The organism is Leptospira fletcheri, from assembly GCF_004769195.1.
In the GTDB taxonomy this organism is placed as follows: Bacteria; Spirochaetota; Leptospiria; order Leptospirales; family Leptospiraceae; genus Leptospira_B; species Leptospira_B fletcheri.
The window spans coordinates 1-57,671 of the sequence record NZ_RQET01000007.1; the positions used below are offsets into that span (position 1 = coordinate 1).

At 46.4% G+C, this 57,671-nt stretch carries 52 protein-coding genes and 1 tRNA gene (1 of these 53 running past the window's edge); 36 read left to right on the plus strand and 17 right to left on the minus strand.

From position 1 onward, the window contains the following. On the plus strand, positions 1–253 hold a 253-nt coding region (locus EHO60_RS17210), incomplete at its 5' end, for an ankyrin repeat domain-containing protein (protein ID WP_210409352.1). Positions 254–1,061: 808 nt separating this feature from the next. On the opposite strand, the gene EHO60_RS09885 is transcribed toward EHO60_RS17210, so the two are convergent. Then, on the minus strand, positions 1,062–1,373 hold the full coding sequence (locus EHO60_RS09885; protein ID WP_135768041.1) for an ArsR/SmtB family transcription factor: 312 nt from the start codon (positions 1,371–1,373) through the stop codon (positions 1,062–1,064). A 175-nt stretch (positions 1,374–1,548) separates the two neighbouring features. Here EHO60_RS09885 and EHO60_RS09890 point away from each other — a divergent pair, with 175 nt between their 5' ends. The 3 genes from EHO60_RS09890 to EHO60_RS09900 all read left to right on the plus strand — a co-directional run bounded on the left by EHO60_RS09890 (position 1,549) and on the right by EHO60_RS09900 (position 3,995). Further along, the gene (locus EHO60_RS09890) at positions 1,549–1,998 is read left to right on the plus strand and encodes an SRPBCC family protein (protein WP_135768042.1); all 450 of its coding nucleotides are present in this window, start codon (positions 1,549–1,551) and stop codon (positions 1,996–1,998) included. An 879-nt stretch (positions 1,999–2,877) separates the two neighbouring features. Beyond that, on the plus strand, positions 2,878–3,153 hold the full coding sequence (locus EHO60_RS09895; RefSeq protein WP_135768043.1) for a hypothetical protein: 276 nt from the start codon (positions 2,878–2,880) through the stop codon (positions 3,151–3,153). A gap of 146 nt (positions 3,154–3,299) precedes the next feature. Then, positions 3,300–3,995, plus strand: a complete 696-nt coding sequence (locus EHO60_RS09900) for a FecR family protein (RefSeq protein ID WP_135768044.1) — start codon at positions 3,300–3,302, stop codon at positions 3,993–3,995. A 111-nt stretch (positions 3,996–4,106) separates the two neighbouring features. On the opposite strand, the gene EHO60_RS09905 is transcribed toward EHO60_RS09900, so the two are convergent. The 3 genes from EHO60_RS09905 to EHO60_RS09915 form a co-directional block, all read right to left on the minus strand. Beyond that, positions 4,107–5,642, minus strand: coding sequence for an alginate export family protein (locus EHO60_RS09905; RefSeq protein ID WP_246028248.1), 1,536 nt, complete (start codon positions 5,640–5,642; stop codon positions 4,107–4,109). Between the two features lie 827 nt (positions 5,643–6,469). Further along, the gene (amt, locus tag EHO60_RS09910; RefSeq protein ID WP_135768045.1) at positions 6,470–8,860 is read right to left on the minus strand and encodes an ammonium transporter; all 2,391 of its coding nucleotides are present in this window, start codon (positions 8,858–8,860) and stop codon (positions 6,470–6,472) included. A 378-nt stretch (positions 8,861–9,238) separates the two neighbouring features. After that, a complete protein-coding gene (locus EHO60_RS09915; RefSeq protein ID WP_135768046.1) occupies positions 9,239–9,628 on the minus strand; it encodes a DUF1304 domain-containing protein in 390 nt (129 codons plus the stop codon). A gap of 161 nt (positions 9,629–9,789) precedes the next feature. Between EHO60_RS09915 and EHO60_RS09920 the strand changes: the two genes are divergently transcribed. From EHO60_RS09920 to EHO60_RS09930, 3 genes are all read left to right on the plus strand, one after another. Continuing rightward, positions 9,790–10,773, plus strand: a complete 984-nt coding sequence (locus EHO60_RS09920; RefSeq protein WP_135768047.1) for a GlxA family transcriptional regulator — start codon at positions 9,790–9,792, stop codon at positions 10,771–10,773. A 618-nt stretch (positions 10,774–11,391) separates the two neighbouring features. Continuing rightward, entirely contained in the window at positions 11,392–12,198 is an 807-nt protein-coding gene (locus EHO60_RS09925; RefSeq protein ID WP_135768048.1) for a hypothetical protein, read from the plus strand. Between the two features lie 133 nt (positions 12,199–12,331). Then, entirely contained in the window at positions 12,332–12,883 is a 552-nt protein-coding gene (locus tag EHO60_RS09930; protein WP_135768049.1) for a hypothetical protein, read from the plus strand. 24 nt (positions 12,884–12,907) lie between these two features. Here EHO60_RS09930 and EHO60_RS17145 read toward each other — a convergent pair whose 3' ends face one another. Then, positions 12,908–13,075 carry a hypothetical protein gene (locus EHO60_RS17145; RefSeq protein ID WP_167880199.1) on the minus strand — a complete coding sequence of 56 codons (168 nt, stop codon included), beginning with the start codon at positions 13,073–13,075 and terminating at the stop codon, positions 12,908–12,910. Positions 13,076–13,364: 289 nt separating this feature from the next. Here EHO60_RS17145 and EHO60_RS09935 point away from each other — a divergent pair, with 289 nt between their 5' ends. Further along, positions 13,365–13,736, plus strand: a complete 372-nt coding sequence (locus tag EHO60_RS09935) for a DoxX family protein (protein ID WP_135768050.1) — start codon at positions 13,365–13,367, stop codon at positions 13,734–13,736. Positions 13,737–14,012: 276 nt separating this feature from the next. Next, a complete protein-coding gene (locus EHO60_RS09940; protein ID WP_135768051.1) occupies positions 14,013–14,345 on the plus strand; it encodes an ArsR/SmtB family transcription factor in 333 nt (110 codons plus the stop codon). A 9-nt stretch (positions 14,346–14,354) separates the two neighbouring features. Here EHO60_RS09940 and EHO60_RS09945 read toward each other — a convergent pair whose 3' ends face one another. Together EHO60_RS09945 and EHO60_RS09950 are read right to left on the minus strand one after the other, a co-directional pair. Then, positions 14,355–14,765, minus strand: a complete 411-nt coding sequence (locus EHO60_RS09945; RefSeq protein WP_135768052.1) for a response regulator — start codon at positions 14,763–14,765, stop codon at positions 14,355–14,357. Next, positions 14,762–16,228, minus strand: a complete 1,467-nt coding sequence (locus EHO60_RS09950; RefSeq protein WP_135768053.1) for a PAS domain-containing sensor histidine kinase — start codon at positions 16,226–16,228, stop codon at positions 14,762–14,764. Before EHO60_RS09950 ends, EHO60_RS09945 begins: the two co-directional genes overlap by 4 nt. A gap of 262 nt (positions 16,229–16,490) precedes the next feature. On the opposite strand from EHO60_RS09950, the gene EHO60_RS09955 reads away from it, so the two are divergent. From EHO60_RS09955 to EHO60_RS09975, 5 genes are all read left to right on the plus strand, one after another. Continuing rightward, positions 16,491–17,543: an alpha/beta fold hydrolase gene (locus EHO60_RS09955; protein ID WP_246028250.1), complete on the plus strand. Its 1,053-nt coding sequence runs from the start codon at positions 16,491–16,493 to the stop codon at positions 17,541–17,543. 73 nt (positions 17,544–17,616) lie between these two features. Further along, on the plus strand, positions 17,617–19,599 hold the full coding sequence (locus tag EHO60_RS09960) for a hypothetical protein (RefSeq protein ID WP_135768055.1): 1,983 nt from the start codon (positions 17,617–17,619) through the stop codon (positions 19,597–19,599). Between the two features lie 106 nt (positions 19,600–19,705). Then, positions 19,706–20,482: an LIC10920 family plasminogen-binding lipoprotein gene (locus tag EHO60_RS09965; RefSeq protein ID WP_246028251.1), complete on the plus strand. Its 777-nt coding sequence runs from the start codon at positions 19,706–19,708 to the stop codon at positions 20,480–20,482. Positions 20,483–20,871: 389 nt separating this feature from the next. Beyond that, entirely contained in the window at positions 20,872–22,914 is a 2,043-nt protein-coding gene (locus tag EHO60_RS17215; RefSeq protein ID WP_210409353.1) for an ATP-binding protein, read from the plus strand. Beyond that, positions 22,911–24,110, plus strand: coding sequence for a GGDEF/EAL domain-containing response regulator (locus tag EHO60_RS09975; RefSeq protein WP_135768056.1), 1,200 nt, complete (start codon positions 22,911–22,913; stop codon positions 24,108–24,110). Before EHO60_RS17215 ends, EHO60_RS09975 begins: the two co-directional genes overlap by 4 nt. A 2-nt stretch (positions 24,111–24,112) precedes the next feature. Here EHO60_RS09975 and EHO60_RS09980 read toward each other — a convergent pair whose 3' ends face one another. Next, a complete protein-coding gene (locus EHO60_RS09980; RefSeq protein WP_135768057.1) occupies positions 24,113–24,898 on the minus strand; it encodes a glycosyltransferase family 2 protein in 786 nt (261 codons plus the stop codon). Positions 24,899–25,124: 226 nt separating this feature from the next. On the opposite strand from EHO60_RS09980, the gene EHO60_RS09985 reads away from it, so the two are divergent. Further along, on the plus strand, positions 25,125–25,910 hold the full coding sequence (locus EHO60_RS09985) for a hypothetical protein (RefSeq protein WP_135768058.1): 786 nt from the start codon (positions 25,125–25,127) through the stop codon (positions 25,908–25,910). 25 nt (positions 25,911–25,935) lie between these two features. On the opposite strand, the gene EHO60_RS09990 is transcribed toward EHO60_RS09985, so the two are convergent. Next, positions 25,936–26,019, minus strand: a tRNA-Leu gene (locus tag EHO60_RS09990). 23 nt (positions 26,020–26,042) lie between these two features. Beyond that, positions 26,043–26,447, minus strand: coding sequence for a PaaI family thioesterase (locus tag EHO60_RS09995; protein ID WP_135768059.1), 405 nt, complete (start codon positions 26,445–26,447; stop codon positions 26,043–26,045). 108 nt (positions 26,448–26,555) lie between these two features. On the opposite strand from EHO60_RS09995, the gene EHO60_RS10000 reads away from it, so the two are divergent. The 7 genes from EHO60_RS10000 to EHO60_RS10030 all read left to right on the plus strand — a co-directional run bounded on the left by EHO60_RS10000 (position 26,556) and on the right by EHO60_RS10030 (position 35,164). Next, complete coding sequence (locus EHO60_RS10000) at positions 26,556–28,526, plus strand: hypothetical protein (RefSeq protein WP_135768060.1); 1,971 nt, start codon at positions 26,556–26,558, stop codon at positions 28,524–28,526. Between the two features lie 357 nt (positions 28,527–28,883). Further along, positions 28,884–29,465: a peroxiredoxin gene (locus EHO60_RS10005; RefSeq protein WP_135768061.1), complete on the plus strand. Its 582-nt coding sequence runs from the start codon at positions 28,884–28,886 to the stop codon at positions 29,463–29,465. Between the two features lie 192 nt (positions 29,466–29,657). Continuing rightward, positions 29,658–31,073, plus strand: coding sequence for a Fe-S cluster assembly protein SufB (sufB, locus tag EHO60_RS10010; RefSeq protein WP_135768062.1), 1,416 nt, complete (start codon positions 29,658–29,660; stop codon positions 31,071–31,073). Between the two features lie 44 nt (positions 31,074–31,117). Further along, on the plus strand, positions 31,118–32,008 hold the full coding sequence (locus EHO60_RS10015; RefSeq protein WP_135768063.1) for a tetratricopeptide repeat protein: 891 nt from the start codon (positions 31,118–31,120) through the stop codon (positions 32,006–32,008). After that, complete coding sequence (gene rlmN / locus EHO60_RS10020; protein WP_135768064.1) at positions 32,008–33,078, plus strand: dual-specificity RNA methyltransferase RlmN; 1,071 nt, start codon at positions 32,008–32,010, stop codon at positions 33,076–33,078. Before EHO60_RS10015 ends, rlmN begins: the two co-directional genes overlap by 1 nt. A gap of 31 nt (positions 33,079–33,109) precedes the next feature. Further along, positions 33,110–33,406, plus strand: a complete 297-nt coding sequence (locus EHO60_RS10025) for a Cys-rich protein (RefSeq protein WP_246028252.1) — start codon at positions 33,110–33,112, stop codon at positions 33,404–33,406. 45 nt (positions 33,407–33,451) lie between these two features. Then, the gene (locus EHO60_RS10030; RefSeq protein WP_135768065.1) at positions 33,452–35,164 is read left to right on the plus strand and encodes an ArnT family glycosyltransferase; all 1,713 of its coding nucleotides are present in this window, start codon (positions 33,452–33,454) and stop codon (positions 35,162–35,164) included. Between the two features lie 171 nt (positions 35,165–35,335). Here the strand turns inward: EHO60_RS10030 and EHO60_RS10035 are convergent, their stop codons facing one another. The 5 genes from EHO60_RS10035 to EHO60_RS10055 all read right to left on the minus strand — a co-directional run bounded on the left by EHO60_RS10035 (position 35,336) and on the right by EHO60_RS10055 (position 39,230). After that, complete coding sequence (locus EHO60_RS10035) at positions 35,336–35,869, minus strand: SCO family protein (protein ID WP_246028253.1); 534 nt, start codon at positions 35,867–35,869, stop codon at positions 35,336–35,338. Then, positions 35,853–36,605: a formylglycine-generating enzyme family protein gene (locus EHO60_RS10040; protein WP_246028254.1), complete on the minus strand. Its 753-nt coding sequence runs from the start codon at positions 36,603–36,605 to the stop codon at positions 35,853–35,855. The genes EHO60_RS10035 and EHO60_RS10040 overlap by 17 nt, the downstream gene beginning before the upstream one ends. 6 nt (positions 36,606–36,611) lie before the next feature. Further along, positions 36,612–37,991: a copper-containing nitrite reductase gene (gene nirK / locus EHO60_RS10045; protein WP_135768066.1), complete on the minus strand. Its 1,380-nt coding sequence runs from the start codon at positions 37,989–37,991 to the stop codon at positions 36,612–36,614. Positions 37,992–38,074: 83 nt separating this feature from the next. Beyond that, positions 38,075–38,560, minus strand: coding sequence for a hypothetical protein (locus EHO60_RS10050; protein WP_135768067.1), 486 nt, complete (start codon positions 38,558–38,560; stop codon positions 38,075–38,077). 43 nt (positions 38,561–38,603) lie between these two features. Further along, complete coding sequence (locus EHO60_RS10055) at positions 38,604–39,230, minus strand: Crp/Fnr family transcriptional regulator (RefSeq protein ID WP_135768068.1); 627 nt, start codon at positions 39,228–39,230, stop codon at positions 38,604–38,606. 227 nt (positions 39,231–39,457) lie between these two features. Between EHO60_RS10055 and EHO60_RS10060 the strand changes: the two genes are divergently transcribed. The 3 genes from EHO60_RS10060 to EHO60_RS10070 are packed head-to-tail and all read left to right on the plus strand — an operon-like array spanning position 39,458 to position 43,382. Then, a complete protein-coding gene (locus EHO60_RS10060) occupies positions 39,458–41,092 on the plus strand; it encodes an FAD-binding dehydrogenase (protein ID WP_135768069.1) in 1,635 nt (544 codons plus the stop codon). Further along, complete coding sequence (locus tag EHO60_RS10065; protein ID WP_135768070.1) at positions 41,089–42,825, plus strand: thiamine pyrophosphate-binding protein; 1,737 nt, start codon at positions 41,089–41,091, stop codon at positions 42,823–42,825. Before EHO60_RS10060 ends, EHO60_RS10065 begins: the two co-directional genes overlap by 4 nt. A gap of 44 nt (positions 42,826–42,869) precedes the next feature. Further along, positions 42,870–43,382: a copper resistance protein CopD gene (locus EHO60_RS10070; protein WP_135768071.1), complete on the plus strand. Its 513-nt coding sequence runs from the start codon at positions 42,870–42,872 to the stop codon at positions 43,380–43,382. A 38-nt stretch (positions 43,383–43,420) separates the two neighbouring features. On the opposite strand, the gene EHO60_RS10075 is transcribed toward EHO60_RS10070, so the two are convergent. Beyond that, the gene (locus EHO60_RS10075; protein ID WP_135768072.1) at positions 43,421–44,608 is read right to left on the minus strand and encodes an NnrS family protein; all 1,188 of its coding nucleotides are present in this window, start codon (positions 44,606–44,608) and stop codon (positions 43,421–43,423) included. Positions 44,609–44,951: 343 nt separating this feature from the next. On the opposite strand from EHO60_RS10075, the gene EHO60_RS10080 reads away from it, so the two are divergent. Genes EHO60_RS10080 through EHO60_RS10110 form a run of 7 tightly spaced genes read left to right on the plus strand, consistent with a single transcriptional unit; the run spans position 44,952 to position 51,079 of the window. Beyond that, positions 44,952–45,338: a c-type cytochrome gene (locus EHO60_RS10080; RefSeq protein WP_246028265.1), complete on the plus strand. Its 387-nt coding sequence runs from the start codon at positions 44,952–44,954 to the stop codon at positions 45,336–45,338. A gap of 11 nt (positions 45,339–45,349) precedes the next feature. Next, positions 45,350–47,269 (plus strand): Sec-dependent nitrous-oxide reductase, encoded by a 1,920-nt coding sequence (gene nosZ / locus EHO60_RS10085; RefSeq protein WP_135768074.1) that lies wholly within the window; start codon positions 45,350–45,352, stop codon positions 47,267–47,269. 12 nt (positions 47,270–47,281) lie between these two features. After that, the gene (locus EHO60_RS10090; RefSeq protein ID WP_135768075.1) at positions 47,282–47,890 is read left to right on the plus strand and encodes a hypothetical protein; all 609 of its coding nucleotides are present in this window, start codon (positions 47,282–47,284) and stop codon (positions 47,888–47,890) included. A gap of 4 nt (positions 47,891–47,894) precedes the next feature. Next, positions 47,895–48,293: a nitrous oxide reductase accessory protein NosL gene (locus EHO60_RS10095; protein ID WP_135768076.1), complete on the plus strand. Its 399-nt coding sequence runs from the start codon at positions 47,895–47,897 to the stop codon at positions 48,291–48,293. A 10-nt stretch (positions 48,294–48,303) separates the two neighbouring features. Beyond that, positions 48,304–49,584, plus strand: coding sequence for a nitrous oxide reductase family maturation protein NosD (locus EHO60_RS10100; protein ID WP_135768077.1), 1,281 nt, complete (start codon positions 48,304–48,306; stop codon positions 49,582–49,584). Next, positions 49,581–50,297 (plus strand): ABC transporter ATP-binding protein, encoded by a 717-nt coding sequence (locus tag EHO60_RS10105; protein WP_135768078.1) that lies wholly within the window; start codon positions 49,581–49,583, stop codon positions 50,295–50,297. The genes EHO60_RS10100 and EHO60_RS10105 overlap by 4 nt, the downstream gene beginning before the upstream one ends. Then, a complete protein-coding gene (locus EHO60_RS10110; RefSeq protein ID WP_135768079.1) occupies positions 50,294–51,079 on the plus strand; it encodes an ABC transporter permease in 786 nt (261 codons plus the stop codon). Before EHO60_RS10105 ends, EHO60_RS10110 begins: the two co-directional genes overlap by 4 nt. 22 nt (positions 51,080–51,101) lie before the next feature. On the opposite strand, the gene EHO60_RS10115 is transcribed toward EHO60_RS10110, so the two are convergent. Then, positions 51,102–52,040, minus strand: coding sequence for an endonuclease/exonuclease/phosphatase family protein (locus EHO60_RS10115; RefSeq protein WP_135768080.1), 939 nt, complete (start codon positions 52,038–52,040; stop codon positions 51,102–51,104). A 283-nt stretch (positions 52,041–52,323) separates the two neighbouring features. On the opposite strand from EHO60_RS10115, the gene EHO60_RS10120 reads away from it, so the two are divergent. The 4 genes in view from EHO60_RS10120 to EHO60_RS10135 are tightly spaced (at most 25 nt apart) and all read left to right on the plus strand, a layout consistent with a single transcriptional unit that may run on beyond the window. After that, complete coding sequence (locus EHO60_RS10120) at positions 52,324–52,830, plus strand: cytochrome c3 family protein (RefSeq protein ID WP_135768081.1); 507 nt, start codon at positions 52,324–52,326, stop codon at positions 52,828–52,830. Between the two features lie 20 nt (positions 52,831–52,850). Then, the gene (locus EHO60_RS10125; protein ID WP_135768082.1) at positions 52,851–55,925 is read left to right on the plus strand and encodes a TAT-variant-translocated molybdopterin oxidoreductase; all 3,075 of its coding nucleotides are present in this window, start codon (positions 52,851–52,853) and stop codon (positions 55,923–55,925) included. A gap of 25 nt (positions 55,926–55,950) precedes the next feature. Continuing rightward, a complete protein-coding gene (nrfD, locus tag EHO60_RS10130; protein ID WP_135768206.1) occupies positions 55,951–57,318 on the plus strand; it encodes an NrfD/PsrC family molybdoenzyme membrane anchor subunit in 1,368 nt (455 codons plus the stop codon). After that, positions 57,318–57,671: the 5' portion of a DUF3341 domain-containing protein gene (locus tag EHO60_RS10135; protein ID WP_135768083.1), read on the plus strand. The gene runs 198 nt beyond the window's last position; 354 of the gene's 552 nt are visible here — the first part of the coding sequence; the start codon lies at positions 57,318–57,320; its stop codon lies off the right edge, out of view. Before nrfD ends, EHO60_RS10135 begins: the two co-directional genes overlap by 1 nt.

Consider the following 57,671-nt stretch of genomic DNA (forward strand, 5'->3'; position numbering starts at 1 on the left):
AATCATTTTCTCTTTCAGAAGAAACTGGGGCCACCGGTTTTTCGATGACTGTCAGGTGAATACTATCTCACCACATCTGGAATTTGCAGCAATGGACGGCAGTAAAGAGTCAGTAAAACTTCTACTAGATGCTGGTGCAGACCCTCACGCTTTAAAGAAGTTGTCTTTTCGGTTGGCTAAGGAAAGGGCGGAGCAGCTTTCCGGAGACGACGAGAGTTGGGCGATTTTCAGGCTGATTAAGGCGAGGATGTAGAGGAAGAAAAGGATAAGAAATCTTACCAAAACCCGGCTTTGGCCGGGTTTCTTCGTAAAAAGGGGTAAAGAGTAAATCTGATCAAGGAATTATGAGAATATTAGAATTCACAACTTTGCTAATTCTAACTGCGATGAGCTATGAAGCCAAAGCTGGGATTCTCACGTACAACACCGCGAAGGATCGAACCGTGGTCAAGTTATTGGGGGCGAAGGAAATTGTGGAATTTGAAAGGAGCGCAATAACTTGACCGAAGGTGAGAGCCTGACCCGAGGATAGAAACATGAAGGTATTAGAATAAAGGAAAATGCGAGGGGCGCGGCCAAAGGAGAAGTGGGCGGGAACGCGATCCGACTGCAGTTAACAAACGGAGCGGTCGCAGGACTGGTCAACGGAATCATCAGCACATATTATCGTTCTAAAAAGTTCTCCGAAATTTGCCAAGATATGCGCAATCAAAGAGTGAGATATATTTCGAAAAAAATGATTAACTTTGCACCAAATGATTTAAAATTAATCCTGGAATAATCCAAGTGCCCAAAACTTTTTTGTATATTTATCAATTCAAAGGAAATTTTTATGGACCAGTTCAAAATTATAATTAGCAATTTTGAGCTAAAGAATCTTCATTCCAGTCGAGGAGAGTAAGAATCACCTAAAAGTTATCTAAGTTGATGAAACGCGACTTAAAAAAGAATTCGAGGTAGCTTGAAGCGCAGTGTTTTTATACAAACCCAATGACTTCGGTTAGCAGATAGAATTGAAATTTGGAACTAGATGAAAAAGAGTTTCCGATTCTCGCCCGAGTCTAGTGACCCTCTCCTCCCTCGGAAAAAGTCTTTAAGGAAGTGAGAGCTCTTTCCCAAAGTCGATCCAGATATTTCCTCATGATTTCCACGCCTTTCGGATCCGCATAGTAAAGATGACGGGTGCCGTTTCTGCGCACACGCACCAATCCTACGTCCTTTAGCACCTTGAGGTGTTGGGATACTGCGGGCCGGGAAATGGGAAGGTTCTCCGCGATTTCCACGACCGCAAGAGGACATTTCGAAATACGCTCGAAAATTTCCCTCCGAGTCGGGTCTCCTAATGCTTGTATAGCAGCCGCTCCGTTGGCCATAAACTAAGGTAATTATATACTTACCTGTAATTTTGCGTCAAGACCAAATTCTCTTTTATAACGCACTAACCTAATTGATTTTGGTGGTTGACAAAACCAGTTAGGTTAGTATATACTTACGGTAGGTCTACACTAACTCTTTTGAGACTCTGTGGGGCCGAAGAGGAAGAATGATATGAGCTATGAAATCAATCATAAGATAGGACTCAAAGTGGCTCCAGAGAAGTTGTATGAAACTTTGACGGATCCTAAAAAACTCGCACAATGGTGGACCTCGGACACGCGCGGTAACGGAACGAATGTGGGCGGCATTCTTGAATTTTGGTTCGGAAATTTTTGCCAGAAATTCGAAGTCCGGACGTTGGAGCAGGGAAAATTGGTGCGCTGGAAAGCGACACAGGAAGGAGGAATGGGGGAGTGGGCCGGTACCGAGATCACTTTTCGGATTTGGACGGACAACATCCAAACATTACTTCATTTTAGACATTCCGACTGGAAGGATAGCACGGATTTTCTCGCGCATTGTTCGATGAAATGGGCCACTTTTCTACTGAGCTTAAAGGACCTCATGGAAAAAGGACAGGGGCGCCCCGCTCCAAACGATTTGAGCATCGACTATAACTGAGAATAGAGCCCATATAGTTAAAGTCGAAAACGGCAGTCGATATACGCATGAAAGACTGTCTACTTGAGGGAGCGGCTTTATCGAATATGGTTTCGAGATAGATGCTTTCTTCCGATCGGAATGTTACAGTTCGATCGGAAGAAGATTTCTCTCTTTTATGCGCAATTGCGCCTAGGAATTTATCATTATAAAAATTTAATAAATTATCTTTTCCGCCTGTGTATTTTCTCTGGTCCTTTCTTTGATACATGCCTCTTGTATTCGAAATCAGGTTTGCCGGAAAGGAGATGAAGATTAAGAGATCCTTCTGTTCTTTCTGAAGTTACAAGCCTTCATTGTCGTTCAATTTCCCGTGGATGGCTTAGAGGAATTGATGCAAAATTCTGTTTAAGCTTATATTCCGCTTAATTGCGAATTTTCCTCGGCTTAGATTTCGGATCCGCCGGCAACTGCGGGACACATTGAATCATCGCTCGTTTGGAAAAAGATCATTTCTTCCATAAATTCAACGATGAACGGAGTTCGTTTTTCTAAAATGAGACATATTTGTATTAGCGCTTCAAAGTAGCAAAATTCCATTTCTATAATATTCTAAATAAATTAATAATGAGCTCGATCCATTTTTGTTCCGGAATTTAATTTTATTGACACGTTTTATTCTCCTGCGGATATTCTGTCTCTGTTTTTCTTCAGAGTTACTGGTTCCGGTTCGGCCGAGATGAGAAGGAATGAATATGCTTACCTCGCTTGTAATATCGTTGGTTCTAACCGCGATCTTTCTCGCGGCGAGCGGAAGATTTACCTCATTTAAAAAGAGGTCGAACCGGGAAATTCTTGAGGAGATAAACCGGAATTATTCACACAAAAAAGGAGGATAGAATGTTGATCACTTCCTATACCGTAAAGAATCGAAGCGAATACATAAGGGCGAGCAGGAGAGAAAAATTTTTGGGAGAGTTTGGTCTTCAGGAAAAGGAAGGAGAAGAAGGCCATTTTTATTCTAAAGAATTTCCGGAGTTGAGCGTTCGAATTAAAGATACCATCTGGATCGCTGAGCGTGATAGGTATGTTAAGATCACGGATTCTTGGGAAAATGCCTCCGCCTTTTTGGAAGATTATAGAAAATACGTTAAGAATTCCCGAAAACGAGCTTAAAATTTGGTTTGGCTTCGAATTTTTTGATTTCGCAAAATCTTGTTAGAAGTGGTGAAAACGACCGAAACGGAAAATAATAGAATTGATCCGTTTGAAAGTATGCTTACCCTAAGGTTCCTCGCATAAATGCGCGAGAGGGAAGATCTATGACTCGGATTCAAATAATAACGACCGTTCTATTTTTGGGTTTTTTTTGCTTCGACTGTAAGAAAGAAACGAGCAATAAGAAGGGGTTCGTCGGCTTCGTTTCGGGAACCGTGCACATCCAACGGGATGGAAAATCGATAAAACCGGAAGTGAACCAAGAGATTATCGGTGGGGACGTGATCGTAACCGGAGATAAATCCATTGCCACCGTCGTATTCGGGGAAAATTCAACCGTGCTGGAAATTCAGTCGAATTCCAAATTCCACTTCAACGAAATTGCGAACGATAAAACTTTTTTCCAGGAGTCGGGGGCTTCTTGGATTGTTTCGAACAAACTGTTGAAAGGCGAGGGGATCACTTTACAAACTCCTTCCACGACCGCAGGAGTTAGGGGAACGAAATTTTACACCACCGTTTATGAGGACATGATTTTTACCTGCCATTGCGAGGGCAAAATAGAGCTGGAAAACAAAACCGACAAGTCCAAACGGACCAACGAGCAGGATTACCTTTCTGTCACTCGGGGCAATAAGACCATATACATTACTCCGGCAGATTCGCAAAAAGAAGGTATTTCTTATAACCACAATCATAGTGAAATCCAGAATTCGCCTTTGGGACCTCAGAATCAAATGAGCAAAGAGGAGTTCGGGATGTTGATCGCAATCGTAAAGAAAAAGTTGGACTCTCCCTGACTTAACCTGTGCGCATAAACAATGCGGAAGTTTTACGGACCCACTTTTGTGAACACCGTTCCTTCCGCGTCGTCGTTCATGCGGTGTCTATCCCCGCAAATTCCTCTTTTCTTACATCGATACTGAAACCATTAAGTAGAAGAATTTGGAATTTGGCGTGAAACTATTTCTATCCAGCGGATTTGCCGCATACGGATTGTTTCTCGCATTCCGGATCGCGTCTTCCGCTCTTGCCAAGGAAAAACCGGACCAGATGGAAACGTATTCCGAATAATTGTAAATCCACGTAAAGTCATACTGGTACATCAGATGTTTTCCCAAACGCCCATTGTCGACAGTGAATTTGTTATCGGAATAATTTTCAGTGCTTGCGCCAGTGTTCGGTACTCCGGAAACTTTATACCAAGCATCTTGCGGAGTTGCTTTGTAAGTATCGTAAATCGTGAATATCAAAGTTCCATAATTTTCCGTTTTGATATTCAAACGGGCGGAGTAGGTCCGGATATTTGCGAACCCGACAAGTAAAGATTGACCGTTCATAACATTCCAGTTCGGAAAAGAGCCAGCCACTTGTGGAAATAAAGTCTGCCAGGTTCCTACTTTAGCATCGGAACGATTCGGATCTCCCGAGGCAAAAGTATACCCTCCTCCTAAGCGGACATTGTCTAAAATTTTCACGCCCGTATCGATGGATAGAAATCTCGTATCGTATTGAACTCGTTGGGTATAGAAATTTTTTCCAGAAGGAGCCTGAATATTCAGAATATCCCAATCCGCCTTGACTCGATCACCCGTATAGCCCGTTTGCCAAGCGGATTCGATCGTCCAGTCCCAAATCTTTCCCGCAGGAAGAGTGTTCGAATTCGTTCGATTCGTTAAGCGAAACCCTGCAGTGATCAGATCGTCCCTTTGTTTAGATCGGTTATCGTTCATATCTATGGGAGGATTCGGATTCGCTATCCATTTTTTGGAGATATCAAAAGTATATAGATCTAGATCGAAAAGACCGTTCCCCTTGATCGTATTATACATTCCCATAAAATAGGCTTCGTCGATACTTCCTTTCGCCTTTCCGTTGCTGGTAGTCAATCCGTAGGGAGCATCGTATTGGTTTGAAAGAATAGTGCCGAATACGTGACTTCTAAACCACTTGGAATCGTGAACGAATCTGATTCCGTCGAAAGAGAATCCGGTATTCAACCAGTTAAGGGGGCCGACCATTTTGAGATCTCCGAATGCGAATACTTGCCTTCCGATCATTACGGATACCGGTAGTTTATCACTTTTCTTTAAAGTTATAAAGGCCTCCCGAATGTCCGTGGGATTTCTTAAATTCGTATTCGTCGTAGTTCCCGGAGTCAATGTCGTTCCGCTTCCGGTAGTTAAAGCGTATGACCAGTTTCCCGCGTTTTGCGCGCCTTGGCTTCCTCCCCATAATCTCGTATCTTGAATGGTGACCTTGATCGCGAAATAGGGGGACGGATCGAGAAGAAACCACAATTGCGTATTTTGACCGACAAAAGAGGAATAATCGTCCATCCGTTTGCTGAAGTTGGAATGCTCTCTGGATTCGTATCTTGGACGAACGGAAAAGCCGATTTTTAGATTATCCAACCAGAACAGATTCGATTTTTGCGTGTCCTTCATCTGTTCCGGTGAAACTAAAAGAGTCCTCAGATAATCGATGGGGATGTCACCTTTCCATGAGCTTGCGTATTTATTTTCCTCAGGCTTTTTCTTCGGATCCGGCTTTGGATCCCCGGATTCCGTTTTCGGGGAAGTCGAAGGAAGAGGCTCTTGCGGCTTCGGCGATAACGATTCCGTCGATCCCTCTTTAGTGGACGGGGGAGGTAGATCGGCGGATTGCGGATATACGGCTCCGAATGAAAGAAATAGACAGATAGAAAACAATCCGACAGGCAAGCCGTAGGGATATTGTTTTCGTAAGCTTTCGAAGTGATTATGCTCACCGAGTTTTTCCGCTCGGGATTGTTTTTTAGATTTCCTATGTTTCATATGCAGCGATTCCTATACAAAATTTTATTAGCAAAAATCATGCCAATCGCTATCAATTATGTAAAAATGATTATCTTTGTGAGTATCGGGGTTTTATAGCCTTTTTGAAGACTATGGCTGCCTAACATATTGGCTGGATTTTTAAGATTTGTTTAGTATCTAGACTAATACTAGAGTATTTGGTCTAGATTTTAGCGTTTTTATTCTTCTCGAATCTTTTCTCTATGGGCAGCTTGCTCTATTTTTAGTTAAAAATCGATTTTAGTTGGCTTGGTTGTCTATATTTGAATAAAAATTTAAAATTGGTATGAAATTTGCTTATATTCTTTCGTAATGCTGCCCACTTCTTTTGAAAAAGAAAGGAATATTATGAAATTGAATGATTCTTTGAGAATGTAATGAGGAGGAATCGCGAACGATTCGTTGAGAAAGAGTGGGAACGGTTTTTATAAGATCGCTCAGATCTTAGGTAAGAAAACGTAAAAAGTAGTTTTTCCCGGTTCTGATTCTAAATCGACTCTGCCCCCGTGTTTCTCCACGATTCTTCTGCAGATATCTAAGCCAAGACCGGAGCCTTCCCCGCGAGGTTTGGTGGTAAAGAAAGGTTCGAAAATTCTGGATCTCATTTCCTTAGGGATTCCCGGTCCGTTATCCGTCACTTCTATGCATACGTTCTGATCGAATTCTTTGACGGAAATCGTGATTTTGCCTTTAAATTCTATCGCTTGCAGAGAGTTGTAGATCAGATTCGTCCAGACCTGCATGAGATCATCGGGAAAGGCTAGGATGATCGGTCTAGAGTCGAATTCCAGCTTCAAGTCGACGCCATTTATGATTTTATTATTATAAATAATTAAAACTGTTTCTAGAGTTCCGACGATGTCGGACGGAATCTTATTGGAAATCGCTTCGATGTGGGAATAGTTTTTTAAGGCATAAGTGATTTTGGAAGTCCTTTCCACGGCAAGCCGAATCGATTCTAGGTTTCGGATCGATTGAACTTCGGACAGAATGAATTCGAGAATCGGATGGTTGCTTTTGTCCGCAAAGAATTCTTCATTTTTTTCAAGAACGGAAAGAAAACCTATGTCGATCACTTGCGAGGCCGTGGATAGAGGATCGTGGAATTCGACTTTTTTTAAGATGGCTTCCGCTTGATTTAAAGAGATTTTCCTTTCCGACCTTGTTAGGATTCTGATTTTGCCTGTAGTTCCGGCCTCTATCATGCCGAGAATGGAGTCGATCCGGGAAACATTCGCGGAAGAGAACATATTTATGTAGTTAGATAGACGATTCGAAGTTTGTTTGAAGTAGTCCGTCAGCTCTCCGCTCAGAGCTGAGATCGCGCCTAAGGGATTGTTGATTTCGTGAGCTATCCCCGAAACCAATTGTCCAAGAGAGGCCATTTTTTCGGAAAGAATGAGTTTGTCCTGGGTTTTCTGTAAAGTTTCTAAAGCATAGGCGATCTCCTTTCTCGCATTTTCGTTTTCGTTCAAGGTCTCACGTATTCTTTTTAGAACCAAGTTATAGCGTTTGGCGATCTGTCCGACTTCAGTAAAGGGCTCCTCGTAGACGTCGCAAAGATCTCCGGTGCGATGCTGGTGTTCCATAATACGTAAAAGGTCCACTAGGTCCGTTCTCGCGTTATGCTCGGAAAGATTAAGTCCTTCCTCCTCTTCTTTGGAGCCGACACGTAGCGGGCCGAAAAACGGGATTCTGTTCAATATGAGAAATACGAGATATGAGGTGACAAATACGAAGATCCCTACGGATAAAATCCCGAGCAGTTGGACTTTCAATAAGGAAATTCTATCGCCGAACCCTAGCAAGGAGTAATCGGCAAGTATACCAACGGAAAGGCTTCCCCATATCCCTCCGACCAAATGGACCGGTATTGCACCGACAGCGTCATCAATTTTAAATTTTTCTAATAATTCTTCCGAAGGAAGAAGAAGCATTCCGGCCAAGAATCCAATGACGCCGGCCTCGACTACTGAAAACAGATCAGCACCTGCCGTAATCGCAACCGCCCCGATCAAGGAACCGTTTAAAAGAGAGGAGGGCTGTGGAACTCCTTTTGCGAACCAGGAAACGATCATTGCGGTAAGCATGGATATTCCAGACGCCATCACGGTATTTACTATGATTCCCGGTACTTTTGAGTTGAATCCGAGGGTGCTTCCTCCGTTAAATCCCAGCCATCCAAACCATAAAAGAATTCCTCCGAACATGGCTACGGGAAGGTTGCTCCCGTTGATCCGTTTCGCGATTCCTATGTCGAACCTTCCTTTTCTGGAACCTAAAACCAATAACAAAGCGAGAGAAACCCATCCACCGACGCTGTGCACTATTGTAGATCCGGCAAAATCATGAAAACCTAATCTTTTGAGCCAACCTACCGGTTCGAGGGATAGATTTCCCCCCCAGCTCCAATGGCCTGCAACCGGATAAATAAATCCGGAGACCAGGAGGGTCACGAGTAGATACGATTGGAATTTCAACCTTTCGGCGACCGCACCCGAAACGATCGTCGCGGAAGTACCGCAAAAAACCAGTTGAAAGAGGAAAAATGCGGCAGGCCACGCTTCTTCTTTCGAAAAGATAGGGAAGAACATTGTCGTCCCCCAGAGTCCTTCGAAAGAATGGCCGAACATTAGCCCGAATCCGAAGCAATAAAATAAAAGCGTCGCGATCCCGAAATCGGCGACGTTTTTGATCGCTACGTTAATCGAATTTTTGGCGCGGGTTAATCCGGATTCGAGGACGAGGAAACCGGCCTGCATGAGGAGTACGATCCCTGAACACACGATGACCCAGAGAATATCCAATAAATTCTTTTCCGGGTACATGGCTATTTTTCCTCTAGCATCCGATTTAATTTACTTCGCTTATTCTTTAATGTCTTGCGAATAATGGACGTCTAAATCTAAAAGAATACGTTTCGTATTTGGAGCGGTCATTCGAAGAGTAAGAACTTAGAATCTATATCATTTAGATCAACATTTTATCCGATAACTCTTCAACAAAAATCGAGGGTTTGGGTTTTTGAGACGTAAAAAGGAAACAGTATTTTTACCGAAGTGGCAAAAATAACATAAAAATCGGTCTACTGAAGATTTCGTTTGTCGCTTCGAATGCGACAAGAGGGTCATTAGATAAAAGGATATTCCCCGAAGGAATACGGACGAAAGCTAGGGTGATTCTAACACCCTAGCAGTGCGGAAATATTAAGCGAACATTTTCGAAAAGAGGAGGATTAACGCGACGAACGGAGGAAAGCCTTGTATGAATGCGGCCCTCGCCATTTTCTTTCCAGCGGAAAAAAATAGAACCGTTCCTGCGCCGAATACGCTGAGGCAGGAGAAGATCATGATCGCCGGCGCATACATCGCGTTTGCCTCGAAAAAGATCGCCCCGTAAAGGGCTCCTATTGCCAGAAAAAGATTGTAAAAGCCTTGGTTCAGAAACACGTTGCGCATCGCTTCAGCTTGTTTCGAATCCGAAACTCCGAACCTCTTAAAGATTGCAGGTTTCATCCATAGGACGCTCTCCATGATGAAGATCCAGACGTGAAGTAGGCCGACTAAACCCGCCAAAATTCTAGCTGCGAGGATCATTTTATAAACTCCGAAAATTAAGGATAGATTAACGTATCACAAGTTTCCCCGAAGGTCCAGTTCGTAAAATGCCATTTTTCAGTGCGAATAGGCCAAATTTAATCTGTCCTAATACGGTAAAAAGATTGTAATTGGCCAATTTCCGTAGCAGAACGGAAGGCATGAATGTGGCCATTCTGCTTTTACGGGATTCCCCCGCTTCGGTGATTACCGGGCTTTTCGAATTTTTCGAAATCGCAGGGATAGATTTGAGATACAGGCGGTCCCGAAGACGGTGCAACGTATTTACTGCCGCGGTAGATTCGTCTACGGTGAGGCTCCACGGAAGAGTGACCATCGAACCGGATTCGGTAGGAAGGCTGACGGAGCCTTGCGACGTAGTGATCGTGCCGGCAATCGGTCCTGAAGTTACGAACGTCGCGAATAGATTCGGGATGGAGATCGAGTGGTTAAAGGACGTGGCGCGTAAGGAGATTCGGATTGCGAGTGTTTGTTCCGGAGCCTTTCTTCTTGCTTCCGCCGGATTGCTGGACGGCAGGGCGGCGACCACCCATTGGCTTTTTGCCCCGGTTTTCCGGAGGATGTTTCCCGGTGTGAATTTGAACGTAGACCGTTTGGTCATAGATACCGGACAATTTTTGACTTCGGGGGGAAGTAACGCATTTTACGATCTCGCACTTCATTTAATCGAGCAGTCGTTTAACAGAGAGGTCGCAGTTTCCTGTGCACGGCATTTTTTGCTGGATACGGAACGTATTTCTCAAACTCCTTTTATGGCTTTTAGCTCTCAGAAACATCACAAGGACGAATCTATCGCGGCGGCTCAATCCATTCTGGAAAAGGAGTTTGCGACTTCCGTTTCCATGGAAGCTTTGGCACATAGGATCGGCTTGAACCCGCGGACGTTCAAGCGGCGTTTTAAATCTGCGACGGGAGATGCACCCTCCGTTTATCAACAACGATTAAGGATAGAATGGGCGCGGAAACGTCTTTCGGAATCGGGCGATTCGGTCGAGGAAGTCTGCTATGCCGTCGGTTATGAAAATCTAGGCTTCTTTCGCGCTCTTTTTAAGAGACATACGGGATATACTCCGTTCGAATACAGACGTAGATTGGCTAAGAATGTGGAAGGAAAGGGACGTTGATGGTTGCGAGGGATGGTCGGTGTAATTCCCGCGTAAACCGATCTATAAAAATAGAAATGACAATTAATCTGGGAGATTTACATTAACCCGGAGAGAGTTTGCGCAATACTTTTACCGGGCAAACACATGTGATGGACAGACTGTTTCGTTTCATACTCGTTATTATTATTTTCTTTTCCGGATCTTCTGGGGAAATCCAGGAACGGATAGAACAGTCCGAACTATTACTGAATACGAGAGTCAACCTTCACGTCCCATTCCAGAAGATGCGCCCCTATTTTGCTTTAGGGTTGATCGCTCACCTGGATCAAAACGAAGGAGTTCATTCAAAAGAAAAAGCGAGAAAGAGGGATTCGGAGTTTCAGATTCCTTTTGCTCAGGCTTTCGGTTTTGCTCGTGATACTTTTATTATACTTTTATATTCTTCCGGGATCGGATCGAATCAATTCTCTCGACCTCCTCCAGCATCCTTTTTAATCGTTTGAATACCTACGAATTCAGCGCGCTCGTTTAGACGCTTCTTCCTCGAATAAGAACGGGAAGAGTTCTGATCCGATATTCGGCATCGATTGCGAGACGAGTTTTATCTATAAAGATGAATTCCTTTGATATTAGGATATGTACTTGTTTAAAAAATCTTATATAATTATTTTCAACGTCGCCTTCCCGTTTCTACTTTTAAGCGTTCCGAGCGGCTTTTTGTCCGCCCAACAGGACCTCTTTAACGTTCCGGCGATGAATATCACAAAGAAAGGTCAAAATTTCGTCCAGGAGCAGATCATTTTTTACCAGCGTCAGATGCAATTCGATACGACCTACATGCACGGCTTGGGAAATAATCATGAGATCGGACTCAGTGCGTATAATTATTTTGTGGATACAGCGCCCAAAAAAAATTCCCTATCGGATTTTACCTCCTCTTTAGGCCCGTATCCCGCCGTGAATTCGAACTTACAATTCGTTTATCAGAAGAAGTTCGAACCGGCGGAATACTTTCATATCAGCTTAGGTACGAAAGCGGGGATCGCTTCCGGGCCAACCCCCTCCTCATCCACATTCGCGAACTCGAATTTCGTGATGACTTCCACCGAGATTAAATCGCTTAGAACTACTCTCTTCTTAGGTGGTTATTTTGGAAACTCCGCGTTTTACGGGCATTATAACCAAAGGATCTTTCCGGGAAACGAACCGAGCATTAGCAAGGTAGGCATGATGTACGGAATAGAAGTCGAAGTCGTTCGAGATAAACTCAGGGTGATGTGCGATTTGATTACGGGTGTAAATGCTCTCGGAGTCGGAGTCTGCGGATTTTCGTACCATTACAACGAATTGTACTTTATTTCCGTCGGATACCAAATCCCGAATCCGAAGGATGGAACTTTTAACCCGCATGCGTTGCTGATAGAACTGAACGCATATTTTTGAGATCCAATGGAAATTAATTGACAAGGCCGTTTTCCCCTTCAACGTAAACGAACCTTTTATCGTTCCGAAATCGGGTTCCGGTTTTGGAAGAGCTATTTGTAGTTTACGGATATTTCTGATTTACGAGGACATTATGGCGGGAGTCAAAGAACGCGGATCCGATAATCTGAAGATCTGCATTTTTATTCTGTCGGTACTTTGCAATCTAAGCTGCATCGGAGAATATTATCAGGATGAGATGGACAAAACCAAGGGGAATAAGATCGCCAGAGAAGATGCGAAGAAGTTACTGACTACCGATCTTCTCGCTTTGCAGCAACGTTGTCCTCAGTTCGGCACATCCGGTTACAACTGGATGAACAGTTACTTGTTTATGCTAATATCCGATCCGTGTCCTACTTCCTCCGGAAATTCCTCCAGTTCTTCCAAATCCACCAAATCGTCCAGCAGTTCTTCCCGGAGTTCCGGCCAGGGGAATTCTTCCTTAACCGGCTGCGCCGACTACAGCTACTTGGATCGGGGAGCGATCGCAACTTGCAGAATGCTGGTTCAGGGCGATCCCTGTACTCCCGTTAGTTGCAGTTATTGTAATGAATCAACTGCAACGGCAAACTATCGGTTTGCCGCCTTTGCGGACTGCGGTTCCGCCTTCAAATCGAACTACGTTTTTCCGCTCTTTCTTTAAGTATAGCGGCTTCCATTTTCACCGCTATTTTACTTCCTTGCATTCGGTTCTCCATTTCATAAGACCGGCGGCGTCCGCTTTCGTTGCAGCTTTGCATTCTTCCAATGAATTGAACGTGCCGATAGTGGAATATCCTCTGTAAGAATATAACCAAAGAACCCAGACGGCAAAAAACAAAACGAATCTTTTCATACGAAATTCCCTCCCTATTTATCCTCTCAGTACCATTCGACGAATCTTGCAAGGTTTCCATTACGTCGGATAAATTCACAATACCCTCCCAAACCAGCTAGACGAAGGTATACCGATCGCATAGGATGCGGAAAATAGTCACTTTTCATTAATTTCTTTTTTGTAATCGGTTTTTAGGGATGCTATGGCACGAAATATTTGATGACATCCCCGATCGGTAATATCTTTTGGGCATCTGCTATACTTACGAAAATATCTTAAAACGGTATGGCGAATTAAAGGAGTCGAAATGAAGAAGAACAAAATCATTTTTTGGACAAGCACGATTATCGTCAGCCTTATGATGGCTTTTAGCGCGTTTCAAGGACTTACCAATCCTCTGGCATTCGAAGGTTTCCAACATTTGGGATTTCCGGGATATTTTAGAGTGGAGTTAAGTATCGCCAAAATCTTGGGAGTCGCCGCTATTCTGATTCCTCAAGTTCCGGAGAGAGTAAAGGAATGGGCTTATGCAGGATTCGGTATTACTTTTATTTCCGCAGGGATCTCCCATTATTTCAGCGGAGACGAGATCGGAAAGGTGATTATGCCGTACGTGATGCTGGGGATTCTCGCGACTTCTTACGTTTTTAGAATTAAAATCGCCGCTGAGAAAGCTTGAACATCGATCGCTCTTAGAAATCGGCCTTATTCATAAGGTTCAACAATAAAACTCTCTCCCGGAAGCCCCGTCGTAAGGCCTCGTTTGCTTTGCGCCAGGGCTTTCAACGTTATCTCCCAAGTAAGAATGAAAATTCGCTTTTTGCGCTTGACGACGCTTATTTATTATTGTTAAGTATATACTTAACTTTTTGAAGAGTAGGCGACTTATGTTAACGAAGGATTTAGCGGCAACTTTTCGCGTCCCTGCGATCGGGAAAATTACGGAGTTTGTTATTTGAAGACGAAGCAATATAAAGTGGATCGTATCTTTCACGCTCTGGGGGATCCGACACGCAGAGCGATTTTGGAAATCGTCAGTAAAAGGCCGATGTCTTCTTCCAGTCTCGCCAAGCCCCTTAAAATTTCCCTCGCGGCAGTGGTCCAACATTTGAAATTGTTGGAAGAGAGCGGCTTGATCCGTACAGAAAAACTGGGAAGGACGAGGACGTGCAGTATCGAACCGGCCGGATTGTCTCTTGCCGCGGAATGGATCACTGAAAGAAGAGCGCTCTGGGAAAGACGCTTAGACAAACTCGGAGATCTGTTGGCAGAGTCGAACGACGAATGATTCGAGTTTTCAAAACGGAAAATATTTCACGGTAATTTCGGATAACATATCTTTCGTCAATGGTTTCGTTTTGAAATCGGAAAGCGCCTTTAGGTTTCTGGCTTTTTCTAGGTCATCCGGATTGTCCGACGTGGTTAACATGATGATGACGATTTTTCCTTGTAAATCGGTGTCCAGCTTATCGTACTCCGTCAGAAATTCCCAGCCGTTCATCCCGGGCATATTGATATCTAGAAAAATCAAGTCCGGATGGACTAAGTCTTTTTCTTTTTGCTGTTTCAGATAATTCAGAGCGTCAATTGCCGAAGTCAGTGCGACTACGATATTCGCAAAGCCGTTTTTTTTTATCACTCGATCGTGTATGAAGTTATCGTTCGAGTTGTCATCGATCAGCATAATGCAGTTGATTGAGCGATTCATATAGGCAAGTCGGATAAAGTGAAATGGAACGTGCTACCAGTGTCCTTCTCGGAGTCCAACCAGATTCTTCCTCCATGTAGTTCTACGATCTTCTTGCAATTTGCTAAACCGATTCCATACCCTTCGTACATGCCTTCCGGATGGAGTCGCTGGAAGATCTGAAAAATCCGTTCATGGAACATAGGGTCTATACCGATGCCGTTATCTTGGATCGAGAATTTCCATTGCTCCCCCAACTTTTCCGATTCGATTCGGATCTCCGGTGGTATTCCTTCCTTTTTGAATTTAATCGCGTTACTGATCATATTTTGGAAAAGTTGCCGAAGTTCCGTTTCATACGAATTCAATCGGGGAAGTTTCCCGATCGTCAATTTTGTTCCCGACGATTTGATCAGACTTTCCAAATCGGAAACCACATCAGACACAACCTTATTGCAGTCGGCATAAGAAAGGGTCTTTCCCCTACCTAAACGGGAAAAATCGAGAAGCGCCCGGACAAGGATGCTCATCCGGTTCGTGGCGCTTTTGATCGTGTTCAAAGAATTGCGGACCTCTGCGTTTAATTCTTCTCCGAAATCTTCCTCGATCACTTGGATATAATTGGATACCGTTCTCAACGGCTCCTGAAGATCGTGCGAAGCGAGATAAGCGAACTGTTCCAGTTCTTTGTTTTTTACCTCAAGTTCTTTTTGCCTGAGAACGATCTTTTCCTGCGTCTTTCTCTCGGTGATGTCAATCACGGACGCGATTACCATCAGGCCGTCGACGGTATCGATAGGATTCAAACCGATTTCAACTTGGACTTCCGTACCGTCTTTTCTTAATGCATAAAGGTCTCGACCCGCACCCATCGCTCTCGCACTCGGGTTCGCGAAGAAATAGTTTCGATGTTGCGGGTGATTCTGTCTGAATCTTTCGGGGAGCAGGATTTCCAATTTATTTCCGACCAGCTCGCTTCGATCGTAGCGGAAGAGTTTTTCAGTCTGATTGTTCGCCAAAGTGATAATTCCGTTTTGGTTCACGAGAATCATCGCGTTCGGAGCGGATTCCACAACCAACCGGAAGCGCTCCTCGGCTTTTTTTCTTTCGGAAATATCGATAATCGACGCTAGTACGAGCGTGCCGTCCGCAGTCACTACTGGATTCAATCCGATCTCTACCGGAAAAGTGGAGCCGTCCTTTCTTAATGCGAACAGATCCCGCCCGCTTCCCATCGCTCGAACGCTTGGGGAGTCAAAGAAACCTTCCCTATACTTCGGATGATTCGTTCGAAACCTTTTCGGAATCAATTCCTCCACAAGTCTACCGATCAATTCGAACCTAGTATATCCGAAGAGTTTCTCACTCTGGTTGTTCAGATAGACTACCTTTCCTTCCTTATTCACGAGTAATATCGCGTTCGGCGTGGATTCCACCATTGCCTGGAAAGTGAGTTCGGAGTGTTTTATCGTTTCTTGATTCATTTCTCGCGGGACGCCGGAATGCTCCGACCAAAGGCACCGATCGTTGATAAAGCATATTTTAATATTCGTCAATACATTTTTAGGAATTCATTTATGGAATAAACGTATATAAATATTATTATATACTACCGGAATCGAATTCAGTCGGTCTAAATATAAATTCCGGTCTCGATCGGAATGTCTGGGTTTTTCCCGGTTTAGATCTTCAAAAATCTTGACAGGAAAATATGGATTCAGTTCCTATTACCTTCGGCGGTTCTCCTTGAAATTCTTTCTTCTGTACAGCGGTCGTCGGTCCTTCTTTTTCATTTTGATCCTTCTTTTGGCAAACCTTGCTTGTTCGTCCAAATCGAATCCGGAAACGGACAAACAAGGCGAAAAGGACGACGCGGGATTTTCCCTTTTGGAAAAGGTAGAGATCGGAGGAGTCGACCAATGGTTGTTGGCGCGAGGAACGAGTAAGGACAAGCCGGTGCTTCTCATCCTTCACGGAGGTCCTGGAGCTGGCTCCATCGGTTTTGCCAGATATTTTTACGAAGAGCTGGAAAAGGATTTTGTCGTAGTAAACTGGGACCAGCGAGGTGCAGGAAAATCGTTTTCCTTCTTCTTTCCCGACGTCACTCCGGAGACTTACGTATCGGATACGATAGAAGTCGTTCGATTTTTAAAAAAAAGATTCGGTGCTCGAAAAATATATCTGATGGGTCACTCCTGGGGCGGGTATATCGGAGCGATCGCTTCTTATCGTATTCCCTCGGATTTGTACGCTTTTATCGCAGTGGGACCGGTGGTCGACGGAGAACAAAGCGTCCGGAGATCATTCGAATATTTGAAAAGGCAATCGTCCGAGAGCCGCGAGGTTTCTTCGGAGTTGCAGGATTTGACCTTTGATGAGTATATGAAAGATCGTCGAAAATGGTTGAACCTTTTCGGATTGGGAATGTTTCACGGAAAGCACAGAGCGGACGAGGATCGTTTTTTGGGGGGTATCATGTACGACTCTCCGGATTATTCGACCTGGAATATATTGACGTATCTTCCCGGAATCTGGCGTTCCTCTTCCAGAATCAGGCCTTACTTTTTTCAAATGAACTTATTCAAACAGGCGCCGTCCGCTTCTATTCCTTCGTTTTATTTCTCCGGCAAATTCGATTATTATAATCCCGAGGAGATCCTATTGAAATATTTTGCGGGATTGGATGCCAAAGATAAGACTTTCGAATCCTTCGACTGTTGCGCGCATGCGCCTCATTTCGAATCTCCCCGCGAATTTGCGGCAAGGATGAAACTGATAAAATCGTCGACTTACAAGTAACTTTTCTCCGAGTCGGTCTGACGGTTTACCGTTTCGTCTTGACGAAACCCTATATTGGTTTTCAATCTTTCGCATGTTTCTTTTGGCCCAAGATTTGGATTCTCCTATTTTAAAGTGGCCCGAGTTTTCTTGGATTCCGGTATTAAACGGGGGGCTGTTTGTCTTGGCCCTCGTGATCGCCGTTTACTATATTCAAAAATATTTAGCGAACCGCAACGTCAGCCAGAGGCAATATAGGGATAGAGTTTTAGCGAAATTAAATGTTCACGAATTTTCCCCCAGAAACGTCTCGCTGATCCATTCGTTTTTGGACAAGATCCCATATCTTAGTATGAAGGGCATCGCGGAGGACCCTTCCTGGTACAGAAAATATTTTCTGCCGGAATTTCTCCAATTTTTAGCGGACCAGGGAAATCTTCCCGCTTGGAAGGATGTCCAGATCGTGCGCTCTTTGGACCATGCGATCCAGGACCATCAGGCTCAATCGATTCACTTTATTCCGGCAGTATTGCAAGCGGATTCCGAGGAGCGTTTTTCCATCCTATTGAGGATCGATCAGATAGATTCCGAATTGGTCGGCCGATCGATTCACGCTCGCGTTTATTCCAAAAAAGGCACTCACCCCTTTTCGTTAAAGAGATATGAGAAGGTTCACATATTCTATCTAGACGAAAATAAACGATGGTTGCGAGTCGATGCAATTTTTATCTCCCAAGAAGGGGGAAATCTGACTCTTCAGATCGAAAGCGTGCCGGAGTTGGACGTTCAAAAATCGACCGAATGGGCGGAAGGTCCTAAAACGAATATATTCCAAAATTCTGAAGTTCCCGGTGGAACGGACGAATATACGGATAGTCTGAATCAGATTCTTTCTTACGCGAGCGTCGACTCGAGTGTCCGTTCGGAAGTAGAATATGCAATACGAATCTTCAAGGAACATCCCGGCACAACTCGGCGTTCCGCTTCTCAAGAAGATCTAAGGATTTTCATTCATATCTATAAGGTTTGTTATTTAAAATCAAGAACGAAGGGCGAGGAAGTACCGAAGCCCGTCAGGCTATTCCTACATTTCTTTTATTTGGATGAAAAATTGGTTTCGCGGAAAAGAATCCTGGAATTGGAAAATTCCCTTTCCTTGTTCAAATCCGCGAGATCGGAGCCTCGCCGTATAGAAGCAAATCTCTCTCTTCATACGCTGCCCGATTGGCTGGCTCTGATTTTAGCGGGGAAACGGAATCCTTCCCGAAACCATCTCGGCGAGTTCTACGACAGAAAACAAAAAACGGAGAATGTTCGGTTAACGGAATCGCAAGGAGCGGACCGTTTGAAAGAGGCGGAATACCTCTCGGACGTTCTTGATTGGGAATTGGAGAACCTCCTTTTTCGCGGCCTTTTTTCGATCTCCTTAAGCCCGGACATGGTTCACCCGTTTCTATCGGAAGATCTATTCTACGGGGATACCAAAGGAAATCTGTTGTTTTACGATAAGATTTTCGATTTTGCAGAGAAAATCCAAAGAATCGACCCTGGGCTTTTTTATAAAAAGAATCGGACTCAGACCGCGGAGAGCTCTCCTCGGATACCAAATATCGTTAAGGAATCTTATGCGGATTGTATTCTTTTGCCTTTTTCGGGAAATCGAAGCGCACTTTGGCAGGAAATATCCGACGGGAATTCTATCTATGGTAGGATTCTTCTGCCTTCGATTTTGAGCGAAAACGCAAGCCTCACTCTGGCAAAAGCGTTCGGGGAATTCAGATGGGAGACTGAGCGGATTCTTCACGGGAATCGTTGGAAAGATCCGATCTCCAGGTCTTTGACTTCCGAATATTATTCTTATCTGGAAGGATTTCGTAAAAACCCCAATCTGACTTTAGAGGCCAAGAAAAGGGTGGAACAGCAATGGTTCAAAGCCGGAAAAAACATCAAGGACATGTTTAGTCTCGATTATGCGTATTGGGTTTTGATGGAATCGCAAGGAAAGCCTAGATTGAACCGATTGGTTCGGGACATTTTGGCGCGTTTTGTTCCGTCCCATAAACCCGCCGGATCCTAAATTTATTCCCGTAAAGGAACTTAGCTCCTTCTTTCTCCGGTCACAGAAGTAAAATCTTATTTTAAAGAGCGGTCTTGCTCTTAGGAAGATCGGAGTGATTCGGAGAATGGTTTCTTTCCTTTATTTTTCGAGGTATACTAAGTTTTTTAACGGCATACCGGCAGCCGGCGGTTTTTTGCTTTTATTGCTCTCCTGTCAAAATACGGATCCGACAAATTCCGATCTGGCGATCCTTTCCGCAGACGGTTCCGTATCTTTTAATATACATGAAACATTGGACGAAAGTAAAACCGCGAATTGCGGTACGGCGACACCGTATTCCTCCAGTTCCACAAGTACGAGTACGACAACTACTTCCTCTTCGACTTCCTCAACCTCTACGACGACGACCCAATTTACGATCGTCAGCAGATTGTTCTATACCACCGGAGATTACGTGTATTTGAAGTTCCTATACGACTCCTCCCAAAACCAAGGACAGATAGATTCCCAACAAGGGTTCGCTTATTCCGGGAGTTTAACCGCCAAACCTATGGTGGCGAATTACGGTAAAATTACCTGGGGAGGATCGGGAGTGCCGATAGATACGACGATTTCAGGCACCCAAGCTTTGTCGTATTTAACGGTTTCTCTGGATCTGATCGGAAACGAAGTCTCAAGCGGGAGCGCAGGATTGGCTCTTACGCAATGCTATACGACGGATGAAGTCAATTGCACTTCCGCCACTTCTACGAGTATGTGCTATACCGAGAACGGAACGACTTGTTTTAATACACAATCGGTTTCCGGCACCATGGTTTCCATCAAGGGAGACGTAAACTGCACTAGTAATACTGTGACGACGGGATCTACCTCTACCACGTCGTCCTCTTCCTCCCAATAACGGATACACAAATTGAAAACGGGAAAAGGGATCGTTTTTAGAACGATCTTGGGGCGGTCTCCTGCGATCTCGGTATTTTCGGGATAACCGGTGTTGCCTCCAATATAGCAATCGTGCCGATCGCTTATTCGGAAATATCTTTTTTATAACGAAAGTCGTCCTATTTTTCTCTTTCAAATAAGAAAGATACTTTAAAAGTTCATTCTATACTTTTAAACTAAGTTCTGATAACCCGAAAGAAGTAGGCGAATTCGGGGATTCCAAGAGTGAAATAATCGGTATTTTTTCCGTTTTTTTCGTCTACTTGAACCAAATTATTTATAGAGACGAAGAATGGTTCTAGGATTTGCCGCTTCCCTATCCGTCGTTCCGAAGGAGAGGCTCAAAACATGAGTCTGAGCTTGATGCGAAAATCGATTTTGTTTGTCGAAGACGTAAAAACCGATTTACCGAGACTTTCAGAATTATTTTCGGAACCTGAGCGTGCGGAATCGTATTATATTCATTCGATTTGTTCCGGAGAGGCTGTAAGATACATCCATTCGTTTAACTACGATTTACTGGTTTTGGATTTTCAGGCCGCTTTTCTTTCGGATTCCAAATTGGCCGAAGAGCACAAACTATCTAACGGTTCGATTCCTTTCATCGTAGTGAATCGTGGAAGCGACGCCGGCGCTAAATTAAGAGCCTTCGAAGCTGGCGCTTCGTATTATATCGATCGGAGTGATTTGACCGGGGATTTTTTGGATAAGGCGATATCCGATTGTCTAAAAGGGAATAAGTCGCAGAATTTTTCCGCATCATCTTCCGATTCTCTTCATGAGGTCTTACAGTTCATTCTGGAAATAGTATCTACGGATTCGGATCTCGAGGACTTTCCGACATTTATCGCCGCAAAAACGGCAAGATTTTTGGATTGCGACGGAGTATCCGTAGCCAAACGGGAGGAAGGGGAATTCGTTTATATAGGGTCGTATGGCGAATTGGTTTTTCCTCCGAATTTCGGCATTTCGGAGGAACACCTGCTGTTAAAAAGCGCGGCTTCGGAGAAGCGGATCTTATTCCACGGCGAAAACGAATTCATCGAAGAGCTTTCCGGAAACTATCCCTCCGATCGTATCGGTTCCGGGATTCTCATTCCCCTTTTTTTCGGGAAAGCGATGGTAGGGGTCATCAGCATATTTTCCCGTAAGCGAAATGCCTTCCCGCCTGAATTAGAAAACCCTTTGAAACTTATAGGCACCGCGCTCGGACCTTTATTTTATAGGAAAAATGCGGAACAGGAATCCTCCGCAAACCGAAATATGTTGAATCATGCGCTTAAAATCGCGCACTTGGGAAACTGGCAGTCGGATATAAGGACGAATCGAGTGAAATGGTCCGACGAGGTATATTCCATTTTTGGAATATCTAAGGAGAAGTTCGGGGGAAAACGAGAGGATTTTTTCGAATTAGTGCACCCAGAGGATAGGGAGAGAGTGAGGGAATTCCGCGCTCAGATTTTTGAAGAGGATGCAATACAGGAAATCGAATACAGGATCGTACAACCTAACGGGGAGACCCGCTTCGTGGCGGTTCGGGCGGATCTGATCCGGAATTTTAAAGGTGAGGCGATTCAACTTTTCGGAACCGTCCAGGACGTGACCGAAAAGAAGCTTACCGAAGAAAGATTGGGGCAGTCCCAGAAAATGGAGGCGGTCGGTCAGTTGGCGGGAGGATTGGCACACGATTTTAATAATTTATTGAACGTAATTCTTGCCAATTTGGACCTTCTTGAGATAAAACTGAAAGATTCTCCGGAACTCCTAAAGAGAGTCAATTCCGGACAGGATGCGGTCCAACGGGGAGTCGAGTTGAATCGAAGGTTGTTATCGTTTTCCCGAAAACAGCCCATTAACCCCGAGGTTTTCGACGTGAACAAATTGCTTTTCGATTTTGTGCCGATCCTGGAAAGATTGGAAACGGAAAAGATCGGATTAGAGTTCGATATTTCCGAGGAATTCCTATCGTGCGAGATCGAAAAGAACGGAATGGAGAACGCCCTTTTGAACTTGGCGATTAATGCAAGAGATGCGATGCCTGAAGGTGGAACCATCCGAATTTCCTCCGGTCTATTAAAGAACGCGTCGACCGAAGGTGTAAGGATCTCCGGATTGAATTCGGCGGATTATTGCCTGGTCACCGTTACGGATACCGGAATCGGAATGGCGGAAGAAATCAAGGCGCATATTTTCGAACCCTTCTTTTCGACGAAAGGTTCCGGAAAAGGTTCGGGATTAGGATTGTCAATGGTTTACGGTTTTGTAAAGCAATCTAAGGGCTTCATCAAAGTGATTTCCGTTCCGGGACACGGTACCAGCTTTTTGCTTTTTCTGCCTATCTATAATTCCGATCCGGAAACTCTGCAAAATCCCGGAGCGATACTTCCATGAGCGATATTAAGGCCAAGAAACTTCTGATCTTGGACGATGAGGAAGAGATAGCGAAAATTCTAGGAGAAATCGCGGAGGATTGCGGATTTTCCGTTTCTCTCAGTCACGATGCGATGAACTTCCTTTCCATACTGGACAATTCCTACGATTGCATCATACTGGATCTGATGATTCCGGGTATGGATGGAGTCGACGTGATCCGTTCTTTATCCCAAAAGGAAGTGGATCCTGACGTGATTCTGATCTCCGGAGCGGATCGGAGGACTTTGCATAGCGCCCAAACCTTGGCAGGAGAATACGGTTTAAGAATCAGATCCGTAATGGAAAAACCGATACGGATTTCGGACATACGTTCCGTACTCTCGGAACTATTCGAAAAGTCGGCGAACATCCCTAGATTAAAAAATTCTAATTCGGGAAATTCCCGTTTTTCGTTCGATGCACAGGATCTTTATAAAGCGATACAGGCGGATCAATTCGTTCTACATTACCAACCCAAAATCGATTTAAAAACCGGCAAGGTGGAAGGTTTCGAATCCTTGGTTCGTTGGAGCCACCCAGAATTAGGCTTGGTGTATCCCGATTCTTTTTTGCCGATCATGGAAAAAGAAGCGAAAATATTGAACGCGATGACGGATAAGATCATCGATCTGGCGTTGGCCGAATGTTCCAAATGGAAGAATATGGGAAAGGAATTCAGAATGGCGGTAAACGTTTCTCCCGTTACATTAACCGAACTGGATTTTCCGGAAAGAGTATACGCTAAAGTGAAGGAAAAAGGGGTTTCTCAACGGGACTTTCAGATGGAAATCACCGAAACGAGCTTTTTGGAAAATATCCGTTTTACCCAAGATATTTTAACCAGATTGAGGATTCGTGGGATAGGCCTTGCAATAGACGATTTCGGCACGGGATATTCCTCGTTGAAACAGCTGCATAGATTTCCGTTTACTGAGCTCAAGATAGATAAGTCTTTTGTAATGGATTCTCTGGAAGATCGAGAATCGTTGTTTATCTGTCAAGCATCCATAGATCTCGGACATAAACTAGGTATGACTGTCGTCGCCGAGGGAATAGAAACGAAAGAAGTGGAAAATTTGATGAAGGAAGCCGGCTGCGATATAGGGCAGGGGTATTATTATTCGAGACCGATTCCTCCCGAGAAGATTCCCGAAGTCTTCGCAAATTTCGGATAAGCCTAAAGCGAATTCTTTTCTAGATTCTCTTTGACCGAAGGCTTTCGCTCGATGGACAAAAAAGTAAGATAAAAAAAGATCCAGAGTATTTTTGCACCGGCTCTCAGACTTCCGATCCAGTTTCCGCTGATTTTGGATTTTCCACCTTTTCGAAGTTCGTAACGGACGGGCACTTCTACGATTTTTAAATTTTTACGAACCGCACGGATCTGCATTTCAAGATTCCATCCCCAGGTTTTATCTTTGAGATCCAAGGAAAGGAAGGAACGCCAGCGTAAAATTCGAAACGGACCTAAGTCCGTGAACTCCGCCGCGTAAAAGAACCGAAGTAAAAAACAGGAAAGGCGGTTGCCAAAACGTTGTAGGAAGGAAAGCGATCCCTTCTCTGCTCCGCCTCGCGTCCTCGAACCGATTACGAATTCCGTCTTCGGATCTTGGTGGAAAGGCCGGAATAAATTCTCCAAGTCGTCGAGATCATCCGATCCGTCTCCGTCGACAAAGACGATATATTCAGGTTCTGGGGAAATATTCTTCAGCGTTTCGACCGCAGTAAGACAAGCGGAGCCGTAACCTCTATTCGGTTCCCATAAAACGACGGTTTTTTTATCTCGAGCGACCTGAGTGGTTCCGTCGGTGGAGCCGTTATCGATCACCAAAATCCGGGAGGGTTTTACTCCGATTTCGATCAGTTCCGAAAGAACGATAGGCAGACTCTCCTCTTCGTTTAACGCGGGAATGATATAATACGCGTTTTCGGGAGGATCATATCGGATGATTCTATTTTTCAATGCGGTTCCGGCCGAAATCCGAAAAGGGATTCTTAGAAAGGCTTCCGCTAGTAAAACGGATCAAGTTTTTTTGTCCAGTTCGATGGAATAGAAATCGGGTAAAAATCCGGTCGAAAAAACACCGGATCCGTTCCGGTCCTTGCAGGAGTGGCGAGCATTCTCTTCCTCGGCCGTGGGATTTTAAAAGGATTTTCAAAATAATCGATCCCCTTGAAAATTAGCCCGAATGAAATCCCTCCTGGACGAACAAGAATTCCCGACGTTGATTCGGGCGTATCGCTCGGCTCTTCGGAGACGCTATTCAACGGAAAACTTAAATAGGTATCCTAGATTTTCCGGGATCCCGCGGGACCGTGTGGATCTGCTGGTCCGTTATTTTTTGGAACTTTTATATCCCGAACTGGAAGGGCGTCGCAGACTGGACGGGGCTTTTTCCTCCCTGGCCGGTTTCGTTCATTCGCCATCGAAAGTGTTCGGACTTTTGGGTTCCTTAAGCGGAGCGGTCTTTAAGTTAGGCAGGCATTTGAGGTCCGCTTTCCAGGCCGGGTTTGCTGCGTTGCATTCCTACGTGACCGCGCATAAATTCGAAGAACTCATGTTCGCACGGGCGAAATCTTTGTTAAGCGAAGGTTTGGATTTGGAGCGTCCCGAGATATTCGATATCGTCCTGACTTCGGTTTCCGTAAAGGAAGCGGATGATTTCCGGAGAGATATCGTTCTTCTCTTCCGAACTCTTTCCGATCCGGAATTGTTGCCCCGGATCAGGAATTTGATGGATGCGGTGGTGAATACGATGAAGTCTAAGCCTAAAATCTATTCTGAAAAAGAGATCGAAGGAATCCTTTTGGGAGCGAATATTCTTTCCAGCGGGGAACATATTTTCCAAGGAATGAGTCGGTCCGAGATGGATCTGATTCTGGACGCGATCGAAACCGTGGAAAAAGATTCGTTTTATGATGCTTTAGAAAGAGTTCAAAAGACGAAGAATGGAGTGGACTTGTCTGAAAAATAAGATTAGGGAAGGTAGGAATAAACCCTGCCGACGGTCGGAGTCGAACCGACACGAGGTTGCCCTCGCTGGATTTTGAATCCAGTGCGTCTACCAATTCCACCACATCGGCGGGTTTGTATGATTCCAAAAAAATTAGGAATCGAGCTCTATGTATTTTCCTTTTCCGCGAGCTACGATTTTGCCGATTTCATTTTCGATCTCGGCGCGGTTTTCGATCACTTTCTTATTCTTCTTCACGAACCAGCCGCGTAAATGCAAAGGCTGATTTACCTGGGCCGGTTGGAGAAATCGAATCGTCAATTCTCCAGTGGTCGTTTTGAAATTCATGGCCTCGTTAATTTTGACCATAATTTCGTCTAATATTGTGGCTATGATCCCAGGATGGATGACATCCGGGGATCCTTGAAACTTCTCGGGGACGGTATAATCGCCATAGGCGGTCTTTGTGTCTTCGTCAAAAGTGATTTTGAGTTGAAGACCGTCCGGATTGTCAGGGCTCGACCCGAAACTCAGGTTTTCCCGAACCGTTGATTTCATATATGTCAACTTATTACTTAACATTCATGGTGTCAATCGTAAAAACAATATGATCCTTGTTTAAGAACGAACCGATCCTCTGTCGAAACTAGATAGGAAGAACGTTTTATGACCACCGCATTGCTTTTACTTCTTGGCCTGCTCTCCGCAGGTGCGGGGGCTTATACCCTATTCCGTGACCCGAATCGTTCCCAACCAGGCGGGGGCGGAGGAGGGTCCGGAAGTGGTCCGGGTATGGGCGGCGGCGGATCCGCGTCTCAGGATTCTTCTCCTTCTTCCGGAGACAGAGGAAAGTTGGTCAATGTAGGAGAATCCGGAGCTCCTTCCGCTCCCTCTTCAAGCCGACCGGAGTCTCAACAATCGGGAGCTCCTGCTCCCGTAAAAGAGGGAAAGCAGGAATGGGAACCACCGGGCTCGGATTCGAAAGAGGAAGGGCAAAAACCGCAGTATCCCGGTCTGAAGAAGAAAAAGAAAAAATTAGACCTTCCTCATTCCACCGACGATATCATTCGCAATAATTCGCGTTATGCACACCACCGACGCCCTCTTTTGCACTCGGAAGCGTTGCTGGATAAGGAGAACTTTCACGGTGCATTAGAAATTCTGAAACGAACGAATACGAGAATTCCTGATCAGGAAATCAACGGCAAGATCGGCGAGAATATACAGGCCATCGAGGACCACATTCAATCTCCCGAAGAAGAGGAGACCTATACTCCGGATGATCCGAATTATACGGGCCCTCCGATTCCGATGGGGGATTTGGTTCGAGCTATCAAGGAGATCAGCCAGGCCTTGGGAGGCACCATCTCTCAAGGATTTAACCAACCTGTAGTTTTGCAAGCTCCGCCAGGGGAACTTCCGAGTCTTCCTTCCGAGTTACCTCCGGGACCCGTTTCTTATACTGTCGTTTCTTACGCTGCAGGAAGCGGAGGAACGGCTCCGACTCCTCCTGCGGATTCTCCCGACAGCTCTCCCGCCTCGCCACCCGGTCCTTTCGGATTTCCGCCTCCCCAAGGAGGGACTCCCGCTTCTCCTCCCGGAGAAAGGCCTTCCTCTCCGCCAAAGCCGCCTAGTCCGGAGCATCTCGATCCAAACGAGATGGATCTGCCTGAGGATACCTTCTTTACCGATGAATGGGAGAAGTTTAAGGACTTACCTCTCGTCGATAGGAGAACGGGAGAAGACAGACGCTTCGGTGGAGAACGAAGAGGGGACACCGGATCTCGCAGAGATAGACGAAGCGGTGATGATAGAAGACAGGAAGATCTTTTTCAGCTTCGGGACGACTATCTCAAGAAAAAAGCGGAGGAAAGACAAAGAGAAAGGGAGGAAGAGGAATTTTCCCCTTCTCCGGAGGAATGGCCTAGACCGGAGATTCCGTTATCCGACCAACTGCCTCAGTATGCCGCGCCTGCGATCCCTCAGATCGAATTAGTTCCGATTCGTCTGCCGGATCCCGAGGACAAGACTCTTCGCGCGGAGGCTTCCGGACCTCCGATCTCTCTTGAATCTTCTCCATCCGCATCCGCTCCCGAAGCTGGACCGGTGGAATTGCCTAAGATCGATCTTCCGGATCCGGTGGATGAAAGAAGGCTGGAAGAATCCCGACCGGAAATTCCCTCCTTGGCTCCGTCACAACCCCATCCCGAGGAGGCCGAGGCTCCGGAGATAGAAGTCCTAGAAGGGGGATTGGAACCTCTCGACGATAAGGAAGGTCCGGAATCGTCCGGCGGTGGAGAGGACGACGAGCCAAAAATGATCCACGGGATCCTGGAGCTCAAACCTCCGGAAGTGGACGATGCACCGTTCCTGACCTTGACTTACGACTTCGACAAAATTCCGCATTCATTCAAATTATCAAAAAATTATAGTATTATGGAATACTCATACTATAAATACAAACCGATGTTGATCAAGGCTCAGGAATTTGCCCGCCGGAAAATGTTGAAAAACGCGTTGAACTATTACAGGGTTATCAAGTCACAAAATATCCCGCCGGAGTTGCGGAAGATGATCAACCGGAACATCAAAGACATTACCGAATTTATGGAAAAATACCTGATGGCAAAGGGGTAAATTTCTTTGTCGTCCGGGGCGCGGACTAGGGTTGCATCGAGAATTTTTTGTGATGTTGCCTCCTCCGTTCGCGTGTAGGCGACTCGGTTCGAAACGGCCCAACGCAAAAATTACGTTTTGATCAGTTGCTTTCCTATTTTTTCTTGTTGGAGCTCATACAAGGTTTTCCGGAGAAATCTACTCGCCTAAACACCATAATTTTGATAACTGGCGAAAAGCTCCCGCTTGGGGGTACCACCGCACCGGCCCCCACCCAGAGCAGGGCGGGGACCCAAAACCCCTCAAATTCCGAAAAAACTGCTTCACAAAATAATCGTCTAAATTTAGAATGATTCTAAAATAAAGGAGCGTATCCCAATGCCTCAAGTTACTTCACTTGCACCGGACTTTAAAGCGGAGGCCGTTCTAGGCCAACAAATTCAGGAAATCAAACTTTCCGATTACAAAGGAAAGTGGGTCGTCCTATTTTTCTGGCCCTTGGACTTTACTTTCGTATGTCCTACCGAGATCATCGAATACGATGCTAAGCTAGACGATTTCAAAAAACTCGGAGCCGAAGTTTTAGGAGTCTCTGTCGACAGTGCCTTCACCCACTTGGCTTGGAAAAACACCCCTCGCAAGCAAGGCGGTTTGGGAGAAATCCGGTATCCTCTGGTAGCGGACATAACCAAATCCATTGCCCGCGACTACGGAGTTCTGACCGAAGGAGGAGTGGCACTCCGGGGAACTTTCATCATCGACCCGAAAGGAGTGATCCGCCAGGCTACGATCAATGACCTTCCGGTCGGAAGGAACATCGACGAGGCGATTCGTCTAGTGAAAGCCTTCCAATTCGTGGAAAAACACGGAGAAGTTTGCCCTGCAAACTGGGACGAAGGCAAAAAAACCATGAAGGCGGATCCTGAAAAATCCAAAGAATATTTCTCTTCGGTCAACTAAACCTTTCTTCCTCTCCCGAGAGATCCCGGCCCGAACGGTTGGCCGGGTTTTCTCTCGAATTTCTCCTGGTCCGACCGGCAGCATGGCCGGAATCTGGTAAAAAGGACGTATTCTTCAAAAATCGCGTCCGACACGACTCTAATCCTCATGCATCGGATCTAGGAAAGTCTAAATAAAAAGGGGGAAAAAGCGATGGCACAAGCACTGGAGACCCTGGTCTCGGAAGAAGAAAGATACTATCGCCCCGATAATTTTCCCAAAGGCCTGACACGGAAGGTTGTAGAGTCCATTTCGCATATCAAAAACGAGCCTTCCTGGTTGACGGAATTCCGTCTGGAAGCGTTCCGGATTTTCGAAAGCAAGCCCATGCCTACTTGGGGCTTCTTTCCGAATTTTAAAGTGGATATCGATGAATATATCCACTACATAGGCGCCAATCATAAAAAAAAGAAATCCTGGGACGAAGTGGATCCCGAGGTTTTAAAAAGTTTCGAACGTCTCGGAATCCCGGAGCACGAACGGAAATATCTGGCCGGGATCGAGGCGATGGAAGATTCCGAAACGGTTTACGCTAACGTAAAAAAAGAACTTACGGAACTTGGAATCATCTTCTGCGATATAGATACGGCCGTCCGGGAATATCCCGAAATCGTAAAGAAGTATCTCGGGACTGTGGTTTCCATCGGAGACAACAAATTTTCCGCTTTGAATTCCTGTGTGTTTTCGGGCGGTTCCTTTGCCTACGTTCCCAAGGGAGTCAAAACTCCTATGCCTCTCCAGGCGTATTTCAAAGTGACGGCTGCTTCCTCCGGACAATACGAGAGGACCCTTTTGATCGCGGAAGACGGAGCCGAACTGGAATATTCGGAAGGATGTTCCTCCGTTCAGGACAAAGGAACGAATTTTCACACTGCCGTAGTGGAACTGGTGGCCCATAAGAACGCGAAAATCTTTTACACTACGATCCAGAATTGGAAAAAGAACATGTATAACTGGACGGTCAAGCGGGGCCTATGTCATGAGCGTGCTCACATTACTTGGACCGATGTGAATATAGGCGCCAACACGGTCAAATATCCGGGCATCGTTCTGCAAGGGGATCATTCCACCGGGGACATTCTTTCCCTAGCGTTTGCGGGAGCCGGTCAGATCCAGGACACCGGGGCTAGGATCATTCACGTAGGAAAGAATACCAGGAGCAATATTCTGGCCAAGGGAGTTTCCTTAGACGGGGGAACGAATTCCTACCGAGGATTGGTGAAATTCACCTCCGGTTCCGTCAACGCGTACAGCCACGTAAAATGCGACGGACTCATGATGGACGACCGCTCCCAGTCGCATGCATATCCTTACAATGACGTGAGCGGCCAAAACGGAACCTTGAATTATGAGGCGACGGTTTCGCGTATCGACGAAGACCAGCTTTTTTATCTCCAGTCCAGAGGTCTGTCCGAAGACGACGCAAAATTGCTCGTAATTAACGGATTCTGCGAAGGGGTAACCAAACATCTCAACGTGGAATATTCGGTGGAAATGACCCGTCTGATCCGGATGATTTTGGAAGACGGAAAAGTCATTGCGGAGCACACCGGACCGGTTTCCTCCTAAAAAAAGGTGGCAGAAGTCCTCAAATTCGTCTTACACTAATCCGCATGCTCAACCGGCTCCTAGGCATATTTCTGATTATAGGCATTGCACTTCTGGGAATTTCCCTCTTTTTCAAAAGCCCGAAGCCTTCGGAAGAAGAGAATCCGCCCGGATCCTCGGCTCCCGTTACGAAAGAGAGTTTTTGGAAATCCTCCGGGCTTTCCGCCTTATCCTCTCAGATTTGGGAGAATCTTACCTCCGGAAGTAAGACGCCGGAACCGCCCGTTCCTACTCCTGAAACCAGAGATTCCAAGGAGATCTTTCGAGCGGGATACGACGCTTATGCGGGAGGGGATTACGAAGGGGCGATTCGCGAGTATGATCTTTATCTGAAGATCGTTCCTTCGGACGTTTCGGCGCTTTATAATAGGGGACTTGCAAAATACAGCATAGGTAGATTTTCGGAGGCGGAAGCGGATTTCACTTCGGCTCTGGAGATCCAGCCGGACAATGCGGACGTGCTTTTGTATAGGGGATACTGCAGAACGGAATTGGAAAATCGAAAAGAAGCTTTTACGGATGTGGATCGGGCGATCAAATTGGGCGCGAAATATCCGGAGGCATACGTCAATCGGGCCATCTTATATAATCTTTCGGACAGGCCCGCTGCCGCTTTAAAAGATGCGAATGAAGCGGTTAGATTGGATCAGAAGAGTTCCCGGGCGAATTTCCAGATCGGATATGCGTATTATAGTTTAAAAAAATATAATGAATCTATCAGTGCATATACCAAGGCTATAGCGCTGAATCCTCGGGATGGAGGGCAAACGTATTATAACCGAGGCTTGGGATTTTTAGCGGTACGGAAAAAACTCCAAGCCTGCGACGATTTTAAACGGTCCTTGGAGATCGGATATTCGAATGCAGAAGGAATGATCCGGGAGAATTGCAAATAATGGCCGAATTTTTGGACCGGTCTTTTCGGCAAGAATTCTCCGTCGGCGCTTCCTTAAAGGGAAAAACCTTGGAGGAACTGACCGTTTTGCTGGATTCCTGGGGAGAAAAACCCTTTCGAGCCAAACAGATTTACAACGGTCTATATGCGAACCGCTACGAATCTTGGGAACAGTTCACCACTCTAGGCAAGGATCTCAGGCAAAGACTGCAGGATTCTACTTCTTTAACAAAACTGAATGTAGTAAAACATCTAAAATCGGTCGACGGAACCCAAAAATTCACGTTCGAATCCGTACTAGGGAGCGGGAAGGAATTCGAATCCGTATGGATTCCTTCCGGAGACGGCGGAAGAAAGACGATTTGCATCTCTTCCCAAGTCGGATGTACTTTGAATTGTAAATTTTGCGCAACCGCCAAGCTTCCGTACCAAGGAAATTTAAAGGCTTCCGAAATCGTGGACCAAGTCCTGCAGGTGGAAAGCATAGTGGGGGATAAGGCTACGAACATAGTCTTTATGGGAATGGGCGAACCCATGCACAATTATTTCAACGTAATGCGTGCAGCGAACATTCTCCACGACCCTGAAGCGATCGGATTAGGCGCGAAAAGGATCACCATATCGACGTCGGGGGTCGTGAACGGCATCCGAAGATTTATAGAAAGAAAAGAACCCTATAATTTGGCGATTTCACTGAACCATCCCGATCCGATCGGTCGTAAGGAGATCATGGACATAGAAGAGAAATTCTCCCTCTCCGAACTTATAGAGGCGGCCAAGGATTTTACGAAGGTCTTGAAAAGAAGGATTACTTTCGAATACGTGATGATTCCGGGCGTGAACATGGGGGAAGAAGACGCGAAAAAACTGGTACGTATCGCCAGAAAAATGGACTGTAAGATCAACGTGATTCCCTTGAATACGGAATTTTTCGGATGGCGAAGACCCAGTTCGGAAGAGGTGGAGGAATTTCTCCGGAGATTGGAGCCTGCCGGTGTTCCTATTCTGAATCGAAGATCCCCCGGAAAGGATATCAACGGGGCCTGCGGAATGCTTGCTTCAAAAAGTTGACCTTGTCCGCTTCCTTCCGATAATGGAGAGAATGAACCCGGTTTCTCTCGTTAGAGTCCTATTTTTTTCCGCTTTACTCCTTTCGATCCATGCCTGCAAGGACCCGTACGAACAAAAGTGTCGTGATGTATGTAAATTCTACATCTCCTGCGCGGAGGATGAATTCAGAGGAAAACGGGAAATCACTAAAGCCGATCGGGATATGCTAGTGATAGATTGCGAATCCGGTTGTCTCAGGGAACAAAGTTTTGCGATTCCCTGCTATGAAAGCGAAAAAACCTGTAAGGGTTTCAATCGCTGTATCCTGGACTCGGGAATGATGGACTGATTTTCCTTTTCGATTTCAAGTTTTTCCAGGAGCATATTATATATTATGAATACTACTTCCGCAGACGATTTCGGCTCTTCCCGTAAATTCCTGCCCTGGCTGCTTTTGGCCCTGGCTACGTTACCGCTTTTACTTACTTTTCCGTTGGACGTCATCGATATAGATTCCTCCCAATACGCGGAAATAGCGCGTGAAATGACGAACAGCGGAGATTGGTTATTCATACGCGATAATGGGCGGAGATATTTAGACAAGCCCATCCTCACGTTTTGGGCGATCTCCTCTTCCTTTGTTCTTTTCGGTCAGAACAATTTCGCGTTTCGCCTTCCAGCAATTTTACTTACCCTTGCTTCCTTCTGGGGGATATTTACGATCACCAGATTGTATTCCGGAAAAATCAAACAAGCCTGGTTGTCGGTTCTGTTATACGTTCTTTCACCCGGACTCTACGCGATGGTCGTGGACCCTAAGATAGACGTCTACGTAACCCCTTTCATCATTCTAGTATTCGCTTTTTATTATTTGGGAAAGAAGAAAAATCCGGTCTATTATTACGCCATGTACGCCGCTATGGGATTGGGTTTCGTGACCAAGGGGCCGATCGCCGTCGTGATTCCGAGTATAGGGATCGGAGGGGATATATTATTCAGGAGAGATTGGAAACTTCTTTTTTCCATGAAATTGTTTCCGGGAGTTTTCGTTGCCATTCTTCCTCCGGTTCTCTGGTCCATACCTCTGTATCTGGAATTCAATACGTACGGACCTTACTTTTTTCTTTGGATCCAATCCTTCGGTCGTTTTTACATCAAAATGTACGACCAAAAATTCAATCCGGGGTTTTTCTACGCTAATTTTGCCTGGTCTTTCGGAGTCTTCATTCTTCCTTTCCTGGCCTATATTCTGGGAAGGGCCGTCCCTTACCTGAAGGAAAAAGGAAGGATCTTGTTGCCCGGAATTCGGGAAAATCGCTGGAGCAATTCCGACTTCGTTCCGGCCTTTTGGCTTTTCGTATTTTTATTTTTAATCAGCTTTTCCAAGTACCAACTTCCCCAGTACATTTATTGGTGTCTTCCAGCGGGATCCGTTTTGGGTTCGGGCTTTCTACTACAACTTCTAAGCCATGAAAAGAGTCGATTGGTCGGATGGGGCCGATCTTTGGTCTGGATCACCTCTTTAGGTTTTTTAGGAGCCGGATTCCTTCTCCCGGTTCTTTCTTTGGAAGTAGGTTTCGGATACGCTCTTTGGGTTGTCTCTTTCCTGTTTATCGGAATTGCGGTTTGGAAATTGGCGGAGAAGGGAGACAGATTGGTTGCGGTCTTGGTAACTTCCGTATCCTTTTTCTTTACTCTGGTAAGCGTTTACGCGTATCCTCTTTTGGTTTCGTACCAGCCTTCGAAGGCGATCGGAGAAATTATCCAGGAGGCGGAACCGAAGCAGGACAAGCTTCTCATGTTCGGAGTTCCCGCCTCGAAACGTTCCTACGCGTTTTATTCCAAACGATTGGCCCGGACCTTATTCGATCCGGACGTATTATTCGAGACACTCAGGAAAGATCCGGAAAGACTGATCGTAATTTCGGAAAAATTTCTACCGACCTTCTCCGAGTTTACCCAGGAGAAGGTGGACGTGGATATTCTAGCCGAATTTCCCAGCTATAAGGTTGCGACCCCGGAAAGAAAGTTTTTCCTAAAATCCGCAAGAGATTCTTTAACTACGAAAGTGTATCTGGCAAGAATCCGTATGAAAAAAAGCGAATAAGATATTTGGGGAATTTTTTTCATTTCCGGACAAAAAAAACCGCGGGAAATTTTCGATCTTCGCCGAATTCATTAGTAGGCTATTTTGTGAGCCTGGTTTGGTTTTGGTCCCAGGGTTCTCCTGGGACAACTTTTCCGTAGTTTTTAAGATCACACCTTCGTCTTGCCGAGGTCATTCGGGAAGCTTTCCGGAGTCCAAAATCCTTCTGATCTCCCCCGATCGGGAGATTTCGAATTTTCCGACACTGTGCTCGATTTCTCCTCCGTTCGACCTATAATTTATTTCCAGTAAGCTGCTTAACTCTCTTACATCCGATTCCGAGCCCCGGACCAGGATCCATCGATCGCTTAAGCCTTCCCTTTTTTTGAAGTCCCTCAATTCCCGGACTCCGTCCTTCGAATCTATATCCACGAGTAGAAATTTTTCGTTCCGGAATTTTACGTCCGATTCCATGTCCTTTAAGCTACGGATTACCATAGGACAAACGGTTTTACATGAGACGTAAAATACGCTAAGGACGAGCTTTTCTCCCTGAAATTTCCGGAACGCAATACGTTCCCCTTTGTCGGTCTCCCAAACGGACTCGAGGTCGGCGATGGAGCCTAATACCGGTCCGGTTTGGACTCGGGTAGCACACCCGGAAAGAAGCAGAAGCGGGATGATAGCGTAAAAGAATCGCCTCATGATTTTATACGTTCTTTGCACAGCGGAACCCTAGGTTCGGAGCCGAATATTTTGCTTTTAATGAATTTCTATAAGCGTATCTCATAAAACTTGCGTAATCCGTCTTATCTTTAACGTTAGCGGTACCGCTCGCACAAAAAGCTCCCTTGGAGTTTCCTTCCCGGTCCGAAAAGGAAGAGGAGGAATAGGAATTGAAATCCTCGACCCATTCCCAAACGTTTCCGAAAAGATTGCGTACTCCGTATCTATCTTCATAAGTTTCGGAACCGTTCGGCGAAATCTTTTTTGTGGGCGAGGAATACCAATCCAGAATCCGATTTAAAACCTTTTCCTTATCGCTTCCGCCTAACTCGGCGACGGCGATCCTCTCCCATTCCGAAGTTTGGGGGAGTCGTTTTCCCTTCCATTTGCAATAGGCCCGAGCCGCATACCAGCTCACGTTGACTACCGAGGAAGAGGGGGTTTTCTCCGCATTTCGTTTAAAGTCGTTCAGATAGGATTCGTCGACGAAGGAGAATTTTGCGTTCTCCTTCCGCCAGGCTGGACTATCGTTTAGGAATTTCGCGAATTCCGAATTCCTGACCGAATCCTTGTCTATTAAGAATTCATGAACTAACTGGGGTTTCTCTTTTGCAGAAGTCAGAAAAGGAAGAAAACTTCCCGCGGGGATGCGGACCATCCCCTGTTCCGTCGCCTCAAGCGAACATTCCGAAAAAAGGAGGAGTCCGCAGATTTGGATCAGGAGTACGGCCCGCATATTTTCTCAATGAATTCTGGAGACTTCTTCGGAAGAAACGCTTCCGCCCTTATTCTCGAAGGAGTTGAGCAGGTACGTCAGTACGTTCGCGATATCTTCGTCACTCAGACCGAGGGCGGGCATAACCCCGTTGTATTTTTCACCGTTCACCTGAATCTGTCCGGAAAATCCCTTTTTAACGATTTTGGCTGCGCGCAATTTATCCGCGTTTAAAAAGTCCGATTTTGCCAACGGAGGGAAAACTCCGGGAATTCCTTTCGCATTCGCTTGGTGGCATGCGGCGCAGTTATGCTCGAATACGTTTTTTCCCTGCTGCATTTTTTGTTCCTGCGTTGCTAATACGGATTTTTGAACGTCCCCGATGCTCTGCACGGCGCCCCCCTCCGGCAAATAGACTAGATCCGATACTTTTCCGAAAAAGATTTTTTCTTCCGGATTCCCTTCCACTTTCAGATGGGCCAATGCGCCTTTGTTAAAGGCCCGAAAGATGGAATGGTCTACAAGGATATAAGTTCCGGGTACTTTTGCCTCCATCTCCACGATGGTGGCTCCCCCTGCGGGAATCAAAGTGGTTTGTACGTTTTTGGTTCTTTCGCTCATCGACGCTTCGGGAAATACGGAATCGAAAATTTGGCCGATGACATGAAATGAGGACACTAGATTGGGTCCCCCGTTTCCGACGAAGATCCGAACTTTCTCGTCCTTTTTGACTTTGAGTGCGCGGTCATCCACGTTCGCGCCGACGCTCCCGTTAAAAACGACGTATTCCGGCTGTTCTCTCATCGCCTTTTCCATATCGAAGGGTTGCAATCCGCGTTCCCCGGTTTTTCCCTTCGTATAAAATTCGCTTTGCATAATATAGAATTCTTTATCCACGGACTCGAGACCCTTCTTGGGTTCCACTAAAACCAGCCCGTACATCCCGTTTGCAATATGCATTCCCACGGGAGCCGTCGCGCAATGGTATACGTACAAACCGGCTCTAGCGGCCTGGAATTTAAATACGCTGGTTCTACCCGGAGCGGTAAACGATACGCCGGCTCCTCCTCCCGGACCCATAACGGCGTGCAAATCGATGTTATGAGGCATCTTACTGCTCGGGTGGTTGCTGAGATGGAATTCCACGTCGTCCCCTTCCTTTAATCTGATAAAGGGTCCGGGGACCGAACCGCCGAAAGTCCAGAACGTATAGTCCACTCCCGGGGCCAGTTGCTTTACCACTTCCTTCGTTTCCAATTTTACGATTACGTTCGTCGCGCTTCGACTCAATGGGGGAGGAACATCGGGAGCGTGGGACATTGCTGCGGGTATGGGTTCGGCTTTTCTACAGGACGAGGAAAAGAAGATAAAATACAAAAATATTATCAAAAAATAATATACTTTCATGGGAAGTCCAATCTCTCTCTTTTTGATCAAGAACGCGTTCTTATATATCACGAAAGCCCTTCGATTGTCCAGGGATATTTCGCTTATTCGGGTTTTTCCCGTTCGAATCGGATCTTATACATGGAATGACAGGCTACGCATTTGGATGTCAAATTGGCGAGTTCTCGAACGGAATATTTCAGATCCCGTTTCTCATTTAGAGTATCCGCCAGGAAATCGAAATGATCATGGGTGCCGAATCCGAGTTTTTTGAATTCCAGCGGAACTTTCCGAAGCAATCCCTTTTCCGCGGTTTCGGAAGAATGGTCCATCCCTCGACCGGACTTGCGCGCCGCTTTCGCGGCCCTTTCGTAATCCTCGTCGGCTAAGGAAGAGTGGATTTCATGAACGGTCGCGAGTAGGGTTCTCATTTCGGTCAGAACAAATTCTTTTTCTTGTTCGTTTAATAGGATCGCTTTTCTGCCGTCGGGTTCGGCGGAAATTTTTCCTTCGGTTAAAACGAATACCAGTGCCGCTAAAGTTCCGATCCAAAGGAGCCAGCCGGCGTAAATCAGATATTTTCTAAACATGCTTTCCGTTTGCGTCGCGATCCGATCGCGGCATTCTTAGTCCCTAAAGGATTCGATACCGATCGTTGTTCTCTTCCACAATCCCTTCATCCAAGAGAAAACGGAATGCCCGACTTACGGATTCGGGAGTCGTCCCCAATAGGGAGGCTAACTGTTGTTTTGCAATGGGCAAATGCACGAAATTCGTTTCCGCCCCTAGTCCCTTGAGAAAACCTAAGATCTTTTCCTTAACCGTGAGGAAAAGATTCTCCACCATTTTCTTTCTAAAATAATTTACGTGGTCCACCGTTAACACGGAAAACAAGTATAGGGCTTTCGGATTTCCGAGCAGGAAGTCCAGGAATTGTTTTTTGGGATAGAACACCAACTCGCCGTCGGTTAGCGCTTGGCAAAAGGCGGGATAGAGACAGGGTTCTTCCGTTTGGAAAATCGGGGGAGTCGCTATCAATTCTCCGGCAGAGGCGATCTTGAAGATCGCTTCCTTTCCGTCGGCGTTCAGTATATAAACTTTAAAATTTCCGGATATGATTTCAAAAAAACCTTCGTAGGAATCCTTTTCACGGAATACGAGTTCGTCTTTGCCGAATTGCCTTTCGATTCCGATTCGTTTGATCATAGATCCGAACTCTTCGTAAATCGCCGCCCAATATGAGCCCACAGTAGACATCATGTGCGTATTTCCCGGGATTTCATTACTATTTTTGAATCATTTCCTTCCGATTGAATACTTTGAATTTATTCGGAAGAAGAATAAGAGACAAGTAGAAAACGCTCTCGACCAAGATCGGATTCGGATGATTTATATCATGCGCGTTTTCGTTCTTATTTTTTAAGAAATTGATACTGGTCAATCTTTGAGGATCTGCTTCATGCTATCCTTTCGAGCATATCGTACAGATGAACGGAAAGATAGAAATCATATCGACGGACGTGGCAATTATCGGCGCCGGGCTTGCCGGGATCGTCGCCGCTTTGGACTTACTCGACGCCGGAAAAAACGTGGTCCTTTTGGACAGGGACTCGGAGGAAAATCTAGGCGGATTGGCCAAACTGTCCTTCGGAGGGATTTTCATGGTGGACACTCCGATCCAAAGGTGGAACGGCATAAGAGACAGTGTTCCGTTGGCGATTTCGGACTGGAATTCTACGGCGGAATTTTCCGGTCGCGATCTCTTACCGAAACTTTGGGCGGAGGCTTACGTAAACCAATCATCCGAGGACATCTATTATTTTTTAAGAAAGTATTCCGTGAATTTTTTTCCCGTAGTTCATTGGGTAGAAAGAGGGCTGTTCAAACCCGGAAACAGCGTGCCCAGATTCCATATGGTTTGGGGAACGGGACAAGGCTTGATCTCATCCCTAAAGGGAAGATTGTTGAATCATAAAAACGCGGAAAGGATACGCTTTCTGTTTCAGAATCGAGTCGATCGACTTACGAGATCCGGCAGGTTCGTTAACGGTTGCATTTCTCGAAATACTCGGACGAATAGGGAGACGCAGATACGTGCAGAAAACGTAATCATCGCTTCCGGTGGAATCGCGGGAGATCTTACTAAAATCAGGAGACATTGGCCTAAGAATCTGGGCAAACCTCCCGAGGTCCTTCTGAACGGCTCTCATCCGTTCGCGATCGGAGACATGCATAGAGAGGCGAAAAAACTCAAGGCTAGAATCACTCATCTGGACAAAATGTGGAACTACGCAGCCGGAGTACACCATCCGGATCCGAAAATGGAGGCTCACGGATTGAGCCTGGTTCCGCCGAAATCCGCGTTATGGTTGGATTTCGAAGGACGTCGTATCGGTCCGCAACCTTTGATTACCGGATTCGACACGAAGTTCCTGGTGGAAGAGATCTGTAGGCAGAAGGAGAAATATTCCTGGCAGGTCCTAAATTGGAAAATCGCCGTCCAGGAATTGGCCGTTTCAGGTTCCGAATTTAACGAGGAAATACGTAATAAAAACATAATGGGATTTCTTCGGACGGTCCTCTTCGGGAACGAATCTCTTGTCAAAAAATTGGTCGCGGATTGTCCGGATTTCGTAGTCGCGGATTCGATTTCGGAGTTGGCCGACCGGATGAACATCCTGACGGGAACGAAATCCGTTTTGCCTCAGGTATTGAATAAATCCGTGGAGGACTACGATTCGATGATAGAACGGGGAAAATCCTTTTATAACGACGATCAGTTGAGAAGGATCGCTCAGCTCAGACAGTATCGGGGAGATCGGGTGAGAACCTGCAATTTCCGGAAAATCGTGGATTCGAAGGCGCTTCCCCTCATAGCGATTCGAGAGTTTATCTTGACCCGGAAGTCCATGGGCGGCATTCAGACTGACTTACAATCCAGAGTATTAAACGAAGACGAAAACCCCGTCCCCGGATTGTACGCCGTAGGGGAGGCCGCAGGATTCGGTGGAGGGGGAATTCATGGAAAGGCCGCACTCGAAGGAACGTTCCTCGGCGGGTGCATATTGACCTCCCGATTCGCGGTCAGGAGCATTCTGGAACGAAGGAATCGGAATCTATGAAAAAATCCGGAGCTTCCCTTGCGGTATTCGCGTTAGAACAGATCGGAGTCAAGTTTACGTTCGGAATTCCCGGGGTTCATAATACGGAACTCTACGACGAATTGAGCGGGTCTAAAACCATTCGGCCGATTCTAGTCACGCACGAATGCGGGGCCGCTTTTATGGCGGACGCAGTGAGCAGGACCTCGGACTCGATCGGAACGTTGTTGATCGTTCCTGCTGCAGGCATGACTCATGCGATGAGCGGGATCGGAGAAGCGTTTTTGGACGGGATTCCTATGCTGATTATCTCGGGCGGAGTCCGGACCGATACCGGAAAAAAATATCAACTCCATCAGATCGATCAGATGGAAATACTGAAAGGAATTACAAAAAAATCATATAGAATATCCGAGCATAAAGATATTATTCCTACCATTTACGAAGCTTACGAAGTTGCAACCACGGACGAGTGTGGCCCTGTGTTCGTGGAAATCCCCGTCAACATCCAGTTGTTTCGTGGAGAAGTATATTCCATGCCTCCTTTTGAGAGGAAGTTTCGGGGAACTGCGGAAGTGCACGGCGCGAAAATAGAAAAGGCCTGTTCACTACTGAAGTTTTCGAAGTCCCCGGGAATTTTCGTCGGATGGGGAGGGCGGGATGCTGGAGAAGAGTTGGTCCGAATTTCGGAATTATTGAATGCTCCCGTGGCCACCACTCTCCAAGGTTTGAGCGTCTTCCCTGCGTCGCATCCCAATCATACCGGCATGGGTTTCGGACCTTATTCGGTTCCGGCCGGAGAAGCCGCGTTTTCCGAGTGCGATTGTCTACTCGCCGTAGGCACCAGATTTTCCGAGATTCCTACGGGAAGTTTCGGGATGAAGGTCCCTAAAAACCTGATCCATATAGATATCAACCCGGAAGTCTTCTCCAAAAATTATCCCGCTGAAGTGGAGATAGAAGGGGACTCCAAAACGGTTCTTTCCGCACTCATCGGAGAGCTTGAAAAGGAAAAAGGTTTTCCCAGAAAGGATATTCGCTTAACGAAATTGATCCGTGACAAGAAGGCGGAGTATGCGAAGGAGTGGATGTCCCACTTGGTGGAAAATCGGATCAATCCGTATCTTTTTTTCGAGGAACTTCGAAGACAGATGGCCGATCCGGATCTTCTGGTGGTGGACGACGGAAATCACACTTTTTTGGCGGAGGAGCTGTTCCCCGTCAATCGTTCTAAGACTTTTCTTTCCCCTACGGATTTTAACAGTATGGGTTATTGCGTACCGGCCGCCATCGGAGCTAAGATGGCCAACCCGAAAAGAAAAGTGGCGGGTATAGCGGGAGACGGAGCTTTTCTCATGACCGGTATGGAGCTTCTTACGGCTTCGGTATATTCCTTAGGCGTCGTCATTTTCGTTTTTTATGATGGAGAACTCTCCCAGATTTCCCAAGGTCAAGAGATTCCGTACGGAAGAAAAACCTGTACCGTTCTCGGAGGAATAGAATTGGAAGGAATCGCGAAGGCTGCAGGCACCTCCTACTTGGTTCTGCGGGAAAACGAACGGATCGAAAAGACGATCCGGGAAGCTTTCCGATTGGCCGACAGTGGATTCCCCGTAATTGTGGATGTAAAAATCGATTATTCTAAGAGAACAAGATTTACGAAAGGCGTCGTAAAAGTGAATCTAGGTCGTTTTCCTTTAACGGAAAAATTCCGCTTTATCGGCCGAGCCCTTCTGAGAAAAATTACGGGTTAAGGAGAAAAGGAAGCGTTTCTTCGCTCGATTGAAATCGAAGAGAGATGGAGTCGATCGTTTATTTTTGGGCCCTTCTGTTTCATTTTTTTGCCGCGGCATTTTGGGTCGGAGGGATGTTCTTTTTTGTCTTCGTATTTAGATCGGTTTATACGGATCCAGAATTAAAGGAAGTGAAAAGCAGGTTACTATTCAAAGTAGCCGTTCGGTTTAGATCGGTTTCCTATCTTATCTTTTTGATTTTAGCGGTATCCGGCATCGGAATCCTTTTTTCCAAAGGTTTTTATCTCAACTTCGGAGATGTGAACTATTGGACCTCCTTTGGAGGAAAGGTTTTCCTTTTGAAAATTTCCTTATTTCTCTTTCTAGTTAGTAGTTCTGCGATTCATGATTTTTTGGTCGGACCGATCGCGTTTCAGGAAATGGAAAACGATCCGGAGATAAAGACCAAATATAGAAAATACGCCTCGTTTTTCGGACGATTGAATCTAATCGTCTCCGTCGGGATCGCCATTCTCGGATTGCTATTTTCTCGCGGGATTCGTTTCGGCGACCCCTAGATTTTCGTCCGCCGGTAAATCGATTGTTTTTCGCGGATTCACCGACCGGATATTCCGCCCGGTTCCGATCTAGGATTAACCAGTATTCTATAATATTCTAATAAAAAGATGAGAAAAGAGGATACCCAGCAGAAAGAGGAGATCATGTACGCCGCGATATTTTTACCGAAAAGAGGTAGGAAGGATCGGAAAATGACCGCCAAATTTATCAATAGGTACGCCAAAATGATCGGTTTGGACGCGCGAATCGGCCTACCCGTATGCCCCAAGGAGACTCTAGTAATCATTCCGAAGACGAACACTCCGATCGCTCCGGTCGTAAAGAGATGAAAGGCGGGAGAAGTTTCGAAAACCCCTAAGTGGGAAAAGCCGTAAGCCGTAAGGCCGACGACGAGCCAAAAATAACCGGAGTGCAACACCCATAAAATCGGGACCTTGTAGGATCTCCAAGGCTCCAACAAAAAGAATCTGAAAAAATGAACGATTGCGAGCCCAAGACAGAATAGGCCCGCAGGTAGCCGAAGGATGGGAAGCCAGTAGACTAGGGCTTCCAGAAGTAGAAAAAGAAACCAGGTGTATTGCACGATTCTTTCGAGGAGAGGACTTTTTTTCGGATTCGCTTTCGGAACCGCGACTGAAGTAAAGAAAGGAAGGATCCTCCCTCCGATGATCACCACGAATTGTAAAACGAGAAAGATCGATAAATGGACGAAATGCAGTCCCCATGCCGAGGGGAGTATCTCCAGGTAAGAGAATATTACGCAAACGTGTAATATGAAAAATAGCGCGTAGGAAATCACGATGATTCTGTTGTGTTCTTGTCCTTTTTTCCACAAAGGAGGGCCCAAGTAGAATAGGGTCAGAATGTCGCAGTATAGATCGGAAGTGATCGCCAAATACGTCAAGGGCTCGTATAGAAAGCCGAACCTCCCGACCAACCAAAGTGCGGATAGAAAGAATAGGGAATTTCTATTGAGCAACACAGATTTGGTCCAATTTTGCGCGGCCGTAAACAGAAAGCCTAGGATGGCGGCCCTGGCAAAGCCGAAGACCATTTCGTAGGAGTGAACCTGGATCCCGTTCAGAAGAAATGGGGAGCGTTGCACGGAGAATAGGATGAGCATCCAAAACGATACCGCAAACGCGGAGTGCAGTGCGGCGACCAGAAAGAAAGGCCGAAATGCCGCAGTCCAAAGCGCGGATCTCGGATTTAGTATGTTCTGCATCTGGATATTCTAAAACTTAATGTCCGATTTGTCCTTGATGATAATCAAGATCGTTCCGATTTTGCGGAATAAATTCCAAATATAGTACATTAAATTTATTTAAAATATTATTATGAAATTTTCGGGCCTAGCGGATTTGACAAAAGTCATTATTTTTTAATTCCGGGTTTTGACTTCGATCAATGAAAAAATACCGTTTCCATATATCCTTGGATTACGCCGATTGGATCGGCTCAGTTAGAAATCTCTTTTGGTGGGTTCTTTTATGGAATCGAAATCGTCGTTCAAGTTTGCTCGGGGTCGAGGAGGGAAAGCGTTCCTGATTCTTCTCGTTTCGGGCGTCATGCTCTCCGCTTGCGGAAAGGAAAAAGAAAAAGAACAGGCAGTTCCCGAAGCAGGAGGGAAAGGGATCGGTCCGGTTTCTTCGGTCGTTCTCGGTCCTATCGACGAGGCTACAGCCGAAAAGGGGAGGAAACAGTTCGAGACCAAATGCAGTGCATGCCATAAATTCGAAGAGAAAGTCGTGGGTCCTGCACTGAAGGGCGTAACGGAAAGAAGAACTCCCGAGTGGATCATGAACATGATTTTGAATCCAACGGAAATGACTCAAAAAGATCCGGTCGCAAAGGAACTCTTGGCCGAGCATCTGACCCAGATGACGTTTCAAAACGTCAAGGAGTCGGAGGCCCGGGAAATTTTGGAATACTTTCGGAAACAAGATAAAAGGTGAGTGGGATAAAAATGAACTATAAAACGTTAATAAAATCAGTATTGCTGATAATCGTAGGGACGACAGCCCTTGCCTTTTGCAAAAAAGGCGCCGCTACCGCGACGTTGGCCTCCGACGCCGCTAAAAAAGTGTATGTCGCTCCTGGGGAAAAGGACGAGGTTTACGCGTTCCTTTCGGGTGGATTCAACGGTCAGATGTCCGTGTACGGTATTCCTTCCGCGAGGTTGTTTAAGATTATTCCCGTCTTTTCCGTCTTCCCTGAAAACGGATACGGTTATGACGAGGAAACCAAGGATATGCTCAAGACCACGCACGGTTACGTTCCTTGGGATGATAGCCACCACGTGGAAGCTTCCATGACGGAAGGTAAGCAGGATGGAAGATGGTTATTTCTGAATGCGAACAACACTCCTAGGTTGGCCCGTATAGACCTGAAAGCCTTCGAGACGAAGGAGATTCTGGAAATTCCGAATTCCGCCGGAAACCACGCGTCCCCTTTCGCCACCGAGAATACGGAATATCTGATGGCGGCTACGAGATTCTCGGTTCCGATTCCTCAGAGCAGCGTTCCGATCGAGAACTTTTCCAAAGGAGATTTTAAAGGGACCGTTACGATGGTAAAGGTCGAACCGAAGACGGGAAGATTGTCTATCGAACTCCAGGTTTTAGTTCCGGGTTTCGATTACGATCTATCGCACTGCGGAAAAGGGAAATCCCACGATTGGTGTTTCTTTACGAGCTATAACACGGAACAGGCCCACAAAATGTTGGAGGTCGGAGCTTCCAAGAATGACAAGGATTATATCCTAGCATTCAACTGGGTACGTGCTAAACAGTGTCTCGACCAAGGAAAAGCTACTGCGCATTCCGGAGAATATTATCGGAACTATCTTCCGGAAAACAAACCGGTTGTGTCCGAGAAGATCAGCGGAGTCAAGATGCTTCACCCGAAAGATTGTTCCGGTATGATGTATTATCTACCGACTCCGAAAAGCCCTCACGGTACGGACGTGGATCCGACGGGAGAATACATAGTCGGCGGTGGAAAATTGGCGACGGTGATTCCGGTGCACTCCTTTACGAAGTTGATGGAAGTAAAGGATAAGCCGGAGCATAGAACTGCCGAAATCATGAATATTCCGGTTTTGAAATATGAGTCCACTTTGGCAGGGGAAGTCAAAAAGCCCTGTTTGGGACCCTTGCATACCGAATTCGACGGCCAAGGTTATGCATACACTTCCTGTTTCGTAAGTTCCGAAGTGGTCAAATGGGAACTCGGCACTTGGGAAGTGGTCCAGCATCTTCCGGCCTATTATAGTGTGGGACACTTGTCCATCGTAGGCGGAAGTTCCAAGGAACCTTACGGAAAATACCTCATCGCGTTGAATAAGATCACGAAAGACAGATATTTGCCGGTAGGGATGGAACTCCCTCAAAGTGCCCAGCTTTACGATATTTCGGGAAGAAAAGCGGAACTACTATCGGATTTTCCGACGGTAGGTGAGCCGCATTATTCCCAAATGATCCCTGCAAAGCTATTGATGGATAAGGCCGCAAAGATCTATCCTTTGGAGGAAAACAAACACCCTTACGGGATCAAAAGCGAGAAGGAAGCCAGAGTGGTCCGCGAAGGAAATACCGTACGGGTATATATGAGCCAGATCCGCTCCCACTTCAAACCGGATACGATCGAAGTAAAACGGGGAGATACGGTGTACTTCCACATCACGAATTTGGAACAAGACTTCGACATTCCGCACGGATTCGCGGTAAGCGGCGCTCCGGAAATGCCTAACCTATTGATCATGCCGGGACAAACCAGGACGTTCAAATGGAAAGCGCCAAACCCGGGGATCTATCCCTTTTACTGCACCGATTTCTGCTCAGCTCTACACCAGGAGATGCAGCAGTACATTCGGGTAACTCCTTAAGGAAAATAGAATATGAAATCGTTTTTTCTTAGGAAATTGAACGATAAAAACCGGCTCCTAGTAATAGGAGTCGGTCTCGTTCTTGTAGGAGTTTTTTTTACTCCGATCTGGCACATATCCTTGGATGCCCCTCAATATCCTGAGGGGTTAGGAATGCAAATTTGGGTGAATCGGGTCGTCGGATCCACGCCCTACGATTTAAAGAATATCAACTTACTGAATCATTATATCGGAATGCAGGAAATCGCATCCGAATCCATTCCGGAACTTTTATTCATGCCGTACGTTCTCGGGTATCTGATTTTCGGCGCACTAGTGACGTTTTTCTATCCTAGAATCTGGATGGTTTGTCTCGGAGTATTCAATTTTGCCGTCTTAGGAGCGGTGGGATTCTACGATTTTTGGAGATGGGAATACAATTACGGTCATAACCTCAACCCCGAAGCGCCCATCGTCGTTCCGGGGATGGTGTATCAGCCGCCTTTGCTGGGCTGTAAGGAAATGCTGAATATCACTGCTTGTAGTTACCCTTCCATCGGTGGCATGATTTTATTTGCTGCCGTCTTCACTCTCCTTTTCTTGCTCTGGACGGAGAGAAGGCGATTTTTGGACGGAATCTGACAAGATGAAAAAGTTTTTTCCCCTAGTCTTGATTGTTTTTTACGTTTCCTGCATACGTAACGAACCAGTCCTGCCGGAGATAGGCAGGGAAAAATGTGCGCACTGTTCCATGTCGATCGTGGATCTGCGTTTTCACTCCCAATTGTTGACTGAAAAGGGACGCAGATATTATTTCGATTCCATAGAATGCCTTCGCGCTTACGAAAAGACGAACTCTCTTCCGGTGAGGTCGAGTTGGGTCGCAGACTTCGAACATCCGAAAAAGATGATCGTCGCTTCCCAAGCGGTTTATGTGCGTTCTTCCGAAATCAGATCTCCGATGGGACAAGGGATGCTATCGTTTTCTTCCAGAGAGAGAGCCGAGATTTTTTTGAAGAACCACGCGGGAAAAATCATTCCTTAAGAAAAATAGAATGAACGGATTTTACGAAACGACTTTGAAAGGGATCCTTTCCCGGAAGAATTTAGCGAAGGCGGTTTTCGTTTTGGTCTTTTGGGCCCAAACGGAGATTCTTGCCAAGGAAATTCGGGTATGTCCCTCCTGTGAAATATCTACGATCCGGAAGGCCATCGAAATCGCCTCCGATCGGGATACGATCCTGTTGAAATCCGGTTATTATTCCGAAGAGAATCTGGTATTGAATAAGGGATTGTCCGTTGTCGGAGAGCCGGGGGCGGTCGTGGACGGGAAAAAGAAAGGGCATGTGTTCGATGTGCGTGCAAACAATGTTTCGATTCGCGGAATCAAGATCGTAGGCAGCGGGATCTCCGACACCGCCGAATACGCGGGAATACATGCGGAGAAGGTTAAGGATTGCGTATTCGAAAAGAATCGCCTCGAAGGGGATACGTATTCGATTTATCTTGCGGAAGTCGACGGTTGTAGGATTTCCGGAAACGAAGCGATCGGGGATGCAAAAAACGAAGTGTCCGGCGGAAACGGCATCCATCTCTGGTCCTCTAAGAATGTTCGTATCGAAGGGAATCGAACGGAAAAACACAGGGATGGGATCTATCTGGAATTTTCCTCCAATCTGAAGATAGAAAACAATTTCTCCACGAGAAATATCCGATATGGAATGCATTTCATGTTTTCCTCCGACAACGATTTTCGAGGGAACGAATTTACCGAGAATTCGGCGGGAGTGGCCGTGATGTATAGCAAGAATATATTGGTAGAAAATAATAAATTTTTAAACAACTGGGGGGACAGTTCCTACGGAATATTGCTTAAGGAGATTTCTGACAGCGTATTCGTAAAGAACGAATTCTCGAAGAATACGGTCGCTATATTCTCGGACGGATGCAACCGGAATTACTTCACCCACAATCGGATCTTTGAAAACGGCTGGGGGATACGCGTGCTGGGAAATAGCGATTCGAACATCTTCGCAAGAAACGATTTCAAGGAAAACGTTTTCGACGTCACCACGAATACGAAGAGGACGACTAACGTGTTTTTTGAGAATTTCTGGGAATCCTATAAGGGATACGATTTGAATCGGGACGGATTCGGAGATGTCCCTCACAAACCGGTTCATTTTTTCGGTTACTGGGTGGCGGTGTATCCTTTTCTCATGCTTTTGTATGACTCCCCGGTCGTTCTCTTCTTGCAGGGAATCGAAAGGGCGTTTCCCATCGTAACGCCGATCGATTTCGAGGATCTTAAGCCTTCGATTCGGGAGAATCTATGATTACCTTGAAGAACTTGAACGTTTCTTACGGGAAGTCGGCCGCCGTGCGCGACGTTTCCTTCCGCGCAGAAAAGGGGAGTATCCTTTCCGTCATAGGACCGAACGGATCCGGAAAAAGCTCTCTTTTGAAAGGAATCTTAGGGCTCGTTACCGTATCGGAGGGTAGCATCGAATTTCAGGACGAGAAAATCGAATCCGATTTTGGAATATCAAAAATAGGCTATATGCCCCAAGTTCCTTTGTTTCCCAAGAATCTTACGGTTTCCGAATTGATCGATTTTTTCGGAAGGTTGGAGCCTTTCGATCGGGATTCATTTGCGCATTTATTCGCGTCCCTGGGCCTGAAATCCGAGGAAAATAAGAAATTCGGATCCCTCTCCGGCGGAACGAGGCAAAAAATGAATATTCTGCAATGTTTCTCGGTCAAAAAACCGGTCTATATCGTGGATGAGCCGACGGCGAGTCTGGATCCGTACGTTTCCCACATACTGAAGGAAATCCTCATCGCGAAGAAAAACGAAGGTTCTTTGGTTTTATTTTCCACTCATATATTAAGCGAAGTTGAGGAACTTTCGGATCGGTTTTTATTGTTATCCGAAGGGGCTCTTCTCATAGACGATTCTCCTCGGGCTTTTCCGGAGAAACGGGGTTGCGACACTCTTCAATCCTCGTTGATGGATTTTTGGAATCGGGAATACGGCAAAAAGAAGTGAAAGAGATTTTATTATTCGAACTCAGGGAAAATATACGTAGTAAATGGATTTTTCTATTTTCGGGAATTCTCGCATTAGGCGTAGGAATCGTGAATTACTTCGGCGACGAAAATTCGACCCGTACGATCGCGAGTCTGACGAACGTAATCTTACTTGTCGTCCCCCTATTTTCCATTACGTTTTCAGGATTGGTCTTCGTCGAATCGCTCCCGTTTGCCGAATTGTTACTTTCCAAATCCGTATCCAGAACCAGTTACTTTCTCGGAAAATATTTGGGCATTTCCCTTTCGCTTTTGATCGGACTCGTGGTCGGGATCGGAATTCCCGGGATTCTGTCCTTCTACTCCGATCTCCGTTTTCTGCTCCTATTCTGCGAACTGATCGGGTTCGGCGGGGTGCTGATTTTTATCTTCGTATCCTTGGCGTTTCTTCTCGCAACCTTCCTCAAGAGAGGAGAATGGATCGTTTCGGGTGCTCTTTTCATTTGGTTGTACTTCTTTATCTTTTTCGACTCCGTCGTTTTCGTTTTAAGTCTCTACCTAGGAGAATACCCGATCGAAGTCCCTTCGATCGTCATCATACTGTTGAATCCGATCGATTTGATCCGAATCCTCATGATATTGCAGACCAAGACCTCCGTTCTTCTGGGATTTTCCGGAGCCTTTCTTTTGAACTCTCTAGGTCCTTATTTGTTGGTATGTTTATGCGTTCTGTTCCTGTCGGGATGGATCGCGCTTCCTCTTTGGATCGCCTACGAGAGATTCTTAAAACGAAATTTCTAAATCGGGTCTCAGTGGAGAAATATCAGGGATATCTTTCTGCGTTTCTCCTGGCAGTTCTTGCCCGGTATTTTCTTTCGCTTTCCCAGATCAATTCCGCGCTGATCGGACAATGATCGGAGAGGCCCATTTCTTCCGGAGGGTTGCCGTCGAATTTTCCGTCGTCGGCTTTGAATTTGAACTGACGAAAGGAAGAAGTATTCCATTCCATATCCGTAATTAAGTAATCGATAAACCCTTTTTGGTGTTGCCAGCAGTCCGAACTTGCCTTATGGTTCGCGGACCTTAGGAAAAGTTCCCCTTTCAGAAGGTTCCAGGACGCCTTCTTCGATTTTAGATTTTCGTTAAAATCCCCGATAAGAACGAATCTTTTCCTGTGGGAAAGGATTTCTCCCAACGCTTTCAACTGTTCGTGGCGTTCGGATTGATCCTCATTGCTGTGTCCGGCCTTGAGGTGGACCACAATCACGGTAAGTTTGCCTTGCTGTAGGGAAAATTCGGCCATGATTCCTTTCCTAAGACCGGGGCGGAGGGACAATTGGGGAAGTTCGCTTAACAAAGGGGTAGGTAGTGGCTTTTTCCAGCAGATGCCTACTTCCTGGGAATATCCGTGGGTTTTGGTCGCCGCACAGCCGTAATTTTCGGTGGTAACCTTTCTCAACGCGGATTCGTTTTCGATTTCCTGGAATCCGATGATGTCCGGAGAATTCTGAAGCACAGTATCCCTCAAGATTGCAAAGTCGGAAGGCTTTCTCGCGCGACGATTTGGCGGAAATTTCGTCCGATCCCCTTCTTCGTCGTACAGAAACATTGCGTTAAAACCGGAAAATACGAGGGAGGAAGGGGAGTTTTGGGCGTAAACCGGATCCGATTGCGGTCCGGAAACAAGCGCTAGTAAGGGAAGAGAGAAAAAAAAGAGGTTTAGGATAGAGAATCTCCGATTTTTTTTAGCCCGAATTCTCATGAAAATCGTCCTTCTATTTTAAGAATGCTGCAAGTTTTCAAGAACGATCGTTCTGATCTTTTGCGTATAGAACGCTTTTCGCGACTCTATCGAAGAAGAAAACTAGAAAAAGAGACTCATTCGATTTCCATTTTCGATCTTCAAACAGTTGATACTAAGTCTCAAACGGAGCAAAGAAGAATCGCCGAATCTACGGGGTTTTTAGGCGTTTACTTGCAATTTTAACCCAAGCCGAAATCTTTGTTCCAAACCTTATTTTGGAATCAAACGGGACTTTTCACGAATGAATAAGAAAGCTTTGAAACTTTCGGTTCCGCTCATTGCTATTGCAGCGGTGGCCTACCTGATTTTTTCTCCCTCCAAATACGTAGGCTATTCACCAGATCAGCCTATTCCATTTAACCACAAGATACATGCCGGGGACAATAAGGTAGATTGCCGTTATTGTCATACGGGTGTGGAAACGGGAGCTCATGCAACCGTTCCTAACACTTCGACTTGTATGAATTGCCACTCGATGGTGGCGACAGAAAAGCCGGATATCAAATTCTTGATCGAGACGTACCAGAAAAAGCAACCCTTGGAATGGGTGAAGGTGCATGATCTTCCGGATCATGTTCAATTCAATCACTCTCGCCATATCCAAAGGGGAGTCGATTGCTCTCAGTGTCACGGCAATGTGGCCGAGATGGTGAAGGTTAAGCAGGTCGCGTCCTTGAACATGGGATACTGCGTGAATTGTCACCGGGAAAACAACGCTCCCACCGACTGTTCCACCTGCCACAGATAATCAGGAGAAAGCATAACCAGATGGATAATAAAAATTTCCAGAAAGAAAAGAAAGCGCATTGGCTCTCCTTCGAACTCCGAGAAAAAACCGAAGAAACGAAGGAACTCCAACGCTCCGAATTCTTCACTTCTCCGGATCCTATCATTGCGAGGATTAAATCCGGCGAATTCGATCGTAAGACCTTCCTCAAATTGATGGGCGCGGGGGTCGCGATGACTTCCTTGAATTGCGTCCGTAAGCCCGTGGAAAAAATCGTTCCCTATGTGGATCTAAAGGTGTCCGACGAGGGAGAAACCTACGATTTCGTAAAACACGGACATTCCTATTACTATGCAACCGTTCATAACGGAAACGGAATTCTAGTCAAATCCAGAGACGGTCGTCCCCTAAAGTTGGAAGGAAACCCGGATCATCCGGTTTCCCAAGGCTCTCTTAGTGCGGCGGCGCAAGCTGCGATTTTCGATCTTTATGATCCGGACCGTGCTCAGGATCCCGCTTCCGTTTCTGGTGGAAAAGAGACCAAAATCGATTGGGCTACCCTGGACGCGAAAGTCAAGGAAGCGCTGAACGCAAATAAAGGGAAAACGGTTATAGTTACCAGACCCCTGGATTCTCCTTCCACAAAGGAACTCATCGGAGAATTCCTAAAAGCGATCGGAGGCGGGAAGCATTACGAAGTTTCCGTTACCTCTTCGGAAGAAGCGGTTTCCAAAGGACAGGCGGCATCCTACGGGAAGGCTCTCGTCCCGAACTACCGTTTCGATCTCGCGAATGCGGTTCTTTCCATCGATTGCGATTTCATGGGAGGATGGATTTCTTCTCAGGAATACCAAAAGGATTTTTCCAAACGCAGAAACTTAAGAAATGGCGGAAAAGAAGTGAACTTCTTCGTCGCTGCGGAATCCGTTCCCACAGTCACCGGTTCCAACGCGGACCTTCGCCTTCCGATCCGTCCCGGAGATCAGACTAAATTCGCACTGGCAATCGCCGCGGCGCTTTCCGAATTGGGAGCGAACACGAAGGATGCTCTGAACGGCGCGACCTTATCCGCACTCGCCGGAGAATTGGGACTCGATGCGGAAAACATCAAAAAAACTGCAAAGGCTCTCTGGCAAAACAGAGGAAAATCCCTTGTCGTTGCCGGTGGACTTTCCGCGACAACGAAAGATGCGGTCGATCTGCAGGTCCTGGTGAACTATCTGAATTCGGCGTTGGATAACGACGGCAAGACCGTTGACCATTCCAGCCCGAAAAAAGAAGGGTTGGCCAATTATTCCGGAAATCTAAAATCCCTGAGTGACGAATTGAAACAAGGAAAGGTAGGCGTTCTTTTCCTGTACGATACGAACCTGGTTTACCAAGCCGGAGAGACCTGGAAGGATTCCCTTCACAAGGCCGCTTTGGTAGTAAGCATTTCCGATCGTGCGGACGAGACCGCTTTGGTTTCCAATTATCTCGCACCCACCACTCATTTCTTGGAGTCCTGGGGAGATGCGGAAGTCACCAAAGGAATCTTCTCCATCCAGCAACCGGCGATTCGTCCTCTTTTCCGCTCCCGTTCCTTCGAGGATAGCTTGATCGCATTTGCCGGCGGTTCTTTGGGCGGAGAAAGTGTTTATTACGAATATTTGAAAAAAGCTTGGATGAAGAAATTAGGATCCAAGCAAAAATGGGAAGATCTACTTCGCGTCGGAACTACCGTTAAGGCGTCCGACAGAAAGGCAGCGACCGGAGCTTCTAGAGGGTTCAACCGCGCCGCATTGAAAAAGGTCTCCTCTTCTCCCGCAGGAACTCGTCTGGCTCTTTACGAAAAGATCTCCATCGGAGACGGAAAGGGCGCCAACAACTCGCTCTTGCAGGAACTCCCCGATCCGGTCACGAAAGTTACGTGGGACAATTACGTCCTTCTTTCTCCCCAATTGGCAAAGGAAAAAGGAATCCAATCCAACGACGTAGTAATCCTGAAAACCGATAAACAGTCTATAGAATTGTCGGCGCAAATCCAGCCCGGGATGCACAAAGATGCGATCGGAATCGCCGTCGGTTACGGAAGGACCGCAGCCGGTGTCGTAGGAAACGGGGTCGGAAAGAATGCATACGTGCTGTCGGAAGACGGAGTCTTTTCCGGAATCTCGGTGACTTCCATCGAAAAAACCGGCAAGACCTATAAGCTGGCCTGCACCCAACACCACCACATGATGTCTCCCGGATTCGGATATCCGGACCGTCCTCTGATCCAATCCACTTCCATCGAAGACTATCGCCAAGATCCGGCTTCCGGAAAGGCGGAGTCCGAAATTCCAAAGATCAAAAAAGATGGAAAACTCGTGAATGCCGTAGGGGGAAACCCCATTTACGAATACCCCGGCTATCGCTGGGGGATGAGCGTGGATCTCACAGCGTGTACCGGTTGTTCGGCTTGCGTCATCGCCTGCCAAGTGGAGAACAATATTCCCGCGGTAGGAAGGGACGAGGTTCGGGTCGGCCGCGAAATGCATTGGATCCGCATCGATCGTTATTATATCGGCAATCCCGATAAACCCGAGGACCTGCAAGTGGCTCACCAGCCGGTCATGTGCCAGCATTGTGAAAACGCTCCTTGCGAGACCGTATGTCCGGTGGCAGCCACCGTTCACGGATCGGAAGGAACCAACGATATGATCTACAACCGCTGTGTTGGAACCCGTTATTGTTCCAACAACTGTCCGTTTAAAGTCCGTCGTTATAACTGGGCACAGCACTGGTACAATGAAACCGGCGCGCAAAAAGGCGCAAGACCTCCTCGGTATCTGGGACTCAACCCGGAAGTTACCGTTCGCGGTCGCGGTGTCATGGAAAAATGTACCTTCTGTTCTTCCCGTATTGCGGAGAAGAAGATCCAGGCCAAGAACGAGGGTCGTACTCTGAAGGACGGAGAGCTGAAGACGGCTTGCCAGCAGACCTGCCCGGCGGACGCGATCAGCTTCGGAAACGTAAACGACAAGGCTTCCGAAGTCGCCAAACTGAGTGCGGATCCCAGATCCTATCGCTTGCTAGAATATCTAAACGTCGGTCCCGCGGTCGCTTACCTGACCAGGGTCAGAACCAAGATCTAATCCGGAGTAACGAAGCGCTATGTCCATACCTAACGCAATCAAAGAAGCCCTGGATATCCAGCCCCTGGTCACCGGCGGTAAATCCGTCCGTGACGTAACGGAAGATATCTTACGGCCGGTAGAGGCTTTCCCCACTTCTCTTTGGTGGAAAACCTTCCTTCTGGCTCTCACCATCACCGTAATCGATCTAGGTATCATCGGATACCTAGTATATGAAGGTCTTTATATCCTCGGGATCAATAACCCGGTCGGCTGGGGATTCTTTATCGTCAACTTCGTGTTCTGGATCGGTATTGGTCACGCCGGGACTCTGATCTCGGCGGTCTTGTATCTGTTCCGCCAAGAATGGAGAACGGGGATCAACCGCGCCGCGGAAGCAATGACGATCTTTGCGGTTTTGACCGCCGCGTCCACGTTGATCATCCACATCGGACGTCCCTGGATGGGATACTGGCTCTTTCCGTATCCGAACGAAAGAGGACCTCTTTGGGTGAATTTCCGCTCTCCCTTGATTTGGGATACGTTTGCGGTCTCCACCTATTTGACCATCTCTCTCGTCTTTTGGTATATCGGGTTGATTCCGGATATCGCCGCCGTTCGGGATCGGGCGACCGGAAAAGTCCGTAAGATGGTTTATGATATCCTTTCCTTCGGGTGGGTAGGTTCCAATAAGGCTTGGTCCCATTTGGAAACCGTAGCCATGATTTTGGCTGCACTCTCCACTCCTCTGGTTCTTTCGGTGCATACGATCGTGTCCTTCGACTTCGCGGTGTCCATCCTTCCAGGTTGGCACACGACCATCTTCCCGCCATACTTCGTCGCTGGGGCGATTTTCTCCGGCTTCGCCATGGTGGTAACCCTGATGGTGATCGCAAGAGAGGTCTTCAATCTCAAGGATTACATCACCATGAAACACCTGGAGAACATGAACAAGGTGATCATGGTTACAGGTTTGATCGTGGGGCTCGCGTATTCCACGGAGTTCTTCATGGCCTGGTATTCCGGCAACGAATACGAAGGATTTGCTTTCGTGAACCGCGCCTTCGGACCTTTCGGTTGGGCATACTTCATCATGTTCAGCTGTAACGTGTTCGCTCCTCAGGTATTCTGGTGGAAAAAACTAAGAACCAATATCCCGGTCATGTTCGTCATCTCCATCATCGTCAACATCGGAATGTGGTTCGAACGTTTCGTAATCGTGATGACTCTTCACCGCGACTTCCTACCTTCCAGTTGGGATGTGTACGTTCCGACGGTTTACGATTTTATGATGCTTCTCGGAACCTTCGGTATTTTCTTCACCCTCTTCCTTCTGTTCTGCAGGTTGCTGCCTGTGATCGCCGTTGCGGAAGTGAAGACCGTTATGCCGCATAAAGACGGAGGCCATCATTAATGTATCTGCCACGTAAGGAACAATTCCATACCTTCGAAGAGACCACCTCGGGCGTATTCGGTCTGTTCGATACCCCCGCTCAGATCATCGAGGCGGCCAAGAAAACCAAGGACAAAGGATATACCGGGTTCGATTGTTTTACTCCGTATCCCGTCCACGGCTTGGACGACGCGATGGGACTGCCTCGCTCCGGACTTCCCTGGGTTACGTTCTTTATGGGACTCTTCGGGTGCATCACCGGTTTCGGAATGCAATACCTGACCCACAAGTACGATTGGCCTTTGAATATCTCCGGTAAGAGCCTCAATGCTTGGTTCGCTTATATCCCCATCACTTTCGAATTCACCGTCTTT

Excerpts from the sequence above, each read along its gene's own strand:
- EHO60_RS09895 (WP_135768043.1), top strand. The coding sequence starts at position 2,878 with ATGTTGATCACTTCCTATACCGTAAAGAATCGAAGCGAATACATAAGG.
- EHO60_RS10050 (WP_135768067.1), bottom strand. The coding sequence starts at position 38,560 with ATGTTTAGAAAATATCTGATTTACGCCGGCTGGCTCCTTTGGATCGGA.
- EHO60_RS09920 (WP_135768047.1), top strand. The coding sequence starts at position 9,790 with ATGAATGTGGCCATTCTGCTTTTACGGGATTCCCCCGCTTCGGTGATT.
- EHO60_RS10065 (WP_135768070.1), top strand. The coding sequence starts at position 41,089 with ATGAAAAAATCCGGAGCTTCCCTTGCGGTATTCGCGTTAGAACAGATC.
- EHO60_RS09905 (WP_246028248.1), bottom strand. The coding sequence starts at position 5,642 with ATGAAGGACACGCAAAAATCGAATCTGTTCTGGTTGGATAATCTAAAA.
- EHO60_RS09960 (WP_135768055.1), top strand. The coding sequence starts at position 17,617 with ATGTTTCTTTTGGCCCAAGATTTGGATTCTCCTATTTTAAAGTGGCCC.
- EHO60_RS10115 (WP_135768080.1), bottom strand. The coding sequence starts at position 52,040 with ATGAGAATTCGGGCTAAAAAAAATCGGAGATTCTCTATCCTAAACCTC.
- EHO60_RS09930 (WP_135768049.1), top strand. The coding sequence starts at position 12,332 with ATGGCGGGAGTCAAAGAACGCGGATCCGATAATCTGAAGATCTGCATT.
- EHO60_RS09935 (WP_135768050.1), top strand. The coding sequence starts at position 13,365 with ATGAAGAAGAACAAAATCATTTTTTGGACAAGCACGATTATCGTCAGC.
- nosZ (WP_135768074.1), top strand. The coding sequence starts at position 45,350 with ATGAACTATAAAACGTTAATAAAATCAGTATTGCTGATAATCGTAGGG.
- EHO60_RS10070 (WP_135768071.1), top strand. The coding sequence starts at position 42,870 with ATGGAGTCGATCGTTTATTTTTGGGCCCTTCTGTTTCATTTTTTTGCC.
- EHO60_RS09885 (WP_135768041.1), bottom strand. The coding sequence starts at position 1,373 with ATGGCCAACGGAGCGGCTGCTATACAAGCATTAGGAGACCCGACTCGG.
- EHO60_RS09945 (WP_135768052.1), bottom strand. The coding sequence starts at position 14,765 with ATGAATCGCTCAATCAACTGCATTATGCTGATCGATGACAACTCGAAC.
- sufB (WP_135768062.1), top strand. The coding sequence starts at position 29,658 with ATGGCACAAGCACTGGAGACCCTGGTCTCGGAAGAAGAAAGATACTAT.
- EHO60_RS10090 (WP_135768075.1), top strand. The coding sequence starts at position 47,282 with ATGAAATCGTTTTTTCTTAGGAAATTGAACGATAAAAACCGGCTCCTA.
- EHO60_RS09975 (WP_135768056.1), top strand. The coding sequence starts at position 22,911 with ATGAGCGATATTAAGGCCAAGAAACTTCTGATCTTGGACGATGAGGAA.
- EHO60_RS09950 (WP_135768053.1), bottom strand. The coding sequence starts at position 16,228 with ATGAATCAAGAAACGATAAAACACTCCGAACTCACTTTCCAGGCAATG.
- EHO60_RS17215 (WP_210409353.1), top strand. The coding sequence starts at position 20,872 with ATGAGTCTGAGCTTGATGCGAAAATCGATTTTGTTTGTCGAAGACGTA.
- EHO60_RS10080 (WP_246028265.1), top strand. The coding sequence starts at position 44,952 with ATGCTCTCCGCTTGCGGAAAGGAAAAAGAAAAAGAACAGGCAGTTCCC.
- EHO60_RS09900 (WP_135768044.1), top strand. The coding sequence starts at position 3,300 with ATGACTCGGATTCAAATAATAACGACCGTTCTATTTTTGGGTTTTTTT.
- EHO60_RS09985 (WP_135768058.1), top strand. The coding sequence starts at position 25,125 with ATGAAATCCCTCCTGGACGAACAAGAATTCCCGACGTTGATTCGGGCG.
- EHO60_RS17145 (WP_167880199.1), bottom strand. The coding sequence starts at position 13,075 with ATGAAAAGATTCGTTTTGTTTTTTGCCGTCTGGGTTCTTTGGTTATAT.
- EHO60_RS09995 (WP_135768059.1), bottom strand. The coding sequence starts at position 26,447 with ATGAAATCAACGGTTCGGGAAAACCTGAGTTTCGGGTCGAGCCCTGAC.
- EHO60_RS10015 (WP_135768063.1), top strand. The coding sequence starts at position 31,118 with ATGCTCAACCGGCTCCTAGGCATATTTCTGATTATAGGCATTGCACTT.
- EHO60_RS10040 (WP_246028254.1), bottom strand. The coding sequence starts at position 36,605 with ATGCGGGCCGTACTCCTGATCCAAATCTGCGGACTCCTCCTTTTTTCG.
- rlmN (WP_135768064.1), top strand. The coding sequence starts at position 32,008 with ATGGCCGAATTTTTGGACCGGTCTTTTCGGCAAGAATTCTCCGTCGGC.
- EHO60_RS10025 (WP_246028252.1), top strand. The coding sequence starts at position 33,110 with ATGAACCCGGTTTCTCTCGTTAGAGTCCTATTTTTTTCCGCTTTACTC.
- EHO60_RS10120 (WP_135768081.1), top strand. The coding sequence starts at position 52,324 with ATGAATAAGAAAGCTTTGAAACTTTCGGTTCCGCTCATTGCTATTGCA.
- EHO60_RS09925 (WP_135768048.1), top strand. The coding sequence starts at position 11,392 with ATGTACTTGTTTAAAAAATCTTATATAATTATTTTCAACGTCGCCTTC.
- EHO60_RS10105 (WP_135768078.1), top strand. The coding sequence starts at position 49,581 with ATGATTACCTTGAAGAACTTGAACGTTTCTTACGGGAAGTCGGCCGCC.
- EHO60_RS10125 (WP_135768082.1), top strand. The coding sequence starts at position 52,851 with ATGGATAATAAAAATTTCCAGAAAGAAAAGAAAGCGCATTGGCTCTCC.
- EHO60_RS09890 (WP_135768042.1), top strand. The coding sequence starts at position 1,549 with ATGAGCTATGAAATCAATCATAAGATAGGACTCAAAGTGGCTCCAGAG.
- EHO60_RS10095 (WP_135768076.1), top strand. The coding sequence starts at position 47,895 with ATGAAAAAGTTTTTTCCCCTAGTCTTGATTGTTTTTTACGTTTCCTGC.
- amt (WP_135768045.1), bottom strand. The coding sequence starts at position 8,860 with ATGTACCCGGAAAAGAATTTATTGGATATTCTCTGGGTCATCGTGTGT.
- EHO60_RS10100 (WP_135768077.1), top strand. The coding sequence starts at position 48,304 with ATGAACGGATTTTACGAAACGACTTTGAAAGGGATCCTTTCCCGGAAG.
- EHO60_RS10055 (WP_135768068.1), bottom strand. The coding sequence starts at position 39,230 with ATGATGTCTACTGTGGGCTCATATTGGGCGGCGATTTACGAAGAGTTC.
- EHO60_RS10075 (WP_135768072.1), bottom strand. The coding sequence starts at position 44,608 with ATGCAGAACATACTAAATCCGAGATCCGCGCTTTGGACTGCGGCATTT.
- EHO60_RS10000 (WP_135768060.1), top strand. The coding sequence starts at position 26,556 with ATGACCACCGCATTGCTTTTACTTCTTGGCCTGCTCTCCGCAGGTGCG.
- EHO60_RS10005 (WP_135768061.1), top strand. The coding sequence starts at position 28,884 with ATGCCTCAAGTTACTTCACTTGCACCGGACTTTAAAGCGGAGGCCGTT.
- EHO60_RS09915 (WP_135768046.1), bottom strand. The coding sequence starts at position 9,628 with ATGATCCTCGCAGCTAGAATTTTGGCGGGTTTAGTCGGCCTACTTCAC.
- EHO60_RS09965 (WP_246028251.1), top strand. The coding sequence starts at position 19,706 with ATGGTTTCTTTCCTTTATTTTTCGAGGTATACTAAGTTTTTTAACGGC.
- EHO60_RS10060 (WP_135768069.1), top strand. The coding sequence starts at position 39,458 with ATGAACGGAAAGATAGAAATCATATCGACGGACGTGGCAATTATCGGC.
- EHO60_RS10030 (WP_135768065.1), top strand. The coding sequence starts at position 33,452 with ATGAATACTACTTCCGCAGACGATTTCGGCTCTTCCCGTAAATTCCTG.
- nirK (WP_135768066.1), bottom strand. The coding sequence starts at position 37,991 with ATGAAAGTATATTATTTTTTGATAATATTTTTGTATTTTATCTTCTTT.